The sequence below is a fragment of the Clostridium sp. CCUG 7971 genome, assembly GCF_017590215.1.
In the GTDB taxonomy this organism is placed as follows: domain Bacteria; phylum Bacillota; class Clostridia; order Peptostreptococcales; family Peptostreptococcaceae; genus Faecalimicrobium.
Genome location: NZ_JAFFPK010000003.1, coordinates 1 through 53,628 on the forward strand (window position 1 = coordinate 1; position 53,628 = coordinate 53,628).

General features: G+C 27.1%; 46 protein-coding genes, 1 pseudogene and 1 other annotated feature. Of the genes and pseudogenes, 9 read left to right on the forward strand and 38 right to left on the reverse strand.

Annotated elements, in window-relative coordinates; genetic code table 11:
* Window positions 1-7: 7 nt before the first annotated feature.
* The 4 genes from JWF52_RS00375 to hpt form a co-directional block, all read right to left on the reverse strand.
* Complete coding sequence (locus JWF52_RS00375) at window positions 8-229, reverse strand: alpha/beta-type small acid-soluble spore protein (RefSeq protein ID WP_208331394.1); 222 nt, start codon at window positions 227-229, stop codon at window positions 8-10.
* 98 nt (window positions 230-327) lie between these two features.
* A complete protein-coding gene (locus tag JWF52_RS00380) occupies window positions 328-1,554 on the reverse strand; it encodes a BaiN/RdsA family NAD(P)/FAD-dependent oxidoreductase (RefSeq protein WP_208331395.1) in 1,227 nt (408 codons plus the stop codon).
* Between the two features lie 36 nt (window positions 1,555-1,590).
* Window positions 1,591-2,493: a phosphatase PAP2 family protein gene (locus tag JWF52_RS00385; RefSeq protein WP_208331396.1), complete on the reverse strand. Its 903-nt coding sequence runs from the start codon at window positions 2,491-2,493 to the stop codon at window positions 1,591-1,593.
* A gap of 187 nt (window positions 2,494-2,680) precedes the next feature.
* The gene (hpt, locus tag JWF52_RS00390; RefSeq protein WP_208331397.1) at window positions 2,681-3,202 is read right to left on the reverse strand and encodes a hypoxanthine phosphoribosyltransferase; all 522 of its coding nucleotides are present in this window, start codon (window positions 3,200-3,202) and stop codon (window positions 2,681-2,683) included.
* 205 nt (window positions 3,203-3,407) lie between these two features.
* Between hpt and JWF52_RS00395 the strand changes: the two genes are divergently transcribed.
* Together JWF52_RS00395 and JWF52_RS00400 are read left to right on the forward strand one after the other, a co-directional pair.
* Window positions 3,408-3,884, forward strand: coding sequence for a hypothetical protein (locus tag JWF52_RS00395; RefSeq protein WP_208331398.1), 477 nt, complete (start codon window positions 3,408-3,410; stop codon window positions 3,882-3,884).
* A 98-nt stretch (window positions 3,885-3,982) separates the two neighbouring features.
* Complete coding sequence (locus JWF52_RS00400) at window positions 3,983-5,065, forward strand: pyridoxal phosphate-dependent aminotransferase (RefSeq protein ID WP_208331399.1); 1,083 nt, start codon at window positions 3,983-3,985, stop codon at window positions 5,063-5,065.
* 122 nt (window positions 5,066-5,187) lie between these two features.
* Here JWF52_RS00400 and JWF52_RS00405 read toward each other — a convergent pair whose 3' ends face one another.
* The 13 genes from JWF52_RS00405 to uppS all read right to left on the reverse strand — a co-directional run bounded on the left by JWF52_RS00405 (window position 5,188) and on the right by uppS (window position 20,326).
* Window positions 5,188-6,381, reverse strand: a complete 1,194-nt coding sequence (locus JWF52_RS00405; protein ID WP_208331400.1) for a dicarboxylate/amino acid:cation symporter — start codon at window positions 6,379-6,381, stop codon at window positions 5,188-5,190.
* Between the two features lie 247 nt (window positions 6,382-6,628).
* Window positions 6,629-7,006 (reverse strand): YkvA family protein, encoded by a 378-nt coding sequence (locus tag JWF52_RS00410; RefSeq protein WP_208331401.1) that lies wholly within the window; start codon window positions 7,004-7,006, stop codon window positions 6,629-6,631.
* Between the two features lie 121 nt (window positions 7,007-7,127).
* Window positions 7,128-8,132 (reverse strand): aspartate--ammonia ligase, encoded by a 1,005-nt coding sequence (asnA, locus tag JWF52_RS00415; protein WP_208331402.1) that lies wholly within the window; start codon window positions 8,130-8,132, stop codon window positions 7,128-7,130.
* 82 nt (window positions 8,133-8,214) lie between these two features.
* Window positions 8,215-8,477 (reverse strand) — a binding site (T-box leader).
* Window positions 8,478-8,773: 296 nt separating this feature from the next.
* Window positions 8,774-9,418, reverse strand: coding sequence for a pentapeptide repeat-containing protein (locus JWF52_RS00420; protein ID WP_208331403.1), 645 nt, complete (start codon window positions 9,416-9,418; stop codon window positions 8,774-8,776).
* Window positions 9,419-9,539: 121 nt separating this feature from the next.
* Window positions 9,540-11,252, reverse strand: a complete 1,713-nt coding sequence (gene ptsP / locus JWF52_RS00425; protein WP_208331404.1) for a phosphoenolpyruvate--protein phosphotransferase — start codon at window positions 11,250-11,252, stop codon at window positions 9,540-9,542.
* Window positions 11,253-11,337: 85 nt separating this feature from the next.
* Window positions 11,338-11,598 (reverse strand): HPr family phosphocarrier protein, encoded by a 261-nt coding sequence (locus JWF52_RS00430; RefSeq protein ID WP_208331405.1) that lies wholly within the window; start codon window positions 11,596-11,598, stop codon window positions 11,338-11,340.
* Window positions 11,599-11,742: 144 nt separating this feature from the next.
* Complete coding sequence (locus tag JWF52_RS00435; RefSeq protein ID WP_208331406.1) at window positions 11,743-12,963, reverse strand: patatin-like phospholipase family protein; 1,221 nt, start codon at window positions 12,961-12,963, stop codon at window positions 11,743-11,745.
* A 121-nt stretch (window positions 12,964-13,084) separates the two neighbouring features.
* Window positions 13,085-13,429: a hypothetical protein gene (locus JWF52_RS00440; protein WP_208331407.1), complete on the reverse strand. Its 345-nt coding sequence runs from the start codon at window positions 13,427-13,429 to the stop codon at window positions 13,085-13,087.
* 61 nt (window positions 13,430-13,490) lie between these two features.
* Entirely contained in the window at window positions 13,491-15,233 is a 1,743-nt protein-coding gene (locus JWF52_RS00445) for an Eco57I restriction-modification methylase domain-containing protein (RefSeq protein WP_208331408.1), read from the reverse strand.
* Window positions 15,234-15,263: 30 nt separating this feature from the next.
* The gene (locus tag JWF52_RS00450) at window positions 15,264-16,166 is read right to left on the reverse strand and encodes a patatin-like phospholipase family protein (protein WP_208331409.1); all 903 of its coding nucleotides are present in this window, start codon (window positions 16,164-16,166) and stop codon (window positions 15,264-15,266) included.
* A gap of 135 nt (window positions 16,167-16,301) precedes the next feature.
* Entirely contained in the window at window positions 16,302-18,524 is a 2,223-nt protein-coding gene (locus JWF52_RS00455) for a bifunctional diguanylate cyclase/phosphodiesterase (RefSeq protein ID WP_208331410.1), read from the reverse strand.
* Window positions 18,525-18,751: 227 nt separating this feature from the next.
* Complete coding sequence (locus JWF52_RS00460; protein ID WP_208331411.1) at window positions 18,752-19,495, reverse strand: N-acetylmuramoyl-L-alanine amidase; 744 nt, start codon at window positions 19,493-19,495, stop codon at window positions 18,752-18,754.
* Between the two features lie 186 nt (window positions 19,496-19,681).
* Window positions 19,682-20,326, reverse strand: coding sequence for a polyprenyl diphosphate synthase (uppS, locus tag JWF52_RS00465; RefSeq protein WP_208331412.1), 645 nt, complete (start codon window positions 20,324-20,326; stop codon window positions 19,682-19,684).
* Window positions 20,327-20,521: 195 nt separating this feature from the next.
* On the opposite strand from uppS, the gene JWF52_RS00470 reads away from it, so the two are divergent.
* The 4 genes from JWF52_RS00470 to JWF52_RS00485 all read left to right on the forward strand — a co-directional run bounded on the left by JWF52_RS00470 (window position 20,522) and on the right by JWF52_RS00485 (window position 24,303).
* A complete protein-coding gene (locus JWF52_RS00470; RefSeq protein WP_208331413.1) occupies window positions 20,522-20,986 on the forward strand; it encodes a DUF4358 domain-containing protein in 465 nt (154 codons plus the stop codon).
* 262 nt (window positions 20,987-21,248) lie between these two features.
* Complete coding sequence (locus tag JWF52_RS00475; RefSeq protein ID WP_353654845.1) at window positions 21,249-22,475, forward strand: MBOAT family O-acyltransferase; 1,227 nt, start codon at window positions 21,249-21,251, stop codon at window positions 22,473-22,475.
* Window positions 22,476-22,492: 17 nt separating this feature from the next.
* Window positions 22,493-23,659: a DHHW family protein gene (locus JWF52_RS00480; protein ID WP_208331415.1), complete on the forward strand. Its 1,167-nt coding sequence runs from the start codon at window positions 22,493-22,495 to the stop codon at window positions 23,657-23,659.
* A 107-nt stretch (window positions 23,660-23,766) separates the two neighbouring features.
* Complete coding sequence (locus JWF52_RS00485; RefSeq protein ID WP_208331416.1) at window positions 23,767-24,303, forward strand: hypothetical protein; 537 nt, start codon at window positions 23,767-23,769, stop codon at window positions 24,301-24,303.
* A 39-nt stretch (window positions 24,304-24,342) separates the two neighbouring features.
* On the opposite strand, the gene JWF52_RS00490 is transcribed toward JWF52_RS00485, so the two are convergent.
* The 3 genes from JWF52_RS00490 to JWF52_RS00500 all read right to left on the reverse strand — a co-directional run bounded on the left by JWF52_RS00490 (window position 24,343) and on the right by JWF52_RS00500 (window position 26,619).
* Window positions 24,343-25,134, reverse strand: coding sequence for an HAD family hydrolase (locus JWF52_RS00490; RefSeq protein ID WP_208331417.1), 792 nt, complete (start codon window positions 25,132-25,134; stop codon window positions 24,343-24,345).
* A 257-nt stretch (window positions 25,135-25,391) separates the two neighbouring features.
* A complete protein-coding gene (locus JWF52_RS00495) occupies window positions 25,392-25,913 on the reverse strand; it encodes an amidase domain-containing protein (protein WP_208331418.1) in 522 nt (173 codons plus the stop codon).
* Window positions 25,914-25,932: 19 nt separating this feature from the next.
* On the reverse strand, window positions 25,933-26,619 hold the full coding sequence (locus tag JWF52_RS00500; protein WP_208331419.1) for a DUF3298 and DUF4163 domain-containing protein: 687 nt from the start codon (window positions 26,617-26,619) through the stop codon (window positions 25,933-25,935).
* Between the two features lie 205 nt (window positions 26,620-26,824).
* Between JWF52_RS00500 and JWF52_RS00505 the strand changes: the two genes are divergently transcribed.
* Window positions 26,825-27,820 carry an LCP family protein gene (locus JWF52_RS00505; RefSeq protein ID WP_286183925.1) on the forward strand — a complete coding sequence of 332 codons (996 nt, stop codon included), beginning with the start codon at window positions 26,825-26,827 and terminating at the stop codon, window positions 27,818-27,820.
* A gap of 59 nt (window positions 27,821-27,879) precedes the next feature.
* Here JWF52_RS00505 and JWF52_RS00510 read toward each other — a convergent pair whose 3' ends face one another.
* The 16 genes and pseudogenes from JWF52_RS00510 to JWF52_RS00585 all read right to left on the reverse strand — a co-directional run bounded on the left by JWF52_RS00510 (window position 27,880) and on the right by JWF52_RS00585 (window position 47,385).
* Window positions 27,880-29,967 carry a family 10 glycosylhydrolase gene (locus JWF52_RS00510; protein ID WP_208331421.1) on the reverse strand — a complete coding sequence of 696 codons (2,088 nt, stop codon included), beginning with the start codon at window positions 29,965-29,967 and terminating at the stop codon, window positions 27,880-27,882.
* Window positions 29,968-30,132: 165 nt separating this feature from the next.
* Entirely contained in the window at window positions 30,133-30,891 is a 759-nt protein-coding gene (locus tag JWF52_RS00515) for a C40 family peptidase (protein ID WP_208331422.1), read from the reverse strand.
* Between the two features lie 261 nt (window positions 30,892-31,152).
* Window positions 31,153-32,447: pseudogene (locus JWF52_RS00520) on the reverse strand (UDP-glucose dehydrogenase family protein).
* A 92-nt stretch (window positions 32,448-32,539) separates the two neighbouring features.
* Window positions 32,540-33,292: a glycosyltransferase family 2 protein gene (locus JWF52_RS00525; protein ID WP_208331423.1), complete on the reverse strand. Its 753-nt coding sequence runs from the start codon at window positions 33,290-33,292 to the stop codon at window positions 32,540-32,542.
* Window positions 33,293-33,344: 52 nt separating this feature from the next.
* The gene (locus tag JWF52_RS00530; protein ID WP_208331424.1) at window positions 33,345-34,247 is read right to left on the reverse strand and encodes a glycosyltransferase family 2 protein; all 903 of its coding nucleotides are present in this window, start codon (window positions 34,245-34,247) and stop codon (window positions 33,345-33,347) included.
* 21 nt (window positions 34,248-34,268) lie between these two features.
* The gene (locus JWF52_RS00535; RefSeq protein ID WP_208331425.1) at window positions 34,269-35,018 is read right to left on the reverse strand and encodes a glycosyltransferase family 2 protein; all 750 of its coding nucleotides are present in this window, start codon (window positions 35,016-35,018) and stop codon (window positions 34,269-34,271) included.
* Window positions 35,019-35,040: 22 nt separating this feature from the next.
* A complete protein-coding gene (locus JWF52_RS00540; RefSeq protein ID WP_208331426.1) occupies window positions 35,041-36,219 on the reverse strand; it encodes a CDP-glycerol glycerophosphotransferase family protein in 1,179 nt (392 codons plus the stop codon).
* A gap of 15 nt (window positions 36,220-36,234) precedes the next feature.
* Entirely contained in the window at window positions 36,235-37,074 is an 840-nt protein-coding gene (locus tag JWF52_RS00545; RefSeq protein WP_208331427.1) for a glycosyltransferase family 2 protein, read from the reverse strand.
* 2 nt (window positions 37,075-37,076) lie between these two features.
* Window positions 37,077-38,228: a polysaccharide polymerase gene (locus tag JWF52_RS00550; RefSeq protein ID WP_208331428.1), complete on the reverse strand. Its 1,152-nt coding sequence runs from the start codon at window positions 38,226-38,228 to the stop codon at window positions 37,077-37,079.
* A gap of 1 nt (window position 38,229) precedes the next feature.
* The gene (locus JWF52_RS00555) at window positions 38,230-38,964 is read right to left on the reverse strand and encodes a glycosyltransferase family 32 protein (protein WP_208331429.1); all 735 of its coding nucleotides are present in this window, start codon (window positions 38,962-38,964) and stop codon (window positions 38,230-38,232) included.
* Between the two features lie 16 nt (window positions 38,965-38,980).
* Window positions 38,981-40,054, reverse strand: coding sequence for a mannose-1-phosphate guanylyltransferase (locus JWF52_RS00560; protein ID WP_208331430.1), 1,074 nt, complete (start codon window positions 40,052-40,054; stop codon window positions 38,981-38,983).
* A 22-nt stretch (window positions 40,055-40,076) separates the two neighbouring features.
* A complete protein-coding gene (locus tag JWF52_RS00565) occupies window positions 40,077-41,792 on the reverse strand; it encodes a phospho-sugar mutase (protein WP_208331431.1) in 1,716 nt (571 codons plus the stop codon).
* Window positions 41,793-41,813: 21 nt separating this feature from the next.
* A complete protein-coding gene (gene murJ, locus JWF52_RS00570; RefSeq protein ID WP_208331432.1) occupies window positions 41,814-43,364 on the reverse strand; it encodes a murein biosynthesis integral membrane protein MurJ in 1,551 nt (516 codons plus the stop codon).
* A gap of 63 nt (window positions 43,365-43,427) precedes the next feature.
* The gene (locus JWF52_RS00575; RefSeq protein WP_208331433.1) at window positions 43,428-44,489 is read right to left on the reverse strand and encodes a cell wall-binding repeat-containing protein; all 1,062 of its coding nucleotides are present in this window, start codon (window positions 44,487-44,489) and stop codon (window positions 43,428-43,430) included.
* Window positions 44,490-44,580: 91 nt separating this feature from the next.
* Window positions 44,581-45,243, reverse strand: a complete 663-nt coding sequence (locus JWF52_RS00580) for a sugar transferase (RefSeq protein WP_286183926.1) — start codon at window positions 45,241-45,243, stop codon at window positions 44,581-44,583.
* Window positions 45,244-45,399: 156 nt separating this feature from the next.
* Window positions 45,400-47,385 carry an N-acetylmuramoyl-L-alanine amidase gene (locus JWF52_RS00585; RefSeq protein WP_208331435.1) on the reverse strand — a complete coding sequence of 662 codons (1,986 nt, stop codon included), beginning with the start codon at window positions 47,383-47,385 and terminating at the stop codon, window positions 45,400-45,402.
* A 228-nt stretch (window positions 47,386-47,613) separates the two neighbouring features.
* Between JWF52_RS00585 and JWF52_RS00590 the strand changes: the two genes are divergently transcribed.
* Window positions 47,614-48,219, forward strand: a complete 606-nt coding sequence (locus JWF52_RS00590; RefSeq protein ID WP_208331436.1) for a superoxide dismutase — start codon at window positions 47,614-47,616, stop codon at window positions 48,217-48,219.
* Window positions 48,220-48,443: 224 nt separating this feature from the next.
* Window positions 48,444-49,640 carry a S41 family peptidase gene (locus JWF52_RS00595; protein ID WP_208331437.1) on the forward strand — a complete coding sequence of 399 codons (1,197 nt, stop codon included), beginning with the start codon at window positions 48,444-48,446 and terminating at the stop codon, window positions 49,638-49,640.
* 106 nt (window positions 49,641-49,746) lie between these two features.
* Here the strand turns inward: JWF52_RS00595 and JWF52_RS00600 are convergent, their stop codons facing one another.
* Both JWF52_RS00600 and JWF52_RS00605 read right to left on the reverse strand, forming a co-directional pair.
* Window positions 49,747-50,850: an acyltransferase family protein gene (locus JWF52_RS00600; protein ID WP_286183927.1), complete on the reverse strand. Its 1,104-nt coding sequence runs from the start codon at window positions 50,848-50,850 to the stop codon at window positions 49,747-49,749.
* A gap of 275 nt (window positions 50,851-51,125) precedes the next feature.
* Complete coding sequence (locus JWF52_RS00605) at window positions 51,126-53,561, reverse strand: cell wall-binding repeat-containing protein (RefSeq protein ID WP_208331438.1); 2,436 nt, start codon at window positions 53,559-53,561, stop codon at window positions 51,126-51,128.
* Between the last annotated feature and the right edge of the window lie 67 nt (window positions 53,562-53,628).

Sequence of the window (53,628 nt, forward strand, 5' to 3'; positions counted from 1 at the left end):
TTTTTAATTATTGTTGTTGTTTTCCTGCCATTTGTTGTTCAGCCATTTCAACTAATTTTTTAGTCATGTATCCACCTACATAACCATTCTCTCTAGCTGTAAGGTTTCCTTTATCAACTTGTTGATAGTTAGTCATACCTAATTCATTAGCTATTTCTAATTTCATTTGGTTTAATGCTTGTTTAGCTCCTGGTACTACTGTTTTGTTGTTGTTATTATTGCTTGCCATGTTGATTACCTTCTTTCATTTAATTTTGTTTCTTGATAGTATTATGTGAAATTATCATTTTTTCATTCAGGTAATTTTTTACAATATTTATTTTTTTATTAGCAATAATATCCAGCTAAGTATCCTGTAGAAAATGCAATTTGAAGATTAAATCCTCCTGTATATGCATCTACATCTATAACTTCACCTGCAAAGTATAAACCTTCTACTAATTTAGATTCCATAGTACTTGAGTTTATTTCATTTACCTTTACTCCACCTGAAGTTATTATAGCTTCTTCTATCGGTCTATATCTTTTTACTGTGAAAGTAAGATTCTTTAATAGTTTAACCAAATTTTTTCTTTGTTCTCTAGATATTTGATGAACTACCATTTCTTTATCTATATCACTTAAATCAATTATTATTGGTATTAATTTTTTTGGCAATAAGTCATCTAATGCTTTTTCAAATTTCTTATTAGTATACTTTTGAAAATCCTTTTGAATTCTTTTATCTAACTTTTCTTCATCTAATGCAGGTTTTAAATCTATTACTATCTTATAGTTTTCTTTAGTAGTATCTTTCATTCTACAACTAGCTGATTTTATTACAGGTCCATCAAGTCCAGATTTTGTAAATTCAAGTTCTCCAAAATCATCATATACTTTTTTATTTTTGCTATTATAAACTGTAATAGCTATATTTCTTAAAGATAATTTTTCAAGGTCTGATACAAATTTTTCCTGAACTTCTATTCCTATTAATGACGGCTTAGTATCTACTATAGTATGTCCAAGAGATTTAGCAAAGTTATATCCATCTCCTGTTGAGCCAGTCAGTGGATAACTTAGCCCTCCTGTTGCAACTATAACAGCATCACATTTTATTTCTCTCTTATTTTTTAGTACTACTTTTTCTATTTTATTGTTTTTAGCTACTATTTTATCTACATTTGCATTCAACTCTAAATTTACTTTTTTATTTTTTACTTGCTTTTCAAGAGCATTAGCAATATCGTGAGCTTTATCACTTTCTGGAAAAACTCTTTTTCCTCTTTCAGTTTTAGTTTTAACTCCTAAATTATTAAACATCTGAATTACATCATCATTTGTAAATGTATAAAATGCGCTATATAAAAATTTACCATTTGTAGGTACATTTTCTATTAATTCCTCTATATCACAGTCGCTAGTTATATTACATCTACCTTTTCCTGTTATAAGTATTTTTCTACCAACCCTATGGTTTTTTTCAAGAAGTATAACATCTAATCCTCTATCAGCTGCAACTGATGCTGCAACCATTCCTGCTGCTCCTGCTCCTATTACTACTACTTTTTTCAAATTTCCACCTCATATTTACGTATTTATATGTTAATTCTAATCTAGATTAAGCATTTTAAATACAGCTGGAACTCCAGCAACTGCATAAAATACAACTAGAGCATATCTTATATAATCAAATATATAACTACTTGGCATTATGTATTTTAATCCTACATAAGCTAAAGCTAGTGTTGATATACCTATAATTAATCTATATAAATTTATAATTAATCTACTTTTATTTTTTCTTGATTTATTAGATTTCCCACTGAAATCTATTTTTTTATTAGTTTGTCCGGTTTCGAACTTTATAAACTTGTCCTCAACTATATACCCCAGTATAAATCCTGTAAGTAGTCCAAGTATTTTTATATACTCTGTACTATTTACTAAATATACTGCTGCTGCAAATGGTATTAGTAATAAGAAAAGTACTCCATATGATTTGTTATTATCTACATAATCAAATACTTTACCAAGGAAAATAGTAAATACTATCCCAAATATCCATCCACAAAGTACATCTATTGGCCAATGTACTGCTAAATATAATCTAGATATGCCTATACCTAGAATCATTATTATTCCTAATATATAAACCCAACTATTTTTAAATATAGTCATTATACTTACCCAAAATGTTGTTGCACTTTGAGTATGTCCGCTTGGGAAAGAGTATCCTGTTGCAGTTGATGTACGCATAGAATCTATCCCTTTTATACCTATTGGTCTTGGTGCTCTTACAAATTCTTTTACTGCTGTATTTAAAGTTATATTTCCAACTAAAGCAAATAGTATTTTTTGACCATATTTTTTATTAATACACCAATACATTGTCGCCGTAAATAATACTAATACTGGCAATTCTGTACTTATTGTAAATATTAAAAATACTACATTTAAAATTGGATTTCTTATACTTTGAAAAAATTGTAATATACTTAATTGAATATCCATAGCATTATCCTCCTGTTTAATTCTCTCTTATGCAATTATACCTAAATTTTCATTATAAATACATACCTTTATACAATAAACATTCACTTCCTCACATACATTTTTCAAATATTTATATATACAAAATAAGCACTAATCTATTTAGATTAGTGCTCTATAAAAATTAACTTTTAGAAATTTAATGTTTCTACTCTCCTACTACTCCTATATATGGTAGATTTCTGTACTTTTCAGCCCAGTCAATTCCATATCCTACTATGAATTTATCTTCTATAACAAATCCTACGTAGTCTACTGGTATATTAGCCGTTCTTCTTTGAGGCTTATCTAATAATGTACATATTTTTAATTCTTTTGGATTTCTAGTTTGAAGTGCTGCAACTAAATTGCTTAGAGTTAAACCAGAATCTATTATATCTTCGACGATTAATACGTTTTTTCCTTCTATATCAACGTCTAAATCTTTTAAAATTTTTACAGTTCCTGAACTTTCAGTTGAATTACCATAACTTGAAACACTCATGAAATCTATATTTACATCTAAGTTTATTTTTCTTATTAAATCAGATACAAATACACTTGCACCTTTAAGTATACCTACTACTAATAAAGATTGTCCTTCAAAATCTTTTTCTATTTGTTTAGCTAGTTCACTTACCTTTTTAGCTAATTCTTCTTCAGATATCATTACTTCTGTAATTTTTAACATAGTAATCCTCCTATTTTCCGTATGTTATGACATAACGATTATATCATACTTTACACTTATTTAGAATATTTTTTTATTTTTTAGTATTATAATTCGTATATATAAATTTATTTTTAAATATCTTATTTATTTCTACGATATATATTATAATTATATATATTACAACTATATATACTGAATTTATAAAAATAGGAGTGTATTTTTTATGTTTTTGACACAAAATGATTTAAAATTACTTTTACATTCAATTGAAAGTAAAACTACAACTATGGATGAAAATATAGATAATTGGAGTTTTATATATAATGAACTTCTTACAAAATTGGATGAATATAGTGAAAGAGAAGCTAAAGAATATAATTTAAATGACTTAAAATGTGGCTGTGTAGAAGCTAGCAAATTATATTTCCATTTAAAAGATAGAAATTTCTTTACTAATTTATTTCTTAATTTAAAAAATGAAGAAATAAAAGATTTATTTTGGAAGGTTTTAACTGATTCCGAAAATAACTTATGCAATTATCATACTATAATATTAGATAATTCTAACTCTAACTTAGGTAATATATTAAATACTATGTCTTGTAAGGGTGTTGAATTTTATTATAAAACTTTCGATGAGTTAGTCTTTACTTCAAAAGATTTTGAAAAAGTATATGAAAGCTATAATTTAGATATATAATTAGTTTATATATAAAAAATTAGCTTCACTCATGTCGCCAACGACTTCGTCCGTTGCTCAAACTTAGATGTTAGTATTTTTAAATGGGAGGTGCTTTTATGCAAAATGTTAACCATGGAGCAAATTTATATGACTTATCAAAACAATATGGCTTTTCAAAGGATGAATTTATGGATTTTAGCTCAAATATAAATCCATTTGGTTCATCAAAGGCTGCTAAAGATTATATTATTAAAAACATTGATATGGTATCTAGATATCCAGATCCAAGCTATTTAAGCTTAAAATCGTCTATATCAAGTTATTGTAACTGTTTAAAAGATAATATCGTCCTTGGTAGTGGTGCAACAGAATTAATATCTGCTTTTATAAAAACTGTAAACCCTAAAAAGTCTTTATTAATTGTACCTGTTTATTCTGAATATGAAAAAGAACTAAAAAAAATCAATTGTGATATAACAAAGTATTTTTCAAAAACAGAAAATAATTTTAAAATAGATATAAATAATCTTGTAGAAACTATTAATAAAGATAACTACGATTTAGTGGTTATATGTAATCCTAACAATCCTACTGGCTTTACTTTTTCTAGAGATGAAATGGAAGCGCTTTCAAAATCTATTAATAGTTTTGTTATGATAGACGAAACTTACATAGAATTTACAAATACAGATGTCTACTCTTCTACTTCTTTAGTAGATAAATACGATAATCTATTTATTATAAGAGGAACTTCAAAATTTTTCTCAACACCTGGTATTAGACTTGGATATGGACTTATATCTAATAAAAATATTAAAGAAGGTATAAACTCTAATTTAGATTTATGGAATATAAATATATTTGCATCTATTATGGGTGAAATTATGTTTACTGATAATGAATTTATATATGATACAGTTAATTTAATGACTAATGAAAGAAATTATTTAATAAATAAGCTTTGCTCTATAAAACAATTAGAAGTTTATGAAACTCAAGGTAATTTTATTTTATGCAAAATAAAATCAAAATCATTAACTGCTAAAGAGCTTCGAGAAAAATTAATTCCACAAAAAATTATTATCAGAGATTGTTCATCTTTCGAAGGGTTAGATGAGTTTTTCTTTAGAGTTTGTATTTTAAAACCTGATGAAAATAGATTACTTATAGATTGCTTAAATAAAGAATTTAAAATATAGTTATATATAAAAAACTATCTCATATAAGAGATAGTTTTTTATTAGTTTTACCATAACTAAAAATGGGTATTTCATTAATAATTAATGAAATACCCATTTTCTATATTTAGCTTAAATTCAAATTAAGCAGTTTTTTTAACTGATTTTGAGTTTATATGATCCACTACTACAGCTATTGCGTTATCTCCTGATACGTTTGCAGCTGTTCCGAAACTATCTTGAGTTAAGTATAGAGCTATCATTAAACTTGCAAGTCCACCATCTGATGGTATACCTATCATTGGTAAGAATGGAAGTGCACTCATTATTGCTCCACCTGGTGCTCCTGGTGCTGCAACCATTGCTATTCCTAACATTAATATGAAAGGTAATATAGTTGATATACTATGATCCATACCATTCATCATTAATACCGCAACAGCAAATGATGTAACTGATATTATACTTCCTGATAAGTGAATTGTTGCACATAAAGGTACACAGAATTCTCTTATTTCTTTACTAACTCCATTTTTAGAAGCACATTCTACGTTTACTGGTATAGTAGCTGCTGAAGATTGAGTTCCTACAGCTGTTAAGTAACCTGGTATTTGGTTCTTTAACATCTTGAAAGGATTCTTTCCTGATATAGCTCCTGCTGCTGTAAATTGTATAGTTAAGTATATTAAGTGTAGAGGTATTACTACTAAGTAAACCTTCCAGAATACTCCTAATATAGACCAAACTTGTCCTGCTTTAGTTATATTGGCAAATGTTCCTGCTATATATAATGGTAATAATGGTATTATTATTGTTGATAATGTCTTTGTTACTATCTCTTGGAATTCTTGAGACATTTTATATAATGTTTCACCTTTTCCATTGTTTCTTAAAGCTGATATTCCAAGACCTAACATGAATGCAAATACTATTGCTGCTGTTACATCAACCATTGGTGCTAATGGTATAGTGAATATCGGAGATAACAATCCAGCTTCTGGATCTCCTATTTGTCTTGCAGCATCTGCACCTATGAAAGATGGGAATATGAATGATGCCACTGCGAAAGCTAAAAGACCAGCAACTACTGTTGATCCGTAAGCTATTCCTGTAGTTATACCTAATAATTTCCCTGCCCCTGTTGCTAAGTCAGCTATACCTGCAGTTACGAATCCGATTATTATAAATGGTATTACGAACTTTAAGAAAGCTGAGAATAAAGTACTTGCTGTTACTAATATTTTTACGGCCATTTCTGGTGCGTAAGAACCGATTAATATACCGGCTATGATACCCATGATTAACTTAGGAACTAATCCTATTTTCTTTTTCTTCATATGATATTACTCCTCTCAAGTTATTTTGTCTAACCTTTCCCCACATCTATAATAATCTCTTCTACATAAAAAGTCAACGTTTTCCCTAATATTTTAAGTTTATTTATTTTTTAATGTATTTTTATAATGTTTTTTGGGTATTTCGGTTTAAAAACATCGTTTTCCATATTGAATTTTCAGATTTATCTAATTTTTCACAAACATTTTTTTGTAAAATATTTATATAAAAAGTAGCGAAAATCATTCGCTACTCTTTGTCATTTTTTATATGAAAATTTACACCTTCAATTATATTCGGATCAATGTTTTCTTTTATACTTTTTTTATATTTCGCTAATTCTTCATTAACAATTCCTAAACTCCAAACCACTACTAATATATCATCTATAAATCCAAATATACCAGTTATCATTTCTGGTATAAAATCTATTCCAGATACCATATATAAAATTGCGATTCCTAGAGAAAATATTACTTTAAACTTACTAATTATACTAACATTTCTATCTGTAATAAAATCTGGTATGCTAAATATGTTTATAATAAAAAGTAATCCAAACTTAGCATTTTTAAATCTTACTAATATCCTTTTTAATCCATCTAAAAGAAAATCTATAAATTTCATTATTTTTTCATATTTATCACCTCTATAAATACTATAGCTAATGCCGATTTCACAGGTCTTACTTAAAGTATATTATAGCTTATATATAGGTTTTAATAAATATGATAAATATTACAAATCATTAAAGTAGATGTATTCCAGCTTCGCTACATTCTTCTATCATATCTTTTGGCCATATTCCTACTTGAACTTCACCTATATGTGCTTTATTTAAGAAGTACATACATATTCTAGATTGACCTATTCCCCCACCTATAGTGTATGGTAATTCTCCATTTAATAAAGCTTTATGATAGTCTAATTTACGTCTTTCATCACAACCTGATACTCTTAATTGTCTATCTAAACTTTCTTCATCTACTCTTATTCCCATTGATGATAATTCTATTGCATTATCTAATACTGGGTTATAGAAAAGTATATCTCCGTTTAAATCCCAATCATCATAGTCTGGACTTCTTCCATCATGTTTATCTCCTGTTGAAAGAACTCTTCCTATTTGCATTAAGAATACTGCACCTTTGTCTTTTACTATCTTATTTTCTCTTTCCTTTGGAGTTAATTCTGGATACATATCTAATAATTCTTGTGAAGTAATAAAAGTTATTTCTTCTGGTAAGACTCTCTTTATTTCTGGATATATACCACTAACATGTTGTTCTGTTTCTTTAAATACTCTATAAATTTTATTTACTACTTCTTTTAAGGTTTCTTTATTACGATCACTTTTATCTATTATAACTTCCCAATCCCATTGGTCTACATATATAGAATGTATGTTATCTAATTCTTCATCTTTTCTTATGGCGTTCATATCTGTGTATAGACCTTTTCCTGCCTCAAATCCATACTTTTTAAGAGCCATTCTTTTCCATTTAGCTAACGATTGAACAATCTCTGCTTTTTTTCCCATATCAGGAACTTCAAAGCTTACAGCTTTTTCTATTCCATTTAAGTCATCGTTTGTACCTGATTCTGGTAGTACAAATAAAGGCGATGATACTCTTGTAAGTTTTAATTCTTCACCTAACCTCTTTTCAAAGAAATCCTTTAAATCTTTTATCGCTTGTTGAGTTTGTATTATTCCTAAACTATTTTTATATTCTTTTGGTATCATTAAAGACATTTTTATTTCACTCCTTATATTATATTTTTTATAAAGCATGACGTCATACAATAAAAAAAGCTTTCCATCCCTATATTTAAAATATAGGGACGAAAAGCTATCATTTCCGCGGTACCACCCTGATTAACTTGAATAAATTCAAGTTCTCCTTATAATGTAGCGAGGTTTTAATCTCATTACATTCCAATTTGATAACGGTTTGGTTCCGTCTAAGCCTACTATCAAAACGAGATTTCGGTTAGCAACTCCAGGATGTTCTTCGATACAGACTTCGTATTGGACTCTCACTATCACCAATTCGCTTTGACTACATTCTATATTTACTCTTCCCTTCAAAGTCTTTACTTTCTAAGCACTTATTTATGTTATAGTAATGATAATCTATCATTTTTTATCTGTCAATAATTTTATTTTTTAATTTTTCTAAATATTAAAAAACACTTTACTATATTTTTCACATTTACTTATTTAAATTAGGAATCTTATTAAATTAACTTAAATTAATTTATTAAAACAATAATATAATGTAATTATTTAAATAATTTATATTTCTAAAATTTTATCAAAATTTATAATATAATTATTTTTATATAGTACTTCTTTATTATCTATATACTAATTATGATAAATGATTCCATACATTATTTTATTATAATTTTCATAAGTTTTGTTAATTCTAGAGCTTGTTCCATATTAAAAATAGCACCAGAAACTTCATTAATTCCAACTTCAATTTCTTCTATATTACAAGTTCTAAAATCTACTCCATTTAATTTTGCCTTATGAAAGTTCGAATTTTTAAGTTCATTATTTTCAAGTAATATACCTTCATTTATAATTTCCTGAAATACTGAGCTATCTAAATTACATTCTTTTATTTCAACGCCTTTAAATTTTGAGAAAGAAAAATTAATATACTTTCCTAATACATTATCAAAAGTTACATTTTTTATTACGCAATCTTCAAATCTAGATCCTATTAATTTACAATTTTTAAATTCAACTCTATAAATACTTGAGTCATTGAAAGATATATTCGATAAATCACAGTTTTCAAATACTACATCTAGCAAATCAATTTTGCTAAAATCACATTCATAAAAATCTACATTCTTAAACACACATCCATCTAAGCTTATTCTTATACCTTGTATATCACTTATAGATATGTCTTGTATTACTTTATTTCTTATAGTTTCATCTTTTTCTATCTCTGAGTATATATCTTCAATTATTTCTAGTTCTTCTAAAAATTTTGGCTTTTCTACTTTAATTTTCTTTTTCATATCATCATCCTTATTTAGTTTATATATATACATTATATCTTAAAATTTATCCTATTAACTATTTCCTATATAATTTTATTATACAAAAAAGACCGCTAATTTAGCGGTCTTTATATATTAATTACATATTAAACGTTTTATCTACGTAGTCTTTTATTTCTTTTGCTGTACCCATAGCTAATATTTCATCAGCAAATTTCTTCATATCTTCATGTTTTACAGAAGTTATTAATTTTCTTGCTGGAAGTATAGATATTGGACTCATTGAGAATTCATCAAGACCAAATCCAAGTAGTATTGGTATCATTCTTTGATCTCCTGCAGATTCTCCACACATTCCTACCCATTTTCCTTCTTTATGAGCATTATCTATTGTCATTTTTATAAGTCTAAGTACTGCTGGGTTAAATTGGTTATATAAGTGACTTATCTTTTGGTTCATTCTATCTACTGCACAAGTATATTGAATTAAATCATTTGTTCCTATTGAGAAGAAGTCAACATGCTTAGCTAATATGTCAGTTATAATAGCGGATGATGGTATTTCTATCATCATACCTACTTCTACATCTTTAGCATAAGCTATACCTTCATTATCAAGTTCAAGTAAGACTTCTTTTATAACTTCTTTAGCTGCTAATAATTCTTCTAGAGATGATATCATAGGGAACATTATTCTTAATTTTCCATGAATACTTGCTCTATATAAAGCTCTTAATTGAGTTTTAAATATATCAGTTCTATCTAAACAAAGTCTTATAGCTCTGTATCCTAAGAATGGATTCATTTCAGGTTCCATTTCAAAATATGGTAATTCCTTATCTCCACCTATATCTAATGTTCTTATTACTATAGGCTTTCCATTCATCCCCTCAAGTACAGCTTTATAAGCTTCATATTGTTCTTCTTCTGTTGGGAACGCATCTTCTTTATCCATGTATAAGAATTCGGTTCTATAAAGTCCAACACCTTCAGCATCGTTCTTTATTAATCCTTCTACATCGTTAGGACTTCCTATATTTCCTGCTAATTCTACATGTCTTCCATCTAAAGTTATAGATGGTTTTCCTTTTAATAATTCTAAAGATTTTCTGTATTCTTCAAATTCAGACTTTAATTTAGCATATTTAGATTTAGTTTCTTCATCTGGATTTACTATAACTTCTCCTGTATCTCCATTAAATACTATAAAGTCTCCATCTTTGACTGTTTTAGTTATATCATTAAGTCCGACTACAGCTGCTATTTCTAAAGTTCTAGCCATTATAGCTGTATGAGAAGTTCTTCCACCTATATCAGTTAAAAAACCTAAAACCATTTTTTTGTTCATTGTAGCAGTATCCGATGGCGTTAAGTCATGAGCTATTAACACGACTTCTTCATCTAATCCTGCTAAATCAACAACCTTAACTCCTAATATATGTCTAAGTACTCGATTTGTAACATCTTTTATATCTGCTGCTCTTTCTCTCATATATTCATTGTCCATAGCTTCAAACATACCTACGAACATTTCTTTTATTTCATTTAAAGCAAAATCAGCATTTACCTTTTCGTCTCTTATTTTAGATATAGCAGAGTCTACTAATTCCGGGTCAGCTAAAACTAATAAGTGAGCTTCAAATATTTCAGCTTCATGCTCTCCTAATTCATTGAAAGCTTTTTCCTTAACCTTAGTTAATTCCTCTGTTGAAATTTCTACGGCTTTTTGTAGCTTAGCTACTTCAGCTTCAACATCTTCTACATTTCTTTTTTCTATAACTAATTCACTATGTTCAACTACTAATGCTTTTCCTAGAGCTATTCCAGGAGATGCTCCTGTTCCTTTGTACATATATATACCCTCCAAAAGTTTACTTATTTGTGCTTATATATTTTATATACCAAATAAAACCCCGGAATAAACCGAGGTTTAATTATTATTCTCCAAATCCACCTTCAACTAATTCAACTAATGCATTAACTGCTGATTCTTGGTCTTCACCGTTTGCAACTACTGTTAATTCATCTCCTTGAGCTAATCCTAAGCTCATTATACCCATTATTGATTTAGCATTTACAGTTTTTCCTTTAGCTACAACTTCTACTGTAGATTTAAATTCAGCAGCTTTCTTAACAAACATTCCTGCTGGTCTAGCATGTAATCCACTTGCATTTTTTATACTAACTATTTTTTCCATTTTAAAAAACCTCCAATAAATTTATTCTTAAAGTATTGTTTACTTTATTAACATTTAGTAAATAGATTTTTAAGTATTAGTATTAATACTTGTCTTTTTTTGTCCTATGGTTCTATTTTTGTCCCACTTTTCTAATGTCTATCCTTAACCTTGATTTTTAAAATCTTTTATAAAACAATTTGTCATAATTTTACTCATTTTGTTTTTTTGCAAAGATAATATAGGCTTTGTCTCTAAATCTAAAATTAAATTTTTATTAGGATTCATATTTTTATTAACAACATCCACTACTTTATTAAAATCATAAAGTTTCAATCTATTTATACTACTTTCCTCAAGTTTTTTTTCATATATACTGTAAAATAAATCTTTATATGAAAATTCTTTTGGTAAGTTAAGTAACTCTCCAACTCTAGGTATTATACTTTCCATCAAAGTTCTAAGTGATGGGTCTTTTTTTATACCTAATAAATTTAGTAAAATTTCTATTGTTTCTTTATCTAGATTTACAAATTTGTTAAAGCAATAATCTTCATCATATTTATAATCTACATTAAAATAATATTTAACTCCCTCGTATCTATCGTATGATTTCATGGCATCTAAATAACCTAAGTTTATGTTTTTAGATACGCTTTCTTTGTCTTTATTTAAAGATCCTCCTAGATACTGGGAAGGTATTATTGTTTTAATATTTATATCAGTATGTTCTTGATATTTATTTAAATTCATTTTTCCAATAAAGTCATCTAAAAGTCTAATAACAACGATATCTTTATATCCCTTAGTTTCTATAAGACTTATTGGCATATTGTCAGAAAACATTCCATCTAAATAAAGTTTATCATCAAGTTTATCTAATTTAAAAATAGGTAAACTTGAACTTGCTATTAAATAGTCTATTAATTTTCCATTTGGTATATCTTCTAAATACCTTGGATATGGATTAATTCTTTTATCCCAGTAAACTGTCATTAAACCAAAATCCTTATTTGCTTTTCTAATAGCATCTTCATTTAACGTTTTCTCTAACAACGCTCTTAGTGGGCTAATATCAATGCCTTCATTCTTTCTAGCTTTATTAATTAATTCTATGACTGTATTAAAATTTTTAGCAGTAAAGTCGATATTTTTATATTTTTCATAACTTTCCTCATCTATATTCATAAAATGAGTATAATCATAAGTCATCCAAATATCTTCCATAACTTCAATATCATTTTGTATTATGTATGCTCCATTTAAAGCTCCTATTGAAGTTCCTGCTACTCCTTGAAATTCAAGTCCTAAATCTCTTAAAGCTTTATACGCTCCTATTTGATATGCACCTTTAGTGCCCCCACCTTCTAATACTAAACCTTTCATAGTCATCACCTATTTTGATGTGAAAGATATATACTTTCTATTAATCTGACTATATTTTATCATAAAAATATAAAAAAAGTATATATCTTTCAAATTTTTATAATCAAAATAATTTATTATTTTATTTTATATCATTTACACTGCTTATTATTTTAACAGATTTTGTAAATAATTTCTTTTCTAAAGTCCCAAGTGATAAACTACCCATTATATAGTTTCTTGGATCTACTAAATACATTTTTTTATATCCACTTTTTACAAAAGACATACAAACAGTTCTTATATCTTCGTTATTCTCACATTCAAATACTGATGGCGTAACTACTAATCTATACTGTGAAGTTTTAACTCCTTTAGTCATTTGTCTGTAATTTTGCATAAAATCACTAGCATCTCTACTAGTTATATATCCACTAACATCTACATATACTATTTTTTCGTTTTCTGATACTCTAGCACTAATCATAAATTTGCCTCCTAATAAATGTTTTCTTATTAATCATATGACACTTTATGATTATTAGTGATTATAGGAATAGAGATTTTTCAACTAGTTTGTTAATTTCATCTTGCAATTTAAATACATTATTATTATCATTTTCATTTTTATATTTTTTATTTAATAAATTTATTATTTCTTTTGATAAAGATTCAATTTTACTGTAATTATAATCTTTAAATACTTTCATCTTCATTACTTTATTTGGGTAATAATCATATATTTTTTTACTCATTTTTTTAGCTGTAATTTTAAAATATTTATCATATATATCACTATTTAATACACCTACTAAATACTCATATGAAAATTCATTTAAGTACTCATCTTTTATGAAAAATGAATAAACATCTGCACTACAATATCTATTTTTGTAGTCTATTGCAAACCTATTTTCCATAGATTTATAAGGATACATTATCTTTTTTCTTTCAAATAAACTTTTGTCCCTACCCCACTGTAATTCATACCACTTTCGAATATTTTTTTTACATTCTCTTCTATTTAATAATTTTTCTTTATAGTTTCCTATATAATTATTTAATTCAAAACTATAATTATCTTCATCATCTATATCATTAGAATATATTAGGTTAAATTTACTATCTTCAACTATATATTTACATATGTTTTTATTTTTCACCCAAGGCTTTAAGAGATTTTTATTTATTTTTTTTAAATCTTTATTATCATTTTTTATTACGAAAGCTTTATCACATCCTGTTATAATTCCTTGAAAGCTTGTGCATATATCATCTAATATATAGCTACATTTTGAATTTATATTTTCATAAAATTTTTTCTCATCCTCATTTACTATTATCCATTCATCATTTAAATTAGACTGCTTTAATTTGAAGTTTTCAAAGTATTTACTCTCAAGGTAATACTCTAAATATTTATCTTTTGATATATCTAAGTTTTCATCTTTTAGCTTAAATATATCTATATAATTATTTACCTTATATTCTTTTTTAAATGTAAATATACAGCTTGAAACTCCAATATTTTTAAATATATTCACACCGGAAAAATCTACTATTTCATCTATTGATACATTTTCATTTACATAATTTCTTAGATCTATACCAGATGGGCTCTCTAAAAAGTATCTTGGCGTTATAACACTTCCTATACCACCTTTCTTTAATAAATCTATTATTTTTTGATAAAAACAAAAATATAAATCAGACTTGCCTTTATATACTTGAAAATATTTTTCTAATAGCATCTTTTTATATTTGTTATCAAGTGATTTTTGACCTACATAAGGAGGATTTCCTATAATATAGTCAAATTCATTATTAAATTCTTTAATCAATGAATCTACACATTCTATATTTATTTTTTCTACTTTTAAATCTTTATCTTTATTCTTAAGACTTCTTATTAATATATCTATAGCGTCATTATCTATATCACATCCATATATACAATTGCTTATTATATGATTATGAATATTATCAGTTTTCCAATACTTATCACCATATTTTATTTTTAATTCATATATATTTTCTTCAAATAAATCATAAAGAACATCATATACTTCTAATAAAAAATTTCCACAACCACAAGATATATCTAAAATTTTTGGATATGGATTTTTTACTACATCATGACTCCTTATAGTTTTCTTTATAATATAATCTACTATCTTTTTAGGTGTATAATAAATTCCTTTTGTTTTTTTAGTGACTACATCCAAACTATCCTCATAATTTTTTGATATGTAAAAATTATCACTACTTGTCTCCCCTAGTTCTTCCCCCATATTCTCCCTCCAAATATGTTATGTTTTATATTAATTCCATTTCTCTTTTAGCCATTTAATAGTTTCTTCTAAATCACAACTCTCTCCAACTTCAAGTAAATAATCTATAGACCCACAGTCATCCATAGCTATGTCTTTATTTATTTTTGGATTTATTCTATGATAATTATCTTCTAATAGTTTCTTTGAAAATATTTGACTAGTTTGAGAATTTCCCTCTAAAGTTACTTCTATTATAGGAAGGTCTGGATTTTTGCTCATTATCCAATCTATTGCACCCCATGAAGTTGTGTCTTCTTTTATACTATTATGGTTATATCCAGTCCCAATTGATAAAAGTCTCATATCAGATCCCTTCTTATCTAACTCTTTTCCCATAGCATATAATATGCATGATAAACTTGGGTCTGTTGCTATTATCCCTCCATCTATATGGTATTTATATGTTGGAAAAAACACTGGAGCTGCACTACTGCTCATAGCTACATCTATTACCCTTGCATCTTCTGTTGGTGAGTTTGGTATATTATTATAAAAAATCGGCTTCCATGAGCTACTTTCATTTCCTATATAAAAACTTGGTATAACTACTAATTTCCCTAAATCCTTTAATTTTAAATCTATAGGAAATATTTCTAATAAAACTTCTTTTAAATGATCATTATTATATTTAGGTCTTATCATTTCTGAATGAGACTTATCAAATATATATTTTGAATTTTCTACTGAATAAAACTCTTTTATAGTACTTGGACTTACTCCATAAGCTAAAGCTAATGCTATTAGGCTCCCCGTTGATGTTCCGCCTATCATATTAGTAGTTCTAACTATTTCTGAAAAATCCTTTTGAATTCTCTCTAAAATACATATACTTAAAGTTCCTTTTAATCCTCCACCATCAAAAGCTAATATATTGAAAGTAGAATTTCTCATACTTATTCCCTCCACAATTTTATATACTTTAGTATATGTAGTTTATACTTTATGTGAGAATCTATAAAGTATTTGTTAACATATCACTTAATTTTATATGTTGTGATTATAAAAAAAGATGGGAATCCATCTTTTTCAATTTCTATTTCTTAATAATAGTTTTTTATATTTTTCTACTTCAACTGGTTTTGAAAATACATATCCTTGTACTATTTCACATCCTGTACCTTTGAGTATTTCAACCTGACTCATATTTTCAACACCTTCGCATACAGTGTTTAAACTTAAATTCTTTGATAAGTCTACTATTGATTTTAGCATTAGCTCTGTTTTCTCATTATTTTCAATATCTAATAAAAGAGATTTATCTAATTTTAATACATCTATTTGTATATCTTTTAAACTACTTAAATTTGAGTTTCCTGTTCCAAAATCATCCATCGCTACCTTCATTCCTAAAGTTTTTATTTCAGATAACTTTTCATTTATAAACTCAATGTCATTTAATGCCGTTGATTCAGTTATTTCTATTTCAATTAATCTTGGATCAATTTTATATCTATTAATCCCAAACCTAAGCATATCAACTAAATCTTGTTGATATAACTCTACTCTAGATAAATTTATTGCTATTGGTACAACTTCTATGCCTTCATCAATCCAAGATCTAAGTTTTTTACATACCTCATCAAATACCCATTGACCTATATTATTTATAAATCTAGTTTTCTCTGCTAATGGTATAAACTCCATAGGGCTTACCATTCCCATTGTTGGGTGTATCCATCTTATTAAAGCTTCTGCACCAACTATTTTACCTGTGTTTATATTGAATTTAGGTTGATAATGTAAAGAGAATTCTTTATTTCTTATTGCTAAAAACAAATCTCTTTCCATTTGAAGAATTTTCTTTTTCTCTTTACTCATATTTTCATCAAATACTACATATTCCCTATACCTAGTTTCCTTTGACTTTAACCTAGCCATATCTGCATTGTCTATAAACTTCTTCATATTTATTGTCTCATTTTCTATTTTATAAATGCCTATAGATAAATCTACGCTTATCTCTAAATTTAGATTCTTCGTACTTTCTATATTTCCTATTTTTTTCTTTATAAATTCCGCTATTTGGTCTATTTTAAATTCTTCTTTAGTTTCTAGGAGTACTCCAAATGTATCTCCTCCAAGTCTTCCATAGACAATATCTCCTTTAAAATAATACTTTAGGTTATTAGAAATTATTTTTAATATTTCATCTCCAATTTTATATCCATATATATCATTTATAAGTTTAAATTTGTCTATATCAAAACATACAAGAACACACTTTCTTCTTCTTTGCCTTAAAATATATTCCTCCGCTTCTGAAACGAATTTATTATAGTTTATAATCCCCGTTAAGCTATCTTTAAATGCTATATCCATAACCTTTTTCTCATTATTTTTTTGAATCTTTATTATGTAGCTACAAATAATTAAAGATAGTAATATTACCATTATTAATATACTTAACATAATCTTTGCACTGTCTTGTATTTGTAAAAGTATATTTTTCGAAGGAACTGATGTTACCATATACCAATCAGTATCATTTATTTTTGAGAATCCAAAGTAACTCTTTTTACCATGTATTTCTCCTCTTACCTCCCAGTATTCATTACCTTCATGGTAGCTTTTCATTTCATCCGCTGAGTTTTTGTCAAGAAAATCATATACATTTTTTCTTAGCTTATGTTCATGTATAGAAAATAATATATCTCCTGAGTTATTTATAATATATGAGCATCCTTTACCTTCATATATTCCATTTTTTAGTTCCTTAGTTAGAGATGACATATCATTTATACCTATTACGATACCCATTAGTTTATTATTATTTACTATCGGCACTGAATATAAAACAACATCATTTTCATAAGATTTGATTCTTGAAGAGTGTAGTATAATAGGTTTATTTTCCTTAGTAGTTCTTTCTAAAATTTCGTCATTTTTAAAAAAGACATCTTCACCTAAGTTATTTTTTCCTTTTCCGTCTAGTCCTAAAACTAAAATTTTGTTAAATTCTTTGTACTGAACTTTATTATTTAATATATCTGTACTTATTTGAAGTTCTTTATTATCATTAAACTTAACTTTGCTACCTATAAATTTTAACTCACTAATGTAGTTATTTATTTTACTTTCTATATTATGAGATATTTGTATTGTGATTTCTTTTATATTTTCTTTATTTTGATTTATACTATTTTCCAACATTTCTTTTGTATATGAAACTGCTACAATAGTTACTATCATAAAAATTAATGCCATAAGAAATATCCCTATACTATTTTTAATATTTTTATGTATTTTCATAATATTTCCCCTATATCCTAATGAATTTATAAAAATCTCCTTTAAAAACCATAATTTATATATTTTTACATTTTTTGTCACTTTTTATTATATGTTAGCGCTCGTCCTAAAATCAATGTTCAAAATTATATTTAAAATATCCATATCTATCTTAGTATACGGTATACTTATTTATTACTTTAGCTATAAAATAATTTTAAAATAAAAAACTGACTTTACATATAAAGTCAGTTTTTTGTTCGTTTTGATTGTTCATCTAGAAATGATAATACCCCTTGAGATATTCCATCTGCTAATTGATTTTGATATTTTTCATCTAATAATTTTTTAACTTCTTTTGGGTTTGTTAAAAAACCACACTCAACTAAAACAGCTGGCATACGAGTATCTTTTATCACTTTATATATATCTTCTCGAGTGCCTCTATCTTTTATAGCAATATAAGAAGCAATTGTTTCCTGTATTTTCTTTGCTAGCTTATCAGAGCCATCATTTGCTCCGGTTCTATAATATGTTTCTATTCCATTGGCGGTAGTTCCACCACCTTCAGCATTTAGATGTATTGATACTAAAGCGTCTACCTTTTGTACATTTGCCATTTTAACTCTATCTTCTAAGCTGATGAATTTATCTTCTGTTCTAGATATTATAACTTGGACATCATTTTGCTTTGATAGTTTAGCTGCAACTTTTTTACCAATTTCTAATGCCACATCTTTTTCATATATTTTACGAGTGCCATCTTGTGTTCCTTTATCATGACCTCCATGACCTGGATCTACTAAAATGGTGTATTTCTTGTCTAGGCTTTCTTTCTTCTCATCTGATAATTCAAATTGCTTTTCTGCTGCTTTTATATCTTCTGCTTTTGCTGCTAGCTTTTCTTCCTTATCTTTTATAGCTTGGCTTACTCCAGGTGTAATTTTTGTTATTCCAAATATAAAAAGTCCTAAAAAACAAATTAATATCATTATTTTCTTTTTATTTAATTTTCTTTTTTAGGCTTAACTTTTCTTCTTCTATTATTACTATTCTTTCTGCCTGACATATTTTCACCTTTCTAGGATTTATTTACTTTTAGAATATATTTGTATTTTAACATCCTAGAAGGCATTTTTCAACATTTTAAGCCTATAGTTTTCTATATTATTACAACTTTATCCTCCTAATGTTATATCTTGGGTATTAAACCAATCAAAAGCTTGCGATATATGATTTTTATTAAAGTCTGGCCAGTATTCATCTACTACATAAAAATCAGCATAAATAGATTGAACTGGTAAAAATCCACTTAATCTTCTTCTTCCACCCCATCTTATTATTAAATCCAATCTAGATATATCAAATGATTGTATATTTTCTTGTATGTTATTTTTATTTACATTTTGTGCATCAGCTAGAGTATTTAAATCCCAATGCCATCCATAATTTACTAGTAAATTTGCTTTAATTTGACCATCTTTAGGCTCTATACGCTTTGTATAAGGCAACAATTCTTTTGGAAACATAGGAGATTTAGTATTTCCCATTACCAAAAGGGCCGCTCCTTCATTTACTAGCATATTTGCTGCATCTACACAAGCTTTAGTAAAAGCCTCTGTCTGATAAGATGGTCTTTTAGTATTATCTGTTGTAAATCCATAAAATGTAACTTCATCAACCCCCATATCCCTACATGCTCTATATGCATCTAGTCCTGGGTCTAAACCATTATCATATCCCATTTCCTTAGTCATTCCCTGATTTTGTGCCCATCTACGATTTCCATCAGGTATTATACCTACGTGCTTTGGTATTCTCATATATATACACCTCTTTCACTAGGAATTATTTACATTTTTTAGGAATAATACTCTTATTTTATCAAATAATATGTATAGTTCTTATTTTCACATTGATTTTTATATTATTTAATAGTAGACTATTATGTAAATTATTGTAATTATATTTATTTTAAAAATTGCATATAATATAGAGTCTTACTAGGAGGTAGAATTATGAAAAAATTGTTAGTTTTATTTTCAGTTTTATTATCAATTGGATTAGTTGGATGTTCTTCTAAGTCTGACGTTAAAGATATTGCTGTTGAAGACATAAAAAAAGCTGTCAATAATGAAACTCTTTTACCTATCACACCAGTTTCAGATACTGATGCTAAAGAATTTCATGCTTTTGAAAAAGTAAAGGATAATATTAAAGAAGGTTTTGCACTACAAGCTATGATAAATGTAAAATTACAAGATGTAATTGTAGTTAAAACTGACGATGTTGAAAAAATCAAATCAGCCATTGAAGATTATAAAGAAAATTCTTTAAGAATGTTTGCTGACGGATACGGTGGAGAAGAAAATGCTACAGCCGTTTCTAATTCTATACTAGAAAGCAAAGGTAACTATGTTTACTTTATAGCTACTTCTAATGCAAAGGATATTGAAGCAAAAATACTTGAAGTAATAAAATAATTATATATGAAAAATTAAATTATTAGTTTTTCATTATCAACATATAGTAAAAGACCTTTTATTAAAAAGGTCTTTTACTATATATCAAATAAAATTGAAAGTTGGTGATATATTGGTTTTTAGCAGTATAACATTTTTATTTTATTTTTTACCATTAGTAATAATTTGCTATTTTTTATCTCCTTATAAGTTTAAAAATCTTATTCTTCTAATTTTTAGTTTGATTTTTTACTCTTATGGAGAACCAATTTATATATTTATTATGGTACTTTCGTGTATTTCAGATTATATACATGCTTTGATAATTTATAATAATAGAGGAACATTTAAAGCTAAACTTACTTTAATTTCATCTATTATTATAAATTTAAGCTTACTTGGATTTTTCAAGTACAGCGATTTTATTATATCAATCTTAAACAACACTTTAAATACAAATATACCTTTACTTCAAATAACTCTCCCTATTGGAATAAGCTTTTATACATTTCAAACTATGTCCTATACTATAGATGTTTATAGAAATGATGCACCCATTCAGAAAAGTATTATTTCTCTAGCTACTTTTGTTACATTATTTCCTCAGCTTGTGGCAGGTCCAATAGTTAGATACTCTGATATATGTAAAGATTTAAATAATAGGACTCATAATATAGATAAAGTTTATGAAGGTATCTATAGGTTTATAATCGGTCTATCTAAAAAAATAATACTTGCTAATAACCTTGGATTTATTTGGACTAGTATAAAAACTACTCCTTTTAGTTCACTTTCAAACTTAACTGCTTGGCTTGGAATTATATGTTTTACACTTCAGATATACTTTGACTTTTCTGGGTACTCTGATATGGCAATAGGTCTTGGTAAAATTTTTGGATTTGATTTTTTAGACAACTTTAATTTCCCCTATGTATCAAAATCAATTACAGAGTTTTGGAGAAGATGGCATATTTCTTTAGGAGTATGGTTTAAAGACTATGTTTATGTTCCTCTTGGTGGAAATAGATGCAAAAAATCTAGGTGGTTTTTTAATATTTTTGTTGTATGGTTTTTAACTGGACTTTGGCATGGAGCTAGCTTTAATTTCATTTTATGGGGGCTTTATTTTGGATTTATTTTAGTTTTGGAAAAGTTGTTTTTACTTAAGGTACTTGATAATATTCCTAAACTATTAAGACATTTATATGTTTTATTTTTAGTAATAGTTAGCTTTGTTATATTTGATATTCCTAATTTTAAGGATATTTTTAATTATTTAAATGCTATGTTTAATATAAACAATAGTTTTGTTGATAAACATTTTTATTATTACTTAGTTCCTAATATATTACTTCTAATACTTTCTATGATAGCTTCAACACCTATTATAAAAAATGTATTAGATAAAAATATATATATTAGATCCATAGTCTTAATATTTGGTTTTACTATTTCTTGTGCATTTTTAGTGGATTCTTCATTTAATCCATTTTTATATTTTAGATTTTAAAGAAAGGATAGTAACTTATGAATAAAAAATTAGCTTTTAACAGCTCATTATCAAAAAATTTTAAATCTAATATTTTAAAATATATTACTATTATATTTTTCTTTGGCTCTATTTTTATAGTTCCTATTATTACTCTAGCTACTCCTGATAAAAAAATAAATGAAATTGAAAATAAAGTGCTAACTCAATTCCCTGAGTTTTCTCTTCCCAGCATAAAAAGTAAAAGATTTATGAAAAACTTTGATAATTATACTTCAGATCAATTTCCATTTAGGACAGATTTTATTAAATTAAAGAATATGTACAATTATACTATTGGAAATCGTGAATTTAGAGATATTTATATAGGTAAAAATGGTCGTCTTATGGAAAAATTTATCTTTAATAAAGATAATATAGATAAAAATATTTCCCAGACAATAAATATATCTAAATATCTTTATGATAATTATAATATTAACTCTAAATTAATGGTAATACCTACATCAATAGCTTTTTATGAAGATTTACTTCCTTCTTGGTCATATACTGACAATCAAAAATCTTCACTTAATTATATTGAAGAAAATATAAATTCTAATTTATCAAAACTTAGTTTTTATACTCCTTACAATATACTGAGTAAAAATAAAGATAAATATATATACTTTAATACTGACCATCACTGGACACAACTTGGTGCTAAAATAACTTATGATGATATGTATAATAATAATCTAGATAATAAATTATATAGCAATTATTATAAAGTTGCAGATAATTTTTATGGAACCTATTATTCAAAAGCAATACTACCTCAAATAAAAGGTGACGCTGTATCTGCTTATAAAAACTATAATAACTTTAAAATGAGTATGGATTTTAGTAAAACTTTTAACACTCTTTATGATGAAGATAAATTAAATGGTAAAAATAAGTATCAATATTTCCTTCATGGTGATCCAGGCTTTGCAGTTATTGAAGGAAACTCAAGTAAGCTTAGTGAGATACTAATTTTTAAAGATTCTTATGCTCATAGCTTTATACCTTTTTTAACAAACGATTATAGTAAAATTCATGTTGTAGATCCAAGGTATTATAATTTAGATGTTAAAGATTATTTAAATAATAATAAAAATATTAGAGAAGTACTCTTTATTAATAATTTACAAACTTTTAATTCCTATAAATTGTATAAAAAGTAAAATAATACAAATACTATATGATATTAATGAAATTTTTACAAATGAAATAGAAAAATACTATAGATTAATAGTTAATATTATTTATTCTATTAAGTAAAGGAGAACAAATGAAAAAGTTTAATAAAATTATTTTATGCTTATGTACTATTATATTTTTTACAACGGGATGCTCAAAATCTAATGAAAAATTAGAAAAAATTAATATAAATGATATTAAAAATAATGAAAAAATGACTTCTGATATGATGTATAATATAAGTTATATAATTAAAAATCCATCCCATGATAAGTATACATTTAAATTCAGCCTAGAATCTGATAATGGTAGCTTAGATTTAGGAGAGCTATATAGCCCTGAACAAAACGATAAAAGAAAAGAAGATATTTTTATAACTTTAAGTATATCTAAAAATGAAAATGATGGTTATGTAATTACTAGAGGTGTCTCAACGATTAAAGATAATAAATTAATTGATGAAAGTATAGCTACTAGTGATTTTAGTGCTATTGGAGTTAATAATGTTAGTTTTGAAGATATAAAATTAGAAAATAAAGAAATAACTAGTAAAAAAATTCCTATTGTTAATATAAAATCTAAGGGCAGTAAAAATCTTGGAAAAATAAATGTACAAATCGAAAAATAATAGAAAAACCTACTTTTAGTATAAAGTAGGTTCTTTTCATTATAATGATAATTCAAATACTTCTCTTATTTTATCTATTACTCCATCTTCAGTATTTCTCTTAGCTCTAAATCTTGCTACTTTCTTTAAGTCATCATGAGCATTCTCCATAGCATAACTATGATATGCACTTCCCATCATTTCTAAGTCATTTAAATAATCTCCAAATACCATTGTTTCTTCATGTGCTATATTTAACAGTTCTTGAAGTTTATTTATAGCTACTCCTTTATTTACTCCTTTTGCCATTATATCTAACCAAATAGCTCCAGAAATACTTACTTGTAATTTACCTCTATAATCTTTGTAATAATTATGACTATTGGTTTCAGAACCTAAAAAATCACATATTGCTATTTTTAATATATCATCTTCTACTTTAGTTAAATCATCTACGATTTTATATTCTTCATAATACTTTTCTGTCTCTTCTATAAACCTTTCATCAGTACTTTCTATATATGCCGATTTTTTACCACATAATATAACATATGCACCTTCTATGGTTCTTCCTATTTTTATAAGTTCTCTTGCTACTTCTTTATCTAACGCATTTAGTAACAATTCTTCTCCTTTATACATTACGAAAGTTCCATTTTCAGCGATAAACATCATATCATCAGCTACATCTTCAAATCTTTTTAATAGATTATAATATTGTCTTCCACTTGCAGCTGCAAATATTACATCTTTCTTTTTTAATTCTTCAAACACTTTATAAAAATCTTTGCTTATTTCATTTTTATCATTTAATAAAGTTCCATCCATATCTGTGGCTATTAATTTTATCATGATTTTCACTCCTGATTTTTGTTAGTTTAAATTTTGCTCTCCCTTATTATATACTATTTTAATTATTTTAGCTAAAATTGAGAAAGGCTATTAATTAAATGTTTAATTAATAGCCTTTAAAAGTTAATTTTGAGCAACGGATGTGATCGAGCGAAGTCGAAATAACTCGCCAATACATTGCTCAAGTGTCATATCGTTGGCGACATGAGCGAAGCGAATCTTTGAGCCACGTGTGGGCGACACGAGCAACGCGAGTTTTACCAATTATAATATCCTAATATTTTTATATATCTTCTTTCTCCTTCTTTTAAACTTAATGGGTAATTAAGTAAATCATATGTGTGTTGACTTATAAGATAATCAATTAAATACTCTCCTTCTAAAATTATATCTGTAACTATCATAGTATGATATGCTCTGCCTTCATATACAAGCTGAACTATATCTCCTAGCTCAAGCTCATTATAATTAGCTAGCCTTGCATATATACCAAAGTTTTGAGTATTTTCATTGTTATTTCCTATTATATATTTGTAAAATGGTTCTGCTGCTGTCCATGTAGGTGTCCTTGAATATTCACTATACCAGTACCATTTTTTTAGCACATCAGTTCCATCATTATCAAATGGTATGTTTCCAGCTTTTATAGCCTGAGATATAAAATTAGTACAGTCTCCACCATAGTTTTCGTAATTTGCATATGCTGGATTATGTGATAATGCCCATCTTTGAGCATAATCTACTGCTTTTTCTCTATCATACCTTTGTAATTCTTTCATATATATCCCCCCTCTTAAATTAATTTGTTTTGCATATATTATTTATTGTATATTCACTTAAATAATCTTTGTATTCTTCAAATAAAATTTTAAATTCTGTAAAATAAGAACACCTTTTACTCATTTCATAACTAGAAAATGAAACTGTAATTCCGTCTTCTTCAATATAAAATACTTGATTATTATCGATACCTAAAAAATCATCATAGCTATAGAGTGATTCACCATCATTTTCATAGCTATAAACAATTTCATTATCATCTATACTTTCACAAATTTCTTCTGTATTTTCAATAATCTCTAATATTTTATTATTAATTAAATCTATATAATTAACATCTTGTTTAAATATATCTCTTAATTTAATTTCTTTTTCTAAACTTATATCATAATTATAAGAATTTACATAAGTTATATCGTATAATCCTATTAATTGTGAGAATTCTATAGGTATACTAATAATATTATTTTGATTAAAAGTTACTCTATATTCAGTAACTGCATGAAATATATGATCGCTAATTCTAAACATACAATTATCTATTTCATAGCGCATTATGTCTTTAAAAGCTTTTATATCTTCATATATTGCTTGATTTATATGTTTAATAATATTATTTTCTTCATGTTTAATAACTGGATAGTTTATGTTGTACCTAACCAATTTACCTTCATCTTCTATCACATATTTATTTATGGATAGCATAAGCATCCTCCTATTCATAGTTAATGTTATTTTAGATACATCACTAAATTCAATTTTGTGTATATTATTTAATATGAATAGTGCAAAGTTTTTGTTATATATTCATTGTATTTTTTTTGTAATACATATTCTATTGAATATATTTGTATATTTTAATATAATAAAATGTATATCATTGAAAAAAAACAAGAAAGAAGGGATTAATTTGTCGAAAAAAAGCAATAAAGGGTTAAAAAGGCTTGTTATACTTTTAATCGTTTTAGTATTAGCCTTCCCTGCTGCCGCTTTTGGATATGTTTATTTTAAATTAAATTCTATACATGACTCTAGTGCAGATCAATCTATATTAGATAATTTAAACTTTAAAAATGAGAAGGGCATAACTAACATATTATTAGCTGGAACAGATGGTAGACCTGGAGAAAAAAATTCAAGATCTGATGCTATGATGATACTTACTGTAGACAATAAAAACAAAAGTCTTAAGCTTACATCATTAGCCCGTGATTCTTATGTTGATATACCAGGACATGGAAAGCAAAAACTTACTCATGCCTACGTATATGGAGGAATAAACTTATTAACTGAAACTATAGAAAAAAACTTTGATTTAGATATACAAAACTATGCTGTAGTTGACTTTTTCTCTTTCATGGATATAGTTGATGCATTAGGCGGAGTTAGCGTCGAAGTTAAGAAAGATGAATTAAAAGAGTTAAACAAATTTATACCTGAGACATATGCTTGGAATGAAAGTTCTGACAAAGGTTCTATAGAATATGTAAATAGCGCTGGAAAACAAACTTTAAATGGATATCAAACTTTAGCATTCTCTCGTATTAGAAAAAATGATACTGCAATGGAAAGAGATAGAAGACAAAGAGAAGTTATTGAAGGTTTAATAAGTGGAGTTAATGATTTACCTATTACTAAATATCCTAATTTAGTTGATACAATACTTCCATATGTTAAAACTAACATGAAACCAACTCAAATACTTGCTCTTGGTGGAAAAGTTTTAAGTATAGGAGACCTTAGTATAAAACAAATGGAATTCCCTATTGATGATGATGTTCATAGTAAAGGTGGAATATTAGGAAAAGCTGGTTGGGTTTTACAATTTAAACCAGATACACTAGACATACTTCACGATTTTATATTTAAAAACATAATGCCTAAAGACAATGAAAAATTAAAATAAATATTAAAAGGTATGAAATAGAATTTAACTTCTAATTTCATACCTTTTTTAATTATAAACTATTTTAATAAGTTTAAAATACTATTAAATGTATTTTGGTTAATGCCTCCACCAACTTGATATACTAAGTTAGTAGATCTTGGTTCTAAAACTGTCTTTTGAGTTGAATTAATGCTATTTCCTCCTAATACTATTGGAGATTTAAGTTTTGATGCTAAAGGTCCGGCAGCTAATGCATCTACTAATATATCACCTTTTGTTACAAGTACTGAATTATAATTATTATTTGTATAGAATTTTTGCATTACTTTAGCATTAGTTTCATATCTATTTTGTCCATAAATTCTATTGTTTACTATATTGTTAGTAGTTATAGAGTTTATTTTATTTACAACAGAATTTCCTAAAACTGTTTCTCCACCTATAAAGTAAGCATCTTGTAAGTGATTACTTTTTAACCATTCATAAGTGTCATTATTTAAACTATCTTTATTTGATAATATTATTGGTTGCTTATCTTCACCAGCTTTAGAAGCAATTGATAATGCATCAGCTTCTCCTATTCCACCAGCTATGTATACTTTGTTTATATCCTGAGTTTTACTTATTTCTTTAGCTACATTAAGTGATGTTTCATATCTATTTAATCCACCTACTCTATTTACATTAGCACTTGGGAGTGTACTTTTAACTTCACTTACTATATTATTATTAACTACAGCATTTCCGCCTATTACTATTATATTATTAGGCTTTAATCTAAGTAGTTCAGCTTTAGTAGATTCATGTACATTGTTCTTATCTACTAGTAATATTGGTGCATTTTTAGTAGTTGCAAGTGGTGTTGCAGTTACCCCATCAACTAAAGAGTATGCACTTGTAAGAACTACAGTATCTGAACCATCATTCCACCCTTCTTTACTTATTTTAACTGCTGTATCAAATCTTCTTTCTCCTTCAAGTTTTTTAACTGGAACAGAAGGTATTGGATTATTTATGTATAAATTTTTCATATCTTCTTGTAGTTTAGTATTTCTTATAATATCTCTTGCTGAGAAATATATACTACCTTTTACTTCACTATATTTTCTATTTAAATTTATTTGATCTTTTATTTCTGCCGCTATGTTTTGGTTAGAGTTACTTGCTTCTCCTTGCTTATATACTCCTTGCCCTATGTATAAATCAACATTGGTTCCTTTTACTTCATTAGCCCACCAAGGAATTAACTTTGAATAATCAGCAGCTTTTGTTCCTATTGGCCAATATACCTGAGGAGTAATATAATCAACTAAACCTTGTCTTATCCAAGCTCTTGTATCTGCATAATCATATGAGTAACTTTCAGCTCCACTAGTATCTGAACCTGTTGAATCATTTCCTTTATTTCTCCATATACCTCTTGGACTAACTCCAAACCTTACATTTGACTTTATACTTTTAATAGATGACTTAACTTCTCTTAATAAAGTATTTACATTTTCTCTTCTCCAGTCACCTCTATCTTTTCCATTTCCATATTTATTATATGCATCATCATCGTTTATTCCACCTGTATAGAAATAGTCATCAAAATGTACTCCATCTACATTATACTTTCTTACTACTTCAGATACAGTGTCTACTACATGTTTTCTAACTTCTGGTAATCCTGGATTGTATATTAATGATTTTCCATTGTTTAATACCCAACCTGGATTTAATCTTGCTGGATGGTTTGAAGCTAATTTACTTGTGTCAGTACCTGATGTTGTTATTCTATATGGATTAAACCATGCATGAAACTCCATACCTCTTTTATGAGCTTCATCTATTAGAAATGGTAATGGATCATATCCTGGATTTTTGCCTTGCGTTCCAGTTAATACATCTGACCATGGATTTATACTTGATTGGTATAAGGCATCTGCCTTTGGTCTTACTTGCACTACTACTGCATTTATTCCCGTACTCTTTAACTTATCTAATAAATCTGTATACTCTTTCTTTTGCTGAGTTTGATTGTTCTTTGTCTTAGGCCAGTCCATATTGTAAACTGTAGATACCCAAGCAGCTCTCATCTCTTCATTGCTCGCTGCAAATGTATCTAAACTAAGTGCTGTAAATATCATAACTAGCGATAACATTAATATTTTTAATTTCCTCATTGCTTCCCCCCATCAAATTTCTTATATTTTCTACAAAGTGTTACAATATAGAGTATACATAAACAAAATATTCTAGTCAAATGATAAAAGTTGATAAATATTTGATACAATTTGAAATTAATAAAATATAAAAAGCAGTAGATAATAAATCTACTGCTTCATATATTATAATATACGTTTTGCGCTTACATATGTTCTTGAATAGTATCCTGAGTTAATCTTATCGATTTTAACATTTTCACCAGGTCTTGGAGAGTGTACCATCTTAGAATCTCCTATATAAATACCCACGTGATTTATACCATTTCCTGCAGATGAGAAGAATAGTAAGTCTCCAGCTTTTAAGTCTTTTTTACTAACTGACTTGCCAACTTTAGCTTGCTCTCTTGACGATCTTGGTAACTTTACATTTGCTCCATTTTTATATGCATATGAAGTAAGTCCTGAACAATCAAATGCACTAGGTCCTCCAGCTCCCCATTTATACGGTTTGCCCATTTGTTTTTTTGCTATATCTATAGTCTTATCTACTTTAGATATGTTTGTATTAGTATTGATAGTTGTATTAGAATTTTGAATATTTATGTATGAACCACTAGCCCATCCTACTACTCCATTTGATAGCTTTACTTTATACCATCCATTGCTACCTTTCTCTAATATATTTACAGTTTCATTAGTGTACGCTTTTCCTACAATAGAATGTTTGGTACTTGCTCCACTTCTAATATTTAAATAGTCACATGGCTTGATTTTACCTGTTTGAGTGTTAGATCTTGTATAAGACTGTGATAAAACAGTTTCTTTAGGAAGTGCATAAGATGTTTCTAAATTTTGCCCTATATAAATAAAACTTGAAAGCATTGTTATAGTAATTACTTTAGGTAATACATTTTTAGTAAATTGCCTCTTTTTTATTCCCATAATTCCCCCCTTAAAATTCTAGATAATATAATTTTAGTATATTTTTACATTTTTTTCAATATTTTAATCATATTATATAATTTCAAGACTAAATTTAAATAAAATTATTATATGCGAATATTCAAAATATGTTACTTTTTTGTAACTCATTAACATGCTGTATTATCTTACATTTAAACTTATTCTACTTTTATTATTTAATAAATAAAGCTTAGCTAATAAGTTTAAGTTTTATTAACTAAGCTTTATTTTAAATCATTATTATCTACCTATAGAATAATATTCAATTCCTAAATTTTTCATTTTATCTAATCTATAGCAGTTTCTTCCATCAAATAATAACGCTCTTTTCATTTTATCCTTATATTTAGATAAGTCATAATCTACTATGTCTTTCCATTCTGTCATTATAAAGCAAATTTCAGCACCTTCTATTGCTTCATCTATGCTTTCTGTATAAGATATAGTATCTTTAAAAATCTTTTTAGTATTTTCTATACCTATAGGATCATATGCTACTACATTAGCTCCTCTTTCTATTAAATACTTAATATTAGGTATAGAAGGTGCTTCTCTTAAATCGTCAGTTCCTGGCTTAAAGGTAAGTCCTAGTATTGCTACTTTTACTCCATTAAAGCTATCAATTAGCTTAGATGCTTGTCTTACTAATTTAAGTTTTTGAGCCTCATTTACTTCTATTGCAGCTTTTACAGTTTTAAGTTCATATCCATTGTAGTTCGATAACCAATGAAGAGCTTTTGTATCTTTAGGAAAACATGATCCTCCATATCCAATACCTGCTTTTAAGAACTTATCTCCTATTCTATCATCATAGCTCATTCCTTTAGCTACATCTTCGATATTTGCTCCTACTATTTCACAAAGATTCGCTATATCATTCATAAAAGATATTTTAAGGGCTAAAAAATCGTTTGATGCATACTTTATCATTTCTGCACTATTTCTATTAGTAACCACTATTGGTTGATTAAATGGTGCATATATTTCTTCTAATATATCTTTTGCCCATTCACTTTCAACACCTATTACTATTCTAGATGCATATAAAGTGTCTTTTACAGCAGTTCCTTGTGATAAAAACTCTGGATTTGATGCAAGTTCAACTACTACATTATGTACTAAATTTTTTCTTATATATTTTTCAATTTCATCATTAGTTCCAATAGGTACAGTTGATTTAATTACTACTAAAGTATCTTTAGTTATAGTTTGTGCTACTTGTTTAGCTACTTGCTTTATATAATCTAAATTAGCTGAACCATCACTTCTTTCAGGGGTTCCAACCGCTATCATTATAACATCTGCATCTTCATAAGCACTTTTATAATTTGTTGTATAGTCTATTTTACCAAGCTCATAATTTTTAATCATAAGCTCCTCTAAACCTTCTTCATATATAGGCGATATTCCCGATTTCATACGTTCGATTTTTTTTCATCTATATCAACACATACTACATTGGGATTTCCTACTTCAGCCAAACACACCCCTGTTACTAGGCCTACATATCCCGTTCCAGCTATAGCAATTTTCATGCCTATCTCCTCCAAAAACTCATATTCATTCGTTTTAAGCCACTGTGTGGGCGATAAACTTTCGCCAACGAGTATGCTTCATATTCGTAAAACTACATTCTTTTCTTTATTGCATTAAATACATAAAAACAAAATACATATGAACTTTTTACTATTCCTAAATTTTCTACATTTCTATATGTATTCCAAGTTCTTTTTAATGCTTTTATTTTATTACTAGATAAGGAGTCTCCTACTAATCTATAATTAACTAAATCTTGTTCTATTCCGTAGGCATATTTTTCTTTTCTAAGTAACTTTAACCATGTTGCAGTATCTTGTCCTCTTCTAACTAAAGGCATATCAAAATCTCCAACAATATCTCTATCTACAACTACTGTAGAACATCCTATTATAGTATTTTTAAGTAAACCTTCATAGTTTATCTTATATGGGGCCTTAGCTATTTTATTAGTTTTTGCTCCATCCTCTCTCATATATCTATATGATGTAAATGTAAATCCTCTGTTTTCTTTTAGCATATAATTCACTTGAACTTCTAGTTTATTTGGTTCCCATAAATCATCACTATCAACGAAAGCTATAAATCTACCTTTTGCATTTTTGATACCTGTATTTCTACTTACAGATGCACCGGAGTTTTTTTCAAGCTTTATATATTTTATTCTATCATCATTTTTTTGAAATTCTTTTATTATACTTGATGAGTTGTCATTTGAGCAGTCATCTACTAATAAAAGTTCCCAATTTTTATATGATTGATTTTTTATTGATTCTATCGTGTCCGATAAAAATTTTTCTGCATTATATACAGGAGTAATTATCGATACTAAATGTTCATTCATAATTTGTACTCTCCCTTGTATAGCATTTATGATACTACTATACTGATTAAGTTTATTTAGCTATTAGTTTCTTTGATTTAGCAAATTTTAAGTATCCTAATGGGAATAACATTATATACATACATTTATCAAATAATTTATTTATCTCTTTAAAGTAGCTACTTTCTGATAACAATGAATATCTAGCTAAATTTATATAGTTTTTTAACCACATATATGGATACTTACTTATTTGGTAAGTATTTTGGTTTATTAAGTATAAAAATTCTAAGGCTCTTCCTTTTAAAGAACTTTTGCTCATAATATTTTGAGTTAATCCATCATCTAAATAATCTCTTATTATCATTGTTTTGTTTATACATTTGACCTTATAGTCTTTTGATATTTCATGCCATACTACACTCTCAGGCAAAAAATTTACTTCTTTTCGTTCTGGAAAAGGATACTTTTTTATTACATCAGTTAAAAGTACTAAACTTTTATCGCCTTTTACATTATATTTAAAGTATAAGTCTGCAAAGTGGCAAATTTGATGTTCTTCAGGCATCTTAGTTCCTACTATCTCACCATTTGTATGTTCACAAAGTCCTACTACTCCACTTAAGTTAGTTTTATCTTCAATACTATTCCATTCATCAACTATAACTTGCAGCGAATCATTTACAAGCCCATCATCACTATCGACAATAAAAAATAATTCTCCACATGCATTTTTAACTCCAGTATTTATAGCAGTGTGCTTACCACCATTTTCCTTTTTTATATAATTTATATTTAATATATTTTCAGTTTTAAATTTATTTATCAATTCTTCACTATTATCAGTACTTCCATCATCTACAATTAACCACTCAAAATCTTTGAATGTTTGATTTTTTAAATCGTTATATAATTTAGTTAATATATAACCTCTATTGTATGTTGGAGTAAATATAGTAAATCTATATTTATACATTAATTAAGTCGTCCTTTCCTACTAGCTTTTTTTGATTCCATTAATGCCATAGTTTATAAAGTAATATATAGATTTATGAAGTGGTATTTTTTCAACCTTTCTGTATATATTCCATGTCCACATAGCAGATTTTATCTTATTTCCACTAAGAGAAGTACTAGACTTTCTATATAAAGCTAAAACATCATTTAAACCATGAGCCATATGACCACTCTTTAATATAGCTAACCATAATACATAATCTTCATGTCTTACACCACTCATTTGGATTTCAAAGTTCAACTTTGATTTGTCTATTATTACTGTAAGGCATCCTAATACATTTCCTTTTAACAAAGTGCTATAATCAACACTTTTAGGAACGTTTATTACTTTATCTAATCGATCATTATTTTCATCTATAAGCTCGTATGCAGTAAAGGTTATTGCATAATTATTTTTATCCATAAAGCTTATTTGCTTTTTAAGTTTATCTTTATTCCATATATCATCACTATCTAAAAAGGCTAAAAATTGTCCCTCTGCATTTTTTAGCGCAATATTACGAGCATGTGAAACACCTTGATTATTCTTAGTCCTTATATATTTTATCCTACTATCATTTTGTGCATAAGATTTTGCTATGTCTGAACTATTGTCAGTTGAACAGTCATCAACTATTAGCATTTCCCAATTTTCATATGTTTGATTTAGTACTGATTCTATGGTTTTTTCGATAAATTTTTCAGAATTATACATGGGAGTAATTATAGATACTAAGTTCTTCTTCATATTATCTTCCTCATCATTTATATTATTTATTAATTTTATTTACTATCGCGCTGTATATTCTATCACAGTTCTTATTATCATTGTATCTGAAAAACTTATTTCTTTCATTTTTTTGACTTTCTAGAATTTCAAAATCATTATCAATAATTTCTATAAGCTTATTTACAGCATCATCCTTAGTATAAGCTAGAGAACCAAACATTTCATTATCTAAATCTATATATGAATCTATTTTTTCTTTATACTCATCTATATCAAATTGATAAAAAAGTATTGGTCTATTCATATATAAAAAATCTATAGCTACGCTTGAGTAATCAGTTATGTTTGCAGATGATTTTCTTATTTCATCAGCTAAAGTTACACCCTTATCTAAAAATATAATTCTTTTTCCAGTTATATTTTCTCTTATATCATCTATAAATTCGTGCATAAGATGATGTAGGTAAAACTTTATATTAACATCTTTTTCTTCTAAAATTTTATTTAACTTTTCATCATTTAAAAAGTTCATTATATTTATAAAGTAATCACTTTTTGTAAAGTTTTCACCATCAAACTTTATCCAGTCTCTCCAAGTTGGAGTATATAATATATCTCTAGTTTGAGCATTTTCATTAGTTGGAAGATTATCATATCTAGCATTTCCTACTATACATACATTATCTTTATCCATACCCCATTCATTAACCATAACATTTTCTTCAAACTCAGAACTTGCAGTTACTACATTGTAGCTTTTTAAAAGATTATCTATAATATTTTTTAATCTACCATCCATAGGCTTTCTCTTCTTAAAGCTTATTGTACCATGATTTAAGTAAACTTTAACTGTATTTTTGTGGAAGGCATTAAGTACTGGAATAACAAAATTATATGGTGCTATATCTGCTGAAGGTGCATGAGAAAATACTATAGCTTTTGCATTATAATAGTGTAAATAATTTTTCACACTTCCTCTTATTAATTTCTTTCCTGGTATTTTATCAAATACCTTACTTTCTTTATTTATAACCCAATATATGTCTACATCTTTGTGATTTTTTAACATATATTCATAAAAGAATTTTGAGTTGTCATTGTATATATCTCCTGCATGTCCACCTATAAGCCAAATATTTTTACCCTTAAACTTATTTTTATTAAATGGATATAATATAAATGCAACTACCATATTTATCAAAAATTTAATCTTATCCATAAAGTATTTTCCTCACTATTTCTTATACTGTCTAAATCCATTTAATCTACCTTTTATAGTAGCACTATGATAGTCTCTATTTGAACTTAGAACAAATCCGCCTACATTTCTTACTAATTTAGATGTCATTACTTTTAAAAATTTATAGTCTTTTCTGTATACTATTTGCTTTTTACACAATGCACCAAACCCTCTACCATAGTTGAAATCTCTTTGGTATTTTTCTTTTGATTTAGAGTGCTTCTTTGCTGGATGATAAATTATGTCATCACCAAAATATCGCCCTCTAAATCCTTTATTTATTAAATCTAGTATATAGTCTATCTCTTCTCCAGATCCAAACTCTCCTCCTACACCTAGCTTTTCATCAAATCTAGTGTATTTGGAACCATCAAAGTTAATAAAGAAAGTTATTGAAGTTATAGTATCTAATACATTTAAACTACTTATATCACAAGTTCCATCATACATTTTCTTGAATGCATCAACTTTATTTGAATCCATAGTCTTGCAGCTATATATTTTATATTCTTTATTTTCATTGAAAAAGTTTATAACCTTTTCTAATGTATCATATTCATAAACACAGTCATCATCAGGGAAACCTATAACTTGCCCTTTGGCCATATCTATACCTATGTTTCTATTGTAACTTAGCCCTATTTTATCGCTTTTTATATACTTTATATCTAACTTATCAACGTATTTATCAACTATCTCTTTAACTTTGTTATTATCGTTTTGGTCTACTACTATAAGTTCAAAGTTTTTGTAAGTTTGATGTTCTAAACTATCCATAAGTAAGTATATATCATCATATCTATTTAACGTTGGCATTATTAATGATATTAACATTACTACCTCCTACTTTTCCTTTTCCATAAGTCTATCTCTCTTTTGTCATTTAATATTACTTCTTTTATTAGTAATACTATTGCAAAACTATATGAAGCTTCTAATAGTATATTTTCTGCAAAAGAGTATATTAAAAATATAAATAAAACTACTAAATATGCTTTTTTATCTTTTTCTATAAAACTTTCTATTCCTTTATACATCAAATACATAAATAATACACAAGCAACTACTCCTAGTACACTAATTATATATACATAAGAACTATCTAATGGATTAGAAGACTTTATAGCATAACTATATGAATTTCCAAAAGGCTTCATAAAATTACCTTCTTGAGATAAGTATACATTCCAAAACTTAGGTCTACTTGCTAGTAACCTATTTACTATATTACTTTTATAAAATACAGTACCAATAACCGTGCTTGCTAAGGTAAGTATTATTGGTGATGTCTTTATAAGAATTGGTAGTTCTTTTATTTTTTTTATATCTATCAGTCTTACTATTTCTACAAATATTAATCCTGATAATATAGTTAAAAAGCCTGTTCTACTATATGTAGCTTGATAAACAAAAAATGCAGATCCAAATAGAATTACTCTATCCCATTTGTTATAATTTTTATATCTTAAAAATATATATGCTGCATATATAGTAACCATATTGTAAAATACTGCATTCGGATTCCCTAGTCCAAAATCCATTCTTGGAACAAGTTCATCTAATTTTTTTATATATCTGTAGTGAACTTCTTGGTTAAATTCCAGTGAAGGGAACAAATTAAATAATAATATAACACCTATTAAAAAACATGCCGATATTACCAAATAATTTTTAACTATATACTTATCATTTATTTGTTTGGCTGATACAGCTAATAAAACAATTAATAATATAGCTCCTTCTCTATTTAATATATAAAGTAATATACAAGATCCAACTAATACAATTTCAGTTATACTTTTTTTCTTATCAAATAGAAAAAGTAACATTAATATTCCTATTGAAGAATAAAATAAAGCTGATTTAATTACCCCTATATTTATATCTGGATCAACAAATGATATCATATATTTTCTTAAGATAATAAAAAATAGGACTGTAGTAAAAGCTATTTTTTTTATATTTACCTTTTTTGATAAATTCGTCATTTTACTTTCTCCCTTTTAAACTTATTAAGGTGTTTTTTACAAATATTTTCGAACATTTTAAAGCTTTGTCTGTTCCTCTTAAATGTTTAGTTTCTAAGAAGTAATCTCTTTTCTTAAGCCAACTCTTCCCCCACCAGTGTATTCCATGAGTATTTTCTTTTATACATGAATACTCAAATTCTTCATTATGATAGAACGGGTAAAAATATTCTTTATCATATACATATATATCATTAGTATATAAATTTTTATTTATTTTTTCATACTTAGTTTCTAGTACTTTAGTTACAATCTTTGGTATAGTAAATATATCCGCATCTAAAATTTCATTTTCATAAAAATCTAACATATCTTTAAAAAATTTGTGTCCTTTTAAGCTTCCTATTATACCGCAACTAACATATACATCATTTTCGTATCCAAAGAAAACTTCATTTTTATCTAATAGATGTGTTACATCTTTTAGTATTTGCATATCTGTATCCATATAAACTCCACCTTCTTCGTAAAGCTTCTTAACTCTTATATAGTCTGATATAAATGCCCAAAGTTTTCTCTTATAACACTCTTCTAAAAATTTATTTCCCTTTATTTCTTTTTCTATATCGACATTGTGTTCATTCCATTCTATTATTTCATAGTCTGGTAATTTTTCTCTCCATGAATTTATACATATATTTTCTAGGTTTCCTTTTGGTCCACCTATCCATACATAGTGTATTTTTTTAGGTATCATATTCAATCTCCTAACCTTAAATATATTCGTGTCTATCTTTTTCTTTTAACCTATCTACTATCTTTTTAACATCTTGAGCTCTATCTTTTCTACATACCATGACAGCATCATTAGTAGAAACTACTATTAAGTCATTTATTCCAACTGTAGCTATTAATTTATCATCAGAGTATATTATAGAGTTTGATGTATCTATAGTAACAAAATCTCCTCTTTTAATGTTTCCTTCACTATCAGTAGGATATATTGCACCTAATGAATCCCAAGACCCAACATCATTCCATCCAAAATCTCCAGGTACAACTACAACATCGTTACTTCTTTCCATTACGCCATAGTCTATAGATATAGAAGGTATAGTAGGATATATTCTTTTTATAGCTTGTGCTTCTTTTTCAGTTCCCAAATACTTAGATAATTCTTCTAATTTATCATATACTTTTGGTAGATATCTTTTAAAGTCTTCTAATATTTTAGAAACTTTCCATACAAACATACCACTATTCCATACGTATTTATTAGAAGCTACGTAACTTTTAGCTACTTCAAAATTTGGCTTTTCAACAAACTCTATTACTTCATAAGCATCATTTCCTACACAATTTTCCTTATCAAAATTTATATATCCATATCCAGTTGATGGGAAAGTAGGAGTTATACCAATTGTAACTAATTTATCATTTTCTTTAGCCACATCTATAGCCTTTTTAAGTACATTTTCAAAACCTTGTTCATCTTTTATATAATGATCAGCAGGATATACACACATTACTCCATCTCCATGCTTTTTCATTATATTAAAAGCTGCAAATCCTATAGCTGCTGCAGTGTTTCTTGCAGAAGGTTCTGGTAATATATTTTCAAAGTTACATTTATCATTTACTATATCTTTAAGTGCATCAACTTGCTTTTCATTAGTAACTATAAATAAATCTTCTTTTTTAGCTAGTGAATCTATTCTATTTATAGTTTCATTTATTAATGCATCTTCACCACTTAAATTAATAAGTTGTTTTGGAACTTCTTGTCTACTTAAAGGCCAAAAGCGAGTTCCGCCTCCGCCAGCCATTATAACGTTATATACCTTCATAATCTTACCTCTTTTCTATTTTCTATATAGAGTCAACTATTTCTGTCATAGAAGTCATTAATTTAGATAGTTTTAAATTGACACTGTCTAAGTTTTCACTATTAGTTCCAAAATAGAACTTAATCTTTGGCTCTGTTCCTGACGGTCTTACAGCTATCCAAGAACCATCTTCTAATAAGAATTTAAGTACATCAGATTTTGGTAGTTCATCTACACCCTTTTTATAATCTAATACATCTTTAATCTTTATATCTCCTATTTTATCCATTTTAGAATTTCTAAAATGACTCATTATCTCTTTTATTTTTTCTATACCTTCTATACCTTTTAGCGTTATAGATTTTAAATCTTCTTTGTAATATCCAAACTTTTCATATGTATCCATTAAACCTTCATATAAGCTTAATCCTTTTGACTTATAGTAAGATGCCATTTCACATATTAAAAGTGCTGATACAACACCATCTTTATCCCTTGCATGAGTTCCTATTAAATATCCATAACTTTCTTCATATCCCATTATGAATGTTGATGCATCATCATTATTTGAATTAATTTCAAACTCATTTATTTTTTCACCTATAAACTTGAATCCTGTTAAAGTATTTAAAGTTTCAACTCCATAATGCTTTGCAATTTCTGCTCCAAGTTCTGATGTAACTATAGTTTTTACTATTGTAGGATTTTTAGGCAATTTATTTTTATTAACTAAGCTTTCAAGTACGTATCTAACTAAAAGTGAACCTACTTGATTTCCATTTAGTACTATATACTCACCATTTGAATTTTTAACAACAACTCCTACTCTATCGCAATCTGGATCTGTTCCTATTATTAAATCTGCATTGTCTTCTTTTGCCATTTCTATAGCTATATTAAATACAGATTTTTCTTCTGGATTTGGATAAGTAACAGTTGAGAAATTAGGGTCTGGATTTTCTTGTTCTTTAACAACCTTAACATTTTCAAATCCAGCTTCTTTTAAAGCACGTCTTATAGATTTGTTTCCTGTTCCATGGATAGGTGTAAATATAACCTTTAAATCTTTTCCGTATTCATTTATTATGTTTTGGTCTATTATTTGAGACTTAACTGCATCTATAAATGCTTTATCAACTTCTTCATCTAATGTTATTATCATGTTTTCATTAACTGCTTTATCAAAATCAATAGTCTTTATAGTACTGTAATCTTCTATTTTATTAACTTCAGATATTATTTCGTTTGCCATATCTATACAAACTTGTCCACCATCACTACCATATACCTTGTATCCGTTATACTCTTTTGGATTATGGCTTGCTGTAATTACAATTCCCATAGCACAGTTTAAGTATCTAACTGCAAAAGATAATTGTGGAGTTGGTCTTAATTCATCAAATATGTATGCCTTAATACCAGAAGCTGCTAAAGTTTTAGCTGCCTCTATACAAAACTCTCTAGACATATTTCTACTATCATAAGCTATTACAACACCTTTATCTTTCCCAGTTTGACCCATAGCTTTTTCTATGTAGTTACAAACACCTAAAGTTGCACGTCTAATTGTGTATATATTTATTCTATTAGTACCTGCACCTATTATACCTCTTAGTCCACCTGTTCCAAACTCTAAGTTCTTATAAAATCTTTCTTGAATTTCTTTTTCATCATTTTCTATACTTAATAAATCATTCTTTGTATTTTCATCAAAATAAGAAGATTCTACCCACGCCTTATATGCCTTTTTATAATCCATAATTTTATCCTTCCTATACAATTATCTTTTTAATAGTTTATTTTTAGTTTTATCTATAATATCAAATACTAATTTTACTTCTTCAATCTTGAAAATTATAATTAATAATCCATATACACCTGCCCCTACCATAACAGATATTGAAACTGAAATTATATCATTTAGTTTTCCAGGTTCCATTAAGTTATATAATCCGTTATATGCAAATATTGTTACAACTCCCATTACAATAGCTGCTACTAAACTTTTAATACCTGTAATTATTATTTTATCTCCTCCAAAGTAACCTGTTTTCTTTTTAAGAGATATAAATAAAAGTATAATAGTAATAATAGAAGCAATACTTGTAGATATTGCAATACCTATATACCCTAATGGTTTTATAAGTATTAAGTTTAAGATAATATTTATTACTAAAGCAATACTTCCATTTATCATAGGCGTTTTAGTATCAGATAAAGAGTAAAATACTCTAGTTAATATATCTCTAACTCCCATAGCTACTAAACCAAGTGAGTAAAATCTTAGTGCAGTATATGTCATATAAGTTGACTCTGCATCAAAGGCTTTTCTTTGGAATAATATCCTAACTATTGGCTCTGCTAGTACAATCGCTCCTACAGTAATAGGTAATACTAATAAAACAATAAAATTTGATGATTTTACAATAGTACTTATAAAATTATCCTTATTTTCTGAACTAGTCATTTTAGCTAGTTTTGGATAAATAACAGTTACTATTGATGTAACAAATAAAGCCATAACAAAATCATTTAATTTACTAGCATAGTTTAAAGCTGATAATGGTCCATCACCTAAACCTGAAGCTAGTGCTTTATCAACAGTTGTATTTATCTGACCTATAGCTACACCTATAAGCATCGGTAACATAAGAATCATCGCATTTTTTATATTTTTATCTTTTATATTTAAATAAGATTTATATTTATAACCTCTCTTAATGGCAAATGGTAGCTGAAATAACATTTGACTTGCCATACCTAAAAGTGCACCTATAGCCATTACAATAGGATTTGTTTTAGTACTTATAGCAATTGCTGATATTATAAAAATATTATATGGTATACCAATTAAACTTGGTACTGTAAAACTTTCGTTAACTTGTAAAAATGTACTTAATATTTTACTAATACTTAAAAATATTACTCCTACTATCATAATTTTAGTAAAGTTAACAGCAAGGGTAAATTTCTCGCCTTCAAATCCTCCTGCAAATACGCTTATAAATTCTTCAGTAAATAAAAGCCCTAGTATTGCAATTACTATAGATAATACGGCCACAATATTTAGCATATTATTAGTAAATTTAAGAGCCTCTTCTTCACCAAGTTTTTCTCTCGTATCAATGTATATAGGTACATATATTGTAGCTATTGCCGAACCTACAACTGCAATAATAAGACCTGGTATATTTAATGTTAATACAAATACATCAGAATATGTTCCCGTTCCATAAAAGCCGGCAAGTGCAACTTCTCTAAAGAAACCTAACATTTTAGATATCATCGTTGCAACCATAATCCAAAGTGCTGCTTTGGCTGTTTTTGACATGTTCTTTTCTCCTTATCTAATAAACTTTTTGAATAGCACAAAAAAGCTTTTTAAAAAAGCTTTTTAAGATTGATATTTAAATGCTCTTACAACTATTATTACTAATAATACTATTAATATCATAGCCGATATAAAATTCTTACTCATTAATGTATTAAATATACTATATTTACTAACTTCAGATCCAACTTGTATTATTTCTTCTACATTAGATTTTTCTATGAATTTTTCTTGAGGGTGAGTAAAAGAATCACTTGTAATTAATATTGGTATATTTTGTTTAGCCGCTACTCCTCCTAAAGATATATATTCTAATGCATTAGAACGATTTCCATATTCAACACTTGCAGTGTATAATTTTTTTATATCGCCTTTATGTAACTCTTTTATTGTATCAATATTAGTATCAAATTTATTGATGTCTTTTACAACTTCAATGTCAGCTTTAATTTTAGCTTTACTATTTTCAACTTCATAAACAAATTTTTCTGAGTCACCTACAACATAGACCTTTTTAATTTTATATTTTCTAATAAAAAATTTAGTATCTTTAAAATCTCCATCGTTAAACCATAAAATTGGAGTATTTTGTTTAGCTGCTTTATCATATATAGACAATGCATTTTCAAGACCTGCTCTAGAGTTTATTAAGTATATTTCTGATACATTATTAATTTTATTAAGTTCTGAAGCAATTTCCGTAGCAGTTTCAAATCTATTTGTTCCGCTAATTCTTTCTACTTCTATTCCCATATCAGTTAATTTTTTCTCAGAAGTTTTAGACACAGCTTTTAAACCACCAATTATAGTGATTTTTTTTACACCTAAATCCTTTATATAATCTATTGTCTTTTTATCTATCTTTTTCCATTCAGTAGTTATTATCGGTGCATCCTTTGCGTAAGCAAGAGGTGTAGCACTAATACCATCTACTAAAGATTTTTCATTTATAAGTATTGCTTCATCAGCTTTTTTAAATGCAGATTTATTTAGCTTCATAGATATTTCACGCGTTTTACCTTCTATAAGCTCTTTTTTATAGTTACTATCTGCAAAAATATTTAATGTTGATGATGTAAAAATTAATAAACTTAGCGATACTGCTGATATAGTTTTCTTTATCATCTGTGCTCATATCCTTTTTTTAAATTTTTTACTTCAATATAAAAGGGCTCTTTATAAGAGCCCTTTATAGTCAATAATCTAATTTTTAAAATTATCTAGCTCCGTCTCCTGTTAATACTACAGCCACTGTTTTAAATAGTATCTTAAAATCTAGAGAAACACTCCTATGTCTTATATAATACATATCTTCTATAAGTTTTTCCTCAGGAGTAATCTCATATCCACCATTTACTTGAGCCCATCCAGTAAGCCCAGGTTTAACAGCTAGTCTATTAATAAATCCAGGTATTTCTTCATTAAATTGAGCCGTAAATGACGGTCTTTCAGGTCTTGGTCCGATTACACTCATATCTCCCTTTAAAATATTAAATAACTGTGGGAGTTCATCGATTCTTGTTTTTCTGATAAACTTTCCAACTTTAGTAATCCTTGGGTCATCTTTTTCAGCCCATTGAGCACCAAATTTTTCTGCATCGGTTCTCATAGATCTTAACTTGTATATATAAAATTTCTTTCCATTTTTACCTAGTCTTTCTTGTTTATAAGTTATTGGCCCATTATCTTCTATTTTTATAAGAATTCCAAATATAAGTATTAAAGGCACTCCAATTATAAGGCCGATTAATGAAAGTACTATATCTAATATTCTTTGATATGCATCAAACATCCAATTTCCTTTAACTTCACTAGAATCAATAGCATTTTTATATTGCAAGTAATTAAATTCATAACCTTCACCAGTATATCCAGTCATAATTACCTCCATTTTAGCATGTTAAATCTTATAATAACATTTTTTGACTTATTTCTATATTATACTCAATTATTATAAGTTTATCAATATAGTAAATATTATTGTAATAATATAGTAATTGTTATTATAATGATAAAACAAACTAGAATCTGTGCACTAATTTAATGTCTTTTCTATACCTTTACCAATTTGTGTTCCCATTAGTTGTCTTTCATGAAGTTCATCAACTAATTGTTGATCTTTTGGACTATCTATAAATGAACATTCAACTAATACTGAATCAGCATCTGTTTCTCTTAATACATGTAAATAATCTCTTCCATCTTCAAGAGTTCTAGTTTTAAGGCCTCTTTTAGTTAAGTTAAATTTTTCTAATATACTGTTGTAAATATTGTTTGCTAATGTTTTAGTTGGTCCACCATTTTTATCTTTATTTTTGTAGTATACTTCAAGTCCATTAGCCTCTCCATTGAATGAGTTAAAATGTATACTTGTAAATAAATTTGGCTTTACTCTATTTGATAAATCAGTTCTTTCTCTTAAACTCATAGTTACATCTTTATCCCTAGTCATAACTACATTTACATTATTTTTTCTTAAATAATCAGCTGTAGCTAATGATACATCTAGAGTATAATTCTTTTCTACTATTGATTTGTCTACTTTATTTGGTGCACCAGTATCACTTCCACCATGACCTGGATCTAAAACTACAGTTTTTGTTCCACTATTATGAAGTGATAATTTATATGCTATATCACCTATTACACCATCTTTAACTCCTCCACCAACTTGATAAACTACATCAGCAGTTTTATTACTTAAGTTAGTATTGTGATAACTTGGTATGCTATCAGTCTTAGTTATAAGTATTGGAGAGCCTTGCTTAGCCGCTAAAGGACCTGCTGTTAATGCATCAACTAAAATATCTCCTTTAGCTACTAAAACTGAATTTAATTTTTCGTTTGGATAAAACTTTGCCATTACTTTTGCATTAGTCTCATATCTATCTTTTCCATATACTCTATTATTATATACACTTTGCCCACTAGCTGGAGTAGTTATTCCTGCAACTTGATGTATAACATCTGTAGTTAAGTTATTCTCTCCACCTATGAAATATGCATTTTTTAAATTTTCATTTTTTAACCAATTATACGTTATCTCTGGTAATTTAGTTTTTTCACTTAATATTATTGGTTGTTTATCTTCACCAGCTTTTGCAGCTATTGTAAGTGCATCTACTTCACCTTGATAACCATTAGCTATAAATATCTTTTCTACATCATGATAATCATCTATCTCTTTAGCTATTTTTAAAGAAGTTTCATATCTATTTTTACCTGCAATACGAAGTACATTTGAAGCTGTAATAGTCTTTAACTCGTTTTCTACATTATTAGAAACAACACTTTCTCCACCTATTATTATTATGTCTTTAGGATTTAAACGTGCTAGTTCATCTTTTGTATTTTGTGGTATACCACCATTGTTTGTTAAAAGTATTGGTGCATTCATTGTAGTTGCAAGTGGTGTTGCAGTTATTCCATCTGCTATAGCATTTCCATTTACTAAAATTACTTTATCTGCTCCATCTTTCCATCCTTCTTGGCTTATTTTAGCTGCTGTATGAGATCTATTGTCACCAATAAGTTTTTTTACTGGAGCTGACGTTTTTTCAACATATGAACTGAAATATTTCTTATTAGTTATTATGTACTCTTGAACTATATTATACTCTTGTAAGTTCAGTCCTAATTCTTCTAATTTTTGCTTATCTAATATTTGTTTATTTTCTCCATTTATGGTTATATTTTCTATTTGCCATACATTTAAGTATTCTGGGTCTTTATTAAATTCTATTATTCCTTCATATGAGTTTGTTTCAGGATTGAATTTTAAATTAGCTGAAAGTGGCATATCATAACATAAGAAGTTTATTGTTATCGAATCTGCATTTAGATTTTCTTTGAATTTTATACTTATTTTTGACGTATCTCCCAATACTACAGTTGTTTTTTCTAAATTTATATTAATATTTTCATTATTTTCTAAGTTAGCACTAGTTGCAAATGATACTGTTGGTGCAACTAATGATGTGGCTATTAATCCTGCAGCCATCATTTTTATTGTCCTTTTCATAAATTACCCCCTATTTTTCGTTAATCGTCTTAATTATAACATAATAGGAAATCATTGGACACCATTATACAGAAATTTTACATCTTGATTTTATAAAAATAGACAATACTTTTTATATTATCTGTCTTGTGTAATTGTTACAATAAAAATATATTTAACTAAATTGGTTTACTTAAGGAATGTAATGGGAATATATAGAATATACTAATAAAAAAAGAGGTGCTTAAAATGTATGATAAAATAGTATTACCCTATGAATTTAATGAATTAGAACCTTATATAGATGCTCAAACTATAGAAACACATTATAGTAAACATCTACAAACTTACGTAAATAATCTAAATAATCTTTTAAAAGGTTATGAAGAGTTTACTGAAGGAAAAACTTTAGAAGAACTTCTAAAAAATGTATCTGAGTTACCAGAACAAATTAGACAAGGTGTTATAAATCAAGGTGGTGGAGTTTATAACCATAACTTATACTTCTCTATTTTATCTCCAAGTGCTTGTACTACTCCAAAAGGAGACTTACTTGAAAAAATAAATCAAACTTTTAAAAGCCTAGAGAATTTAAAAGATGAATTAAGTAAAAAAGCTATTGCTCAATTTGGTTCAGGATATGCATCTTTAATTATGGATAAAAACAAAGACTTATTTATAAAAGCAACATCAAATCAAGATACTACTCTTCAAGATGGATTAGTTCCTATACTTACAATTGACGTTTGGGAACATGCTTATTATTTAAAATATAAAAACCTTAGACCTGATTATGTAAAAAATATATGGAACGTAATAGACTGGGATAAAGTAAACGAATTATATAACAAGTAAAATAATTGTAATACTTTTTAAATAAAAGAGTTTATATAAAGTGTATCATCATTTTATATAAACTCTTTTTCTATTAATAGATAATATTAATTGCCTTCTAAATTAGATGATAATACTATATTCAAAGTTATAATTATAAATATATATTATTCAGTAAACTAGATTTTACTGTAAAGTGATGTTACAATGTTTAAGATTATTAGAACAATAAGGGTGTGAATATAATGAAAAGAAAAGTATTATTTACAATAATTATTTTTATATTTGTAATTTTTCTAGGTACTCGCTTTTATAATAAATCTGATCAACTATCTACTAAAGAAAAGGTAAGCGATTTTAAATATGTGTACAATATCATAAAAGATGGATATCCTTATTTAGATGTAAATATGAGACGTAATAATATAAATTGGTTAGATAATAAAGATAAATATCTAAAAAGAATTAAAGATACTAAAAATGATGAAGAATTTATAGAAGAATTATCATCTATATTATCTGACTTAGGTAATAGACATACTGAAGTAATAGATAATAAAAACCGATATGAACTTTTTAAAAAATCATATTCAAATAATAATTGGTATGATTTTCTTGATGATAAAAAAGTTGTAGATAGATACAATTCTATAAGACCTAAAATTAAAATATCTAAAGATATTTTCTTAAAAAAAGAGCTAACTTTAAAAGATATAGTTAAAGATGAAGTTGGATACATATATTTGCCATCAATGGCATCAAGAAATGGATCTACAGATAAAGATTTAAATATGATTTGGGACTATATCAATGCATCACGCAAATATAAAGCCTTAATCATCGATATAAGAGGTAATTTAGGAGGAAGTGATAGCTATTGGCAGGGAATAGTTTCTAGACTTATAAAAAATGATACTATAATAAATGGCTATAGAGTCTATAGAAATAGTAGTAAAATAGTTAAGAAATATACCAATGTAAGAAATATCGGCCTAAAACCTATTGAAAAGTTGCCTCAAAGTATATTAATTAACGCACCACAGGAAATTTTTAATGATTTTAGTGACTTTGAAGAAGCATCCTATACTATAAAAGCTAAAGATAATTTAAATTTTGAAGGAAATATATACTTACTTATAGATGATAAAGTATATTCATCATCAGAGTCATTTTCTATGTTTTGTAAAGAAACTAATTTTGCAACTTTGATAGGAAAAACTACTGGCGGAGATGGCAGAGGACTAGATCCTATTTTATTTAAACTAAAAAATAGTGGTTTAATAGTTAGAATGGCAAGTGGTATGTATTTAAATAAAGATGGAATATGTGATGAAGAATTTAAAACAACTCCAGATTTTAAAGTTAAAAATTGTGAAAGAACTAGAGATTTCAAAGATGATAACTGTATAAAAAAGGTATTAGAGCTTGAAAATATTAGCTAATGCCGATTTATCTCTTATCAACAGTCTATTACTGTATACTTACATTTACCTCATCCTATGGTGGAGTAATGTAAGTATACAAATTCATTAACCAAAATACTCTTGCTTAAATTTTTATAAATTTATTTTTTCTATACATATAAAGCATTATAATAATCCAAATTACAGCATATAAGCTTGAAAATATTATAGAATCGTAAAAATCACCTGCCCAAGGTGTTATAAACTCATATGTTACCCATGCTCTAAATCCAACAACCTCATTATTAAAATCACTTAATATATTTACCTTCCATAAGGTTTTGCTAATAATTTCAAGCATCATATAAATAAATATGGGGCTACTACCAAGTGCTATAATGGGAACAAGTGTCTTATACTTTTTCTTCATATCGCATATATAATAAAATACTGAAAGTATAATACTAAAAACTCCACCAGTTAATAATACAAATGAACTTGACCATAATCTTTTATTAAATGGAAAATATTTATTAAATATAAATGCACCTATACTAAGAGTAATTCCTAATAATATCATTCTAGTTAATTTATCTTTTTCTAATTTTTCTTTATCCGTAATTATACACCCTATAACACTTCCCATAAGTACTGAAGATATGGATACTATTGTTGTAAGTATTCCTTCAGGATCAAAATTTTGCTTATATAAATGCCCATTAAGTAAATTAATATCTACTATTTGAGCTAGGCTACCTTCCATTTCAAACCCATATGTTTTTGCTATTATGTAGTATAGAAATATTATTGATAATGATATACTTAATAATATTGATACTATGTTATTATTTTTGTTATTTAATTTTCTTATTCCCAAGTAAAGTAGACTGCCTATTAAGTAAGTTATACCTAGTCTTTGTAATACTCCCATCATTCTAATCGTATTAAGGTCTCTATTTGATAAGTAATTTAAAAATAGACCAAAAAGTATCATAATAGCAGATCTTCTTATAATGTCTATTATTATTTTATTGTTTGAAACGCCCTTTTTGATTTTATTGTTTATTGATATCGGTATTGATACTCCCATGCATATTATGAAAAATGGAAATCCAAAATCAGCAAGTGTTACTCCATTCCACATTGCATGTTCTAATTGTATGTATCCTCTTTTTACTCCTGGATTGTTTACAATTATCATAAGTAATATTGCTAGTCCCCTAACTACGTCTATTGATTTTATTCTCATTCTAATCCCCCTAAGATTTTGATTATGGCTTTTTTATTATATACCTTTATCTGTTCTTAGGCTATTTATTTAATTTAGTTTTTTAATTTGATTAATTAAAGTAACTATATGATATCGATGATATAAGTATCATATTTTCAGATAAATTAAAAAGATTATCGAGTTTTATAATATAAACTCGATAATCTTTTATTACTTTACTTTGTCTACTCCAAAGTTAGTTTATATATTTTTTAGATAGCATTCCTACAGTATGCTATTTCTCTTTTTACACCTTAATTATTTATTTTTTCAAGCGTCTCTAATGTTGAATTATTATCTATTTTTATAGTAATTTTTTCTTCTGTTGTTCCATCCCAACTTATTTTTAATGTATCAGTTTGCCCTGGTTTCAATACTTGTTGGCGATATACTAAATGTTTTTCTCCATCAAATATTTCTTTTGGATATTTTTTACCATTTTTAATTAGATATGCATCATCTGTAACTGTTTTATTCTCTGGAGCTATTATTTTAACTTCCACATAATTCCCTGGTGTTCTAACACCGTCTTCGAAGTATGGTATTACTCCACTAAATATATTAATTTTAGAATCAAAGTTTAGATTTTGACTATCTTTTACAAAGTCTCCTTTTTCTACTGTTGATAATTTATTAGCCTTATTTGACCATCTTATACATGGTTTTCCATCATCCTTAGTCGCTTTTTCTTTAATATATCCATCTGCTACTACCCAGTCTAAATCTAATGTTGTTTTATCTGATTGAATTTGTACATCTTCTTTAAATTCGCAACCTTCTCCTACTGTAAATAAAACTTCTCTTGCTTCATTAGCTTGACCTTTATCTACATTAACTCCGTACCATGCATTCCCTTCTGTTACTAAGTTTGTAGCAGTTACTGTTGATCCGTTTACTAATAATCCACCTTTAGCTGAATTCTTTATTTCTACATCAGATATACTTCCTGTTGAGTTGTAGTATTGTATACCAAACCCCTTTGACCCTTCTATTATTAAGTTTGATATCTCAACATCTTCTTTGCCTGCTACTTGTAGTGCATGATCTATAGTAGTGCTATCTACGGTTATCTTTTTTCCTCTTCCATCTAAGCTAGTTGTTATATCTATAGTATTCTTTATTATTATTGTTTTTATATCTGAATTATTAATAGCTTTAATTAACTCAGCTTCATTCGATGCATTAGCAGTTGTAACTACAGTTGAACCTCCAGATGAGCTTCCTCCACCCGTTGATCCACCTGGTCTATTTCCGTCTAAACTTGGATTTTGACTTCCCGTTGGATTGTTAGTTATAGTACCGCTATTACTTATAATCGTCCCTGATGCATCATTTTTTATATTAGTTACTGTCCCATCATTTACTATCTCTACCTTACTAGCACTTCCTTGAATTTCTATATTAGAAATAGTTGCCCCACTAGCATTTTCAACTTTTCCTCCTACAGAATCTTTTACTACTAGTTTAGATATCGTTCCTTTATTTACTATTTTCGCATTTGGTGCACTTACAGTTATCGTGTTTTCGTAGTTTCCTGATAAGTTTATGGCTATTTTTTTAGTAGTTGTTATAACTATTTCTTCATTTATATCAGCTCTTGTAGCTGGATTCATATCTATAACATCATTCGCATCAGCTTTATCCAAAGCTTCATTTAACTGTGCTACAGTTTTTACATTATGTGTAGTAACCTCTTGCATAGATTTTAATTGATCAAATCCAGCTTTATTACTTCCTCCTCCAACTTGAGTTATAGTCTTGAAAGATTTAGTATTAGTTACATATTTTTGTTTTTGATTTAATCCGTTTCTAACTAGTATAACTGGAGAATCATTCTTAGCAGCAAGTACACCTACAGCTAATCCATCTATTAATTCTGATTCTTTAGCCATACCATCTTTAGCTACATAAGCATTCTTTAATTCTTTCTCTGTATAGAATGTTTCTATAACTTTTGCATTAGTTTCATTTCTATTTGCGCCATCTAATCTTTTAGCGTTTGGAAATTTATTACCTATTTCATTTGATACCGCACTTGTTCCCCCTATTATATAAGAAGTTTTTATATCTTCTCCTTTTATAAATTCATCAGATACTTGTGTTCCTTTACTTGGGTGAGAAAGTATTACTGGCATATCTTTATCAGCTGCAACTGGCGCAACACTTATTGCATCTACTAAACCTTTATCTCCATTTACTACAGCTATTTCAGATACATCTTTTGTACTATCTAATCTCTTTGCTATTTCTAGAGAGGTTTCATATCTAGTATTTCCCCAAATTCTATCTACTGATAATTTTTCAGCTTTTAGAGCATCTTCTACTGATTTTTTTAATACATTTGTTCCACCTATTAAATAAACTTTTTGTACACCTAATCTCTTTAACTCAGCTTTTATTCTTTCATCTAATTTATTATTTTGAGTTAAAAGTATTGGAGCATCTTTGGCTTCTGCAAAAGGTGTTGCAGTTAATGCATCTGCTAATGCACTATCATTTACAATTACTGCTTCTTTAGCGCTAGACCACCCATTTTTACTTATTTCTATTGCTGTTTCCCATCTACCTTTTCCTACTAAAGTTTCGCTAGCTGCACCTTGTGCTGCATCCACAGTTGTTAAGTTTCCTAATCCACTTCCTGCTACTAATGTCACAGTAAGAAGTGATGCTATTTTCTTTGGTAATTTCATTATATTTCCCCCTTAGTTTTATATAAAAAGATACCAGCTTAAAAAAAAAATATAGATATCTATATTT

Excerpts from the sequence above, each read along its gene's own strand:
- JWF52_RS00460 (WP_208331411.1), bottom strand. The coding sequence starts at position 19,495 with ATGATATTAATTTGTTTTTTAGGACTTTTTATATTTGGAATAACAAAA.
- JWF52_RS00535 (WP_208331425.1), bottom strand. The coding sequence starts at position 35,018 with ATGAAGAAGAACTTAGTATCTATAATTACTCCCATGTATAATTCTGAA.
- JWF52_RS00600 (WP_286183927.1), bottom strand. The coding sequence starts at position 50,850 with ATGAGAATAAAATCAATAGACGTAGTTAGGGGACTAGCAATATTACTT.
- JWF52_RS00490 (WP_208331417.1), bottom strand. The coding sequence starts at position 25,134 with ATGATAAAATTAATAGCCACAGATATGGATGGAACTTTATTAAATGAT.
- JWF52_RS00410 (WP_208331401.1), bottom strand. The coding sequence starts at position 7,006 with ATGAAATTTATAGATTTTCTTTTAGATGGATTAAAAAGGATATTAGTA.
- uppS (WP_208331412.1), bottom strand. The coding sequence starts at position 20,326 with ATGAGAATACCAAAGCACGTAGGTATAATACCTGATGGAAATCGTAGA.
- ptsP (WP_208331404.1), bottom strand. The coding sequence starts at position 11,252 with ATGTACAAAGGAACAGGAGCATCTCCTGGAATAGCTCTAGGAAAAGCA.
- JWF52_RS00515 (WP_208331422.1), bottom strand. The coding sequence starts at position 30,891 with ATGGGAATAAAAAAGAGGCAATTTACTAAAAATGTATTACCTAAAGTA.
- JWF52_RS00385 (WP_208331396.1), bottom strand. The coding sequence starts at position 2,493 with ATGGATATTCAATTAAGTATATTACAATTTTTTCAAAGTATAAGAAAT.
- JWF52_RS00545 (WP_208331427.1), bottom strand. The coding sequence starts at position 37,074 with ATGTTAATATCATTAATAATGCCAACGTTAAATAGATATGATGATATA.
- murJ (WP_208331432.1), bottom strand. The coding sequence starts at position 43,364 with ATGTCAAAAACAGCCAAAGCAGCACTTTGGATTATGGTTGCAACGATG.
- JWF52_RS00450 (WP_208331409.1), bottom strand. The coding sequence starts at position 16,166 with ATGAGAAATTCTACTTTCAATATATTAGCTTTTGATGGTGGAGGATTA.
- JWF52_RS00555 (WP_208331429.1), bottom strand. The coding sequence starts at position 38,964 with ATGATACCTAAAAAAATACACTATGTATGGATAGGTGGACCAAAAGGA.
- asnA (WP_208331402.1), bottom strand. The coding sequence starts at position 8,132 with ATGTCTTTAATGATACCAAAAGAATATAAAAATAGTTTAGGAATAATA.
- JWF52_RS00445 (WP_208331408.1), bottom strand. The coding sequence starts at position 15,233 with ATGGGGGAAGAACTAGGGGAGACAAGTAGTGATAATTTTTACATATCA.
- JWF52_RS00585 (WP_208331435.1), bottom strand. The coding sequence starts at position 47,385 with ATGAAAAGGACAATAAAAATGATGGCTGCAGGATTAATAGCCACATCA.
- JWF52_RS00475 (WP_353654845.1), top strand. The coding sequence starts at position 21,249 with ATGGTACTTTCGTGTATTTCAGATTATATACATGCTTTGATAATTTAT.
- JWF52_RS00530 (WP_208331424.1), bottom strand. The coding sequence starts at position 34,247 with ATGTATAAATATAGATTTACTATATTTACTCCAACATACAATAGAGGT.
- JWF52_RS00455 (WP_208331410.1), bottom strand. The coding sequence starts at position 18,524 with ATGAAAATACATAAAAATATTAAAAATAGTATAGGGATATTTCTTATG.
- JWF52_RS00575 (WP_208331433.1), bottom strand. The coding sequence starts at position 44,489 with ATGATAAAGAAAACTATATCAGCAGTATCGCTAAGTTTATTAATTTTT.
- JWF52_RS00480 (WP_208331415.1), top strand. The coding sequence starts at position 22,493 with ATGAATAAAAAATTAGCTTTTAACAGCTCATTATCAAAAAATTTTAAA.
- JWF52_RS00405 (WP_208331400.1), bottom strand. The coding sequence starts at position 6,381 with ATGAAGAAAAAGAAAATAGGATTAGTTCCTAAGTTAATCATGGGTATC.
- JWF52_RS00510 (WP_208331421.1), bottom strand. The coding sequence starts at position 29,967 with ATGAGGAAATTAAAAATATTAATGTTATCGCTAGTTATGATATTTACA.
- JWF52_RS00400 (WP_208331399.1), top strand. The coding sequence starts at position 3,983 with ATGCAAAATGTTAACCATGGAGCAAATTTATATGACTTATCAAAACAA.
- JWF52_RS00430 (WP_208331405.1), bottom strand. The coding sequence starts at position 11,598 with ATGGAAAAAATAGTTAGTATAAAAAATGCAAGTGGATTACATGCTAGA.
- JWF52_RS00550 (WP_208331428.1), bottom strand. The coding sequence starts at position 38,228 with ATGACGAATTTATCAAAAAAGGTAAATATAAAAAAAATAGCTTTTACT.
- JWF52_RS00590 (WP_208331436.1), top strand. The coding sequence starts at position 47,614 with ATGTATGATAAAATAGTATTACCCTATGAATTTAATGAATTAGAACCT.
- JWF52_RS00485 (WP_208331416.1), top strand. The coding sequence starts at position 23,767 with ATGAAAAAGTTTAATAAAATTATTTTATGCTTATGTACTATTATATTT.
- JWF52_RS00500 (WP_208331419.1), bottom strand. The coding sequence starts at position 26,619 with ATGCTATCCATAAATAAATATGTGATAGAAGATGAAGGTAAATTGGTT.
- JWF52_RS00525 (WP_208331423.1), bottom strand. The coding sequence starts at position 33,292 with ATGAATGAACATTTAGTATCGATAATTACTCCTGTATATAATGCAGAA.
- hpt (WP_208331397.1), bottom strand. The coding sequence starts at position 3,202 with ATGTTAAAAATTACAGAAGTAATGATATCTGAAGAAGAATTAGCTAAA.
- JWF52_RS00605 (WP_208331438.1), bottom strand. The coding sequence starts at position 53,561 with ATGAAATTACCAAAGAAAATAGCATCACTTCTTACTGTGACATTAGTA.
- JWF52_RS00595 (WP_208331437.1), top strand. The coding sequence starts at position 48,444 with ATGAAAAGAAAAGTATTATTTACAATAATTATTTTTATATTTGTAATT.
- JWF52_RS00395 (WP_208331398.1), top strand. The coding sequence starts at position 3,408 with ATGTTTTTGACACAAAATGATTTAAAATTACTTTTACATTCAATTGAA.
- JWF52_RS00435 (WP_208331406.1), bottom strand. The coding sequence starts at position 12,963 with ATGAAAGGTTTAGTATTAGAAGGTGGGGGCACTAAAGGTGCATATCAA.
- JWF52_RS00560 (WP_208331430.1), bottom strand. The coding sequence starts at position 40,054 with ATGAAGGTATATAACGTTATAATGGCTGGCGGAGGCGGAACTCGCTTT.
- JWF52_RS00440 (WP_208331407.1), bottom strand. The coding sequence starts at position 13,429 with ATGATTAGTGCTAGAGTATCAGAAAACGAAAAAATAGTATATGTAGAT.
- JWF52_RS00540 (WP_208331426.1), bottom strand. The coding sequence starts at position 36,219 with ATGGATAAGATTAAATTTTTGATAAATATGGTAGTTGCATTTATATTA.
- JWF52_RS00495 (WP_208331418.1), bottom strand. The coding sequence starts at position 25,913 with ATGAAAGAATTACAAAGGTATGATAGAGAAAAAGCAGTAGATTATGCT.
- JWF52_RS00420 (WP_208331403.1), bottom strand. The coding sequence starts at position 9,418 with ATGAAAAAGAAAATTAAAGTAGAAAAGCCAAAATTTTTAGAAGAACTA.
- JWF52_RS00580 (WP_286183926.1), bottom strand. The coding sequence starts at position 45,243 with ATGACTGGATATACTGGTGAAGGTTATGAATTTAATTACTTGCAATAT.
- JWF52_RS00375 (WP_208331394.1), bottom strand. The coding sequence starts at position 229 with ATGGCAAGCAATAATAACAACAACAAAACAGTAGTACCAGGAGCTAAA.
- JWF52_RS00470 (WP_208331413.1), top strand. The coding sequence starts at position 20,522 with ATGAAAAAATTGTTAGTTTTATTTTCAGTTTTATTATCAATTGGATTA.
- JWF52_RS00565 (WP_208331431.1), bottom strand. The coding sequence starts at position 41,792 with ATGGATTATAAAAAGGCATATAAGGCGTGGGTAGAATCTTCTTATTTT.